A 49,641-nucleotide genomic window follows, 5' to 3' on the forward strand; every position below is an offset into this window, starting at 1 on the left:
AAAACGGTTTGAATTAAGAGCTGAGTTGATTTGTGGCATCATCAACCACGAGATGATGTAGTTACCGAACAAGTCTACTAGATAAATTAAGTGTAAAAGAATATGAGGATCCCTTTAGGGATAGTGGTAAGTAATACTAAAGCCTCTTTAAGAGGCAAGTGACGAGTCAAGAGCAATAAGGCTTGAACAACGTGAAATCCAGCGTCTTTAGGCACTGGCTGGTAATTTGGGCTTATAGCCCTGGTTCAAACCACCCGTTAGACGGGTGGTCATGATTTTCTATTCTAAATAGATTTGAGCTCTCCTAACTTATATGATAAAATAAGACTAGAAAAAGGAGAAGAACATGATCGATGTAGAAGAAATTCTGAGCAAGATGAACCCCAATCAGAAGATTAATTATGACCGTGTCATGCAGAAGATGGTACAAGTATGGGAGAAAAATGAGCAGCGGCCAACCATTCTCATGCATGTTTGCTGTGCCCCTTGCAGTACCTATACCCTAGAATATTTGACCAAGTATGCAGATGTGACCATCTATTTTGCCAATTCTAATATTCATCCCAAGGCAGAATACCATAAGCGGGCCTATGTTACCAAAAAATTTGTCAGTGATTTCAATGAGCGGACAGGAAATATGGTTCAGTACCTAGAAGCTCCCTACGAACCAAATGAATATAGAAAACTAGTTAGAGGACTTGAGGAAGAACCAGAAGGTGGTGATCGTTGCAAGGTTTGCTTTGACTACCGTCTGGATAAAACAGCGCAAGTGGCTATGGATTTAGGCTTTGACTACTTTGGTTCGGCTTTGACCATCAGTCCTCATAAGAATTCTCAAACTATCAACAGCATCGGAATCGATGTGCAAAAGATTTATACCACCCACTATCTTCCCAGTGATTTCAAGAAAAATCAAGGCTACAAACGTTCAGTGGAGATGTGTGAGGAGTATGATATCTACCGTCAATGTTATTGTGGATGTGTCTATGCAGCCCAAGCGCAGAATATTGACCTGGTTCAAGTCAAGAAGGACGCCACAGCTTTCTTGCTAGATAAGGATGTTGAAAAAGACTATTCCCATATCAAATTTACTGTTACAAAATTAGATATATAAGGATAAGCCCAGCTGCAAAGCTGGGTTTTTATACTAGGCTTCCTGCGAAACTATAGTCGATTGAAACAAGAACAAGACAAAAGAGCCTCGTAAAAAGTATTGCAACTTGGTAATACCTTTTTGAGGTGCTTTTTGATATGAGCCCATATTTTCTCAATAGGATTGTACTCAGGTGAGTAGGGAGGAAGTGGTAACAGTTTATGCCCATACTCCTCACATAAGAGCTCTAGCTTCCCCATTCTATGGAATCTTGCATTATCCATAATAATAACTGATGGTGTGTTTAATGTTGGTAAGAGAAACTTCTGAAACTAAGCTTCAAAAAAGTTGCTCGTCATTGTTTTTTCGTAAGTCATTGGAGCGATTAACTCACCATTTGTTAGCCCTGCAACCAAAGAAATCCTCTGATATCTTCTTCCAAATACTTTACCTTTTATCAATTGTCCTCGTAATGAGCGACCATATTCTCGATAAAAATAAGTATCAAATCCTGTTTCATCAATATAAACAGGTGCTAAGTGCTTTAAACTATTAAAATTCTTAAGAAATAAAGCTACTTTTTCTGGGTCTTGTTCATAGTAGGTGTGGTTCTTTTTTTCGAGTGTAGCCCATAGCTTTGAGAGCATAGTGGATAGTAGTTGGATGACAGCCAAATTCAGAAGCTAATTCAGTCAAATAAGCGTCTGGATTGTCAGTAAGATAGTTTTTAAGTCTATCTCTATCAACTTTTCTTGGTTTTGTTCCTTTCACTTGATGGTTTAGCTCTCCTGTTTTCTCTTTTAGCTTTAACCAGCCATAAATGGTATTACGTGAGATTTGGAAAACCTGTGATGCTTCTGTTATACTACCTGTTCGCTCACAATAAGAGAGAACTTTTTTACGAAAATCTATTGAATATGCCATAAGAATATTAGACCACATTGTGTACTATTTTTGGTTCATTTCACCATATTAATAACTTCACATTTGAACATCTGGTGGTCTATACCACTACAAACAAGAAAACGAGCAGGCTTAAGTCCCTATCAGTTGGGAAGTAGCACTGTTCGTTTTTGTATATATAATCAAATTTAACTCTTAAAATCTATAGATTGACAATTTTCTCAATGAAAAGCTTTTCATTGTTGTTTATTATTTCTTAGATTCAAATTCTGTATAAGCTTCCTGAAGATAAGCGGCCAAAACTTCCTCATCTGAAATGGTATCTGAGATAAAGCTTCCATTGCTGGTACGTTCTGACAGGTTCAAGTCTTGTAATCGACTTTCATAGATTGTTCCTTTATTGGATTGGACAAACAGAGTTTGATCGTTCCCGTCCACTTCTGTACTAAAGAGGTCGCCAACGAAACCTTGTTCGGCAACTGCTCCTGCTAAGAAGACTCGATGCGGTTTGTTTTTTAACTCACGCAAGACTTGTAGTCCTCGTTTGGCACGGCTGGTCGCTGGAATTTCCTCAATAGAAACACGTTTCAAACTTCCACGCTGAGTCAAGAGGTAGAAGGATGAGGTATTACAGATAAAGGCCGATTGGAGGACATCATCTTCTTTCAGATTCATAGCCTTGACACCTGCAGCCTTGGCACCGACAACCGGAACCTCTTCGATATTGAAACGAAGGGCATAACCATTTTGGCTAATCAAGAGAACATCATCTAGTTTAATCGGAGCCACTGCTACAATCTGGTCTGTCTCGTCTTTGAGCTTAGCATACTTAACCGACTTAGACTTGTAGGTCCGCCATGGGGTGAATTCTTTTCGTTCTACACGCTTGATTTGACCGAGACGAGTCGCAGCAAAATAGGTTGTCCCATCATCGAACTGATCCACGACTTCCACATAAAGGATTTCTTCGTTGGTTTCAAAGTTTGTAATGGTCTGGCTCAGATGCTCTCCTATGTCCTTCCAACGAATATCTGCTAATTCATGGATTGGTCTGTAGATGACATTTCCGAGACTTGTGAACATCAAGAGGTGCTGGGTTGTCTTGGCAGCTTGAACAAAAATCAAACGATCGTCGTCACGTTTGCCAATTTCTTCAAGTGTTGAAGCTGCAAAGGAACGAGGGCTAGTACGCTTGATATATCCAGCCTTCGTCACGCTGACATAGGTATCTTCCTCTGCGATAAGGCTAGCTGTATCAATCTCAATTGCTTTCGCAGTATCTTCTAGAGAACTCAAGCGTGGAGTCGCAAATTTCTTCTTGACCTCACGAAGTTCTTTCTTCATAAGATTGTACATAGTCCGTTCATCACCAATAATAGCAGCAAGCATGGCAATCTTCTCACGAAGTTCTGCTTCTTCCTCCTGCAAGACAACCACGTCTGTATTGGTCAAACGATACAATTGCAAGGTAACAATGGCCTCAGCCTGTTCTTCTGTAAAATCATAGCTGACCTTGAGGTTTTCCTTTGCATCAGCCTTATTCTCAGAAGCACGGATAAGGGCAATGACTTCATCCAGGATAGAGATGACACGAATCAAACCTTCCACTATATGGAGACGTTTTTCAGCCTTTTCCTTGTCAAAGCGAGAACGCGCCAAGATCACTTCACGACGGTGGGCAATATAGCTAGACAAGATTGGCACAATTCCAACCTGACGAGGGGTGAAATTGTCAATCGCAACCATATTGAAATTGTAATTGATTTGCAAGTCAGTGTACTTGAAAAGGTAGTTGAGAACAAGCTCGGTATTCGCATCTTTCTTAAGTTCAATAGCGATGCGAAGACCATCACGGTCAGACTCATCACGAACCTCAGCAATACCTGCCACCTTGTTATTGACACGGACTTCATCAATTTTCTTGACTAAGTTAGCCTTATTAATCTCATAGGGAATCTCAGTGATAACGATTTGCTCCTTACCACCTTTAAGTTTCTCGATTTCCGTCTTAGAACGAACAACCACGCGCCCTTTCCCGGTCTCATAGGCCTTTTTAATTTCATCACGTCCTTGAATGATGGCTCCTGTAGGGAAGTCTGGTCCAGGCAAGAATTCCATGAGTTTATCCACCTTGGCTGTTGGGTGGTCAATCATGTAAATTGTAGCATCGATAACCTCAGCCAAATTATGGGGAGGAATGTCTGTGGCATAACCAGCAGAAATCCCAGTCGAACCATTGACTAAGAGGTTTGGAAAGGCTGCTGGCAAAACAGTGGGTTCTTTCTCAGTATCGTCAAAGTTCCATGCAAAAGGAACTGTCTTTTTCTCGATATCTTGAAGAAGATACCCAGCAATTTCAGACAAACGTGCCTCGGTATAACGCATTGCCGCAGGCGGATCTCCGTCCATAGAACCGTTGTTCCCGTGCATTTCAACTAGAATCTCACGGTTTTTCCAGTCCTGAGACATACGAACCATGGCATCATAGATGGAAGAATCCCCGTGTGGGTGGAAATTCCCCATGATATTCCCGACAGACTTGGCCGACTTGCGGTAGCTCTTGTCAAAGGTATTGCCATCCTTATTCATAGAATAAAGAATACGACGCTGAACCGGCTTCAAGCCATCACGAATATCTGGCAAAGCTCGGTCTTGAATAATGTACTTGGAGTAGCGACCAAAGCGCTCTCCCATGATGTCCTCCAGGGACATGTTTTGAATGTTGGACATATTTTTCTCTTACTGTTCTTCTTATTATTTATCATACTTTCACTTTAGTAGGTTTATTAATCCTTCTAAAGTGAAAGTATTTCCCCTATATCACCACATCTAGAAATTCTTTAAATTTTTGAATATCTTCTTGAAAAGTATCTTCCTGTATATCATCTAACATATCATGTGCTTCTTTAAGTGATTCATAAATTTCATTTAAATAATAAATATCATATTTTTCATCACTAGAATACAATTCTTCAATTTGATCAATATACATTGATAAACTAGTGTCTATTCTTTCTTTATGACAAGTAAACTGTTGATAATTTGTATGGTTTTTTTATTTCATAAGATTTTCGCCATATTCTTGAATATCTTTTATATATTTTCCCTCTATTATTTCTGAATAATGAATATTTAGATATTCGACAAAGCGAAGTGCAGCAGTATATTCAATACCTTCTGTATGTATATTCCCATGAGCATAATCATGTCTAGCTTGAATTAAACTTATATATGCATTCTTATAGGTATCCGTTATTTTGGGAAGATAAAGTTTAAAATTAGAATCAAAAATTTTCAATTCCGATTTTATCCTATCTAAATCAGGTGTAATAGAATGTGATTCAGGAGGAATCTGTTTTAAAATAAATTTATCCTTAGAGCTTTGAGTCTCCTCTGTAAAATCAACTTCCAGTAATTTATATATCGTATCTTTTAATAGTTGCTCAGATAAAGAATAAATAGCAATAACTAATGACATTTTCATTGTACTCTTCACAGTATCAGGATTAGTAATTAAGTCAGGATTTTGACGAAATAATTGAGTCACTTCATTAAAACTAGCAATACGATTTTCAATATCTGCGAAACGGTCTTCATACGAAAAATTATACTCCATCAACAATCTCCTTAGTCGCAGCAATTTTTTTATCAGCCCAGATGACTAAATCCTTTATAACCAATTTCTCCACTGCTCGAATAAAGTCAGACATAAATGTATAGTCGATTTGATTGTTTATTTTAGGGATATCAAATTGAAAATTATGTGTTTGAGAAGCACGCAACTTACTTCCAAAGTCGTATTTTCCTACTAATGATTTTTCAATGATAGTCTTGAGATAAAGCAAAACCTTACTATCTTTCATTTTATCGTTCCAAAATACCCCTGTATCATCTCCAGCGCCAAACTCATAACCTCTATAAAATGTATTACCAAAAATATCAATGGTTAGAGAATGTTTTGGAAAAACGCGCACATCATTTCCAATATTTCGAACAACACCTGTATTGGTCGTACCAGCCATCACAAAAGGCAAATCTCCGTTTATCTGGTCGTCTTTCTTTAAACGTCGTCCTTGATGAATATTCGGAAACAAGGTTAGCATTGTAACTGGAGAAAGTCGGAATACCTCCGACTCCTCTACTCTACTCTTAGTATCGGAAAGTTTTGCAAACTTGTCAAGTATTTTTTCATCATTTTTTGTAAGATGATAATCTCTGAGATTTGTTACAGTTAGATAAGCCTCGAGCGTCTCGATGCGTTCAGCCTCGAGCGCTTTGATGTAGTTTCCCATATATTTGAATGCTATCTTATTGTTGTGGTAGGGTATGGTGACTAAAATCTCTTTTGCCTTATCTCGATTAAATTTGTTTCCGTAGTCAAATTTCCCTTTTGTAACCGTTCTAAAGCATATTACAAAATACAGCAAACTGTACTTATTCCACTCTTCATATGGAAACATTCCCTGCACATGCGAATAGCCTATAAAATCATTTGGTTGATAAAAAATACTATCCGATGTAGTTGTATCAGAAAAAGTAATCATATTTCCTCGTTCTGTAGGTTCTAAATCAACAAAACCCCCAATTCCATTATTTTGACTGGAATTAACTACAACTGGTACTGAACCATAATTAGCAAACAGTTTCTGATTTGTTAGACCATAATTTTTAGTGGGACGAATATGAAACAATTTTCCCACTTTGACTTCTCTCCACTCGCCCCCACTTGCTTCAAATTCCTCTTCCAATTTTTGAAGGCGAGGGCTTAGGCTTTTTTTGAGCTATCTTCCCCCTTGTTTTTCAGAAGTTGTTCCACTTCCCAAGCTAAGTAGTCAGCAACAGTCTTTTTAAAATCGTCCAAGGTTGGTTTTGTATCAATGATCTGGTGCTGTTCGAAATTCCAATCATTACCCTTGTCAGTGATAAAGTCCTCAATAAAGATAGCATCTAAATCCCAAAGTTCTTTACTTACCTCTGCCCTCTTGCCAGCCTTATAAATTTTAATCACATCTTGGTAACGCTGGATAGGATTATCAACCTCTGAAATCCCTCGCTTAGCACGTTTAAAACCGTCATTTCTAAAGTCAATAAATTTAACCGTCTGGTCGTAATCGTGTGCCTCATGAGCCTTAAAAATGTAGATAGAAGTCTGGACCCCTGCCATGGGAACAAAAAGATCCACGGGCATTTTGATAGAGGCAAGTAGGGTATGCTTTTTCAAAATAGCTTTAGCTGTCTTTGTTGCCTTACCAGAACCAGCACTATCTTGAATGATAATAGCACCTAGGCCACCACGCTCCATCTTATCCAAACCATAAGCTATAAAAGGAAGACCATTTTCTTCATAAGAGAAAGGGGGATTCAGCAAGACACGATTAGCTTTAAAATCCGTAAACAGACTCTCAGGACGATTGAAGGCCGAACCTTTTTCAATTCGACTAGACCCATCTCCACGAAGAATCATATTGGTTGTCGCTAGGGTATACATCTCTGCATTAAGTTCTATTCCTAGCAGGTTATCTTTCTTGAGCTTCGCAATCTCCTCGTTGGCTCGAGAAGTCCCCTTCCCAAAACTGATATTTGCATGATCTATCATCAACTCCATCGCTGAAATGAGGAATCCAGCTGAACCAGTCGCCAAATCCATAACCTTGCTCTCACTGGTTATCCCCAAAATTTGCGCCATCATTTTGGTAACATAAGGAGGGGTCAGAACAATACCAATTTCTTTTCCATCTCCCAAAGCATACTTTAGAAATTCGGAGTACATCTCCCCCATAATATCGATATGTCCACCCAAACCATCAATGGACTTGAAAATATTCTCATAGATAAAAGTGAAGATTTGCTTGGTAACAGAATTTTCATTTTGAGGGAGAAGTTGGGCTACTTCTCTGTCATTGTTAGTTAACTCGTCTCGTTGGCTATCTTTGGAAATTTCTCCGAAGGAAGCTAACATGAGATATTTTTTGTCTTCATTGATTTCACGCTCATCTAGGAAAGCCTTGATTTGATCAACTACTTTCTTACCATCACGCTTGGTTTCAGATTGTACCCCTTTTAAATCGTCGGGTATTAATCCATCATCAATCTTGTTTCCTTCACTGTCCACAATATCCTGCATAGATAGTAGCATACCAGAAACATAAAGCACCCGTTGAGGAGCTGTGATGTTATGATTGTGCATCAATTTATTGAGCTTTTTAGCATAGCCTTGCAAAGTCGCCTGACTATCAATCAGAATTTGATGTTTTTCTTCTTCGCTCAAGACAGCATCTTTGTAGAAGGTCTCAAAGGTAGACTCATTTTCCAAAAAATCAAAAGTCGTAACCTTTGATAACTCTTTATAGGCATTAGGAGCAGAACCAAAGACATAATAAACTTTGATAGTTACATTTTCTTCGTTATCACCTGCAACACCAACTGCAACAGCTTCATGATATTTACCACTATCAATAACTGCTCTCGCATAATGCAAAGCCCCATTCACTGCAAAATCACTAATGGATTTATCATCAAACTTAATACCATCCTTTGTTTGAGAAACTAGCTTAGCTAATTTGAGTTTGTTTTCAATCAGGATAGGAACTTGTTTGTATTTTTCAATATGAAAATCCGGCTTTCCAAAATTAGTCTTAGTTTGCGTCTTAGCAGCTCCCTTAAGCGCCTCTTTGAGATAAGCACTCATAGCAGATTCTTCATTGTAATCCTGCAATTTTTTCAAACCAAGATTTTCAAACTGCTTTTTCACATAGTCATTCACATCCGACTCTAATTTCCAGTTTACTAGCATATTATTTTCTTTCATTAAAACACTGTTGCTTCCTCAAGCGTAAACTTGACATTATCTTCAATCCACTTACGGCGTGGTTCGACCTTATCTCCCATAAGGACATTGACGCGACGTTCGGCGCGTGCTAAATCTTCGATCGTAACACGGATAAGTGTACGGGTTTCTGGATTCATGGTTGTTTCCCAGAGCTGGTCCGCATTCATCTCACCAAGCCCTTTATAGCGTTGGAGAGTAGCACCTTTGCCGAACTGCTTACGGAGTTCTTCAAGCTCTCCATCTGTCCAAGCATAGGCCACTTCTTCTTTCTTACCTTTGCCTTTGGACATCTTGTAAAGAGGTGGAAGGGCAATATAGACATGGCCTGCCTCAACAAGCGGACGCATGTAGCGGTAAAAAAATGTCAAGAGCAAGGTCTGGATATGGGCACCATCAGTATCGGCATCGGTCATGATAATGATTTTATCATAGTTGGCATCTTCAATAGAGAAGTCTGCCCCAACACCTGCACCGATTGTATAAATCATCGTGTTGATTTCTTCATTTTTGAGGATATCCGCCATCTTGGCCTTGGCTGTATTGATAACCTTCCCACGAAGGGGCAAGATTGCCTGAAACTTACGGTCACGACCTTGCTTGGCAGAACCACCGGCAGAGTCACCCTCGACCAAATAGAGTTCGTTCTTAGCAGGGTTCTTGGACTGGGCTGGGGTTAATTTCCCAGACAACAAGCCCTTATCCTTCTTGTTTTTCTTACCATTTCGGCTCTCATCACGCGCTTTGCGAGCCGCCTCACGGGCATCACGCGCCTTGATAGCCTTGCGAATGAGATTGGAAGCCAGTTCCCCATTTTCCATGAGGAAGAAAGTCAACTTATCAGCCACTATCCCATCCACAACGGGACGAGCCAGTGGACTTCCCAATTTGTCCTTGGTCTGGCCTTCAAATTGAAGGTGTTCTTCCGGAACCAAGATAGAAAGAACGGCTGCTAATCCCTCACGATAGTCGGAACCTTCAAGGTTTTTATCTTTTTCTTTGAGAAGACCTGTCTTACGCGCATAGTCATTCATAACCTTGGTAATGGCAGACTTGAGTCCTGTTTCATGCGTTCCACCGTCCTTGGTGCGAACGTTATTGACAAAGGACAATATGTTATCTGAGAATCCATCATTGTACTGGAGGGCAACTTCCACTTGGAAACCATTGTCTTCCCCTTCAAAGTATAGGACTGGCGTCAAGATTTCCTTGTCTTCGTTCAGATAAGAAACAAAGTCCTGCACCCCGTTTTCATAATGGAATTCGATTGCTTCATCTGTTCGCTTATCTGTCAGAGACAAGGTCACATTTTTTAAGAGAAAGGCTGACTCATTGAGTCGTTCTGAAATGGTATTGTACTTGAAGTCTGTCGTAGAGAAGGTTGTCGCGTCAGGCATGAAGGTGACTTTGGTACCTGTCTTAGTCTTGGGTGCTGTACCAATTTTCTTCAAAGTCGTGGCAGGTTTTCCACCATTTTCAAAGCGTTGCTTATAAACAGCACCATCACGAGTGATTTCTACTTCTAGCCAACTAGAAAGGGCATTAACAACAGAAGACCCCACCCCGTGGAGACCTCCAGATGTCTTATAACCCCCTTGACCGAATTTCCCTCCGGCGTGAAGAATAGTAAAGATAACCTCAACAGTTGGAATTCCCATGGCGTGCATACCAGTCGGCATCCCACGACCATGGTCCTCTACTGTTAGACTTCCGTCTTTATTGATAGTCACATCAATGCGGTCACCAAAGCCAGACAAGGCCTCATCGACTGCATTGTCCACGATTTCCCAGACTAGGTGATGGAGACCCGCACCGTCGGTCGAACCAATATACATCCCCGGACGTTTACGGACCGCATCCAACCCTTCTAGCACCTGAATGGCGTCATCATTGTAGTTATTAATATTGATTTCCTTTTTTGACACAAGGAACCTCCTATTTGTTCATCTTTTCTATTTTACAGGTTTTCTAGGGATTTTGCAAAGTTTTTCTTTCTCCGGTGTGACAATTTCAGTAGAGATTCTCTGCCTTTCTTTCCCAATTCATGATATAATAGGAGTATGATTACAATAGTTTTATTAATCCTAGCCTATCTGCTGGGTTCGATTCCGTCTGGTCTCTGGATTGGACAAGTATTCTTTCAAATCAATCTGCGCGAGCATGGTTCTGGTAACACAGGGACAACCAATACCTTCCGCATCTTAGGAAAGAAAGCGGGGATGGCAACCTTTGTGATTGATTTTTTCAAAGGAACCCTAGCAACGCTACTTCCGATTATGTTTCATCTTCAAGGTGTTTCACCTCTCATCTTTGGACTTTTGGCCGTTATTGGCCACACCTTCCCTATCTTTGCAGGATTTAAGGGTGGCAAGGCTGTCGCAACCAGTGCTGGAGTGATTTTCGGATTTGCGCCTATCTTCTGTCTCTACCTTGCGGTTGTCTTCTTTGGGACCCTCTATCTAGGTAGTATGATTTCACTGTCTAGTGTCACAGCATCTATCGCAGCCGTCATCGGAGTTCTACTCTTTCCACTTTTGGGTTTTATTCTGAGTAACTATGACCCTCTCTTCATCGCCATTATCCTAGCTCTTGCTAGTTTGATTATCATTCGTCATAAGGATAATATCACACGTATCCAAAATAAAACTGAAAATCTTGTCCCTTGGGGACTGAACTTAACCCATCAAAATCCTAAAAAATAAAACGCCAGTTTGAACAGAACTGACGTTTTTTTGTATGCTTATTTTGATTTGATATAGTTGATACCATCTGCTTTTGGTGCAACTGCTTTTCCAAAGAAGGCTGCCAAGACCAAAATAGTCAAAACATAAGGTGCAATTTGAAGGTAAACCGCAGGCACTCCTTGTAGGAAAGGCAATTGAGAACCGATAACTGCCAAACTTTGTGAAAGCCCAAAGAAAAGACTAGAAAGCATGGCTCCGATTGGGTTCCATTTCCCAAAGATCATCGCAGCAAGAGCGATAAATCCAGGTCCAACAATAGTTGTTACTGAGAAGTTAACTGAGATTGATTGAGCATAAATCGCTCCGCCAATTCCACCTAAGAAACCTGAAATGATAACCCCTAAATATCTCATCTTGTAGACATTTATTCCCAAAGTATCCGCTGCTTGAGGGTGTTCACCGACAGAGCGGAGACGAAGACCAAAGCGGGTCTTGAAGAGGATAAACCAAGCAAAGAATGAGAAAGCAATCGCGATATAACCTAGCAGACTTGTTGACTTGAAGAAGATATCACCAATCACTGGGATATTTGCTAAGACTGGGAAGTCAAAGCGTCCAAAAGTCTGACTTAAGTTATCTGTTTGTCCCTTATTATAAAGAACTTTCACTAAGAAAACAGCCAAGGCAGGCGCCATCAAGTTCAATACTGTACCGCTGACAACATGGTCTGCACGGAAATGAACCGTTGCTGCTGCGTGGATGATAGAAAAGATTCCCCCTACCAATCCTGCAACTAACAAAGATATCCATGGAGTTGCTGCTCCAAATTGTTCTGCAAATTCAAGGTTAAAGACGACTCCAGAAAAGGCTCCCATAACCATAATTCCTTCAAGGCCGACGTTTACCACACCACCACGTTCAGAGAAAACACCACCGATACTTGTAAAGATGAGGGGTGCTGAGTAAATCAGCATAGAAGACACCAAGAGGGTGAGCAAGGTTGTAATAGACATCTTTACTTACCTCCTTTAACTTGTTTTTTAGGTTTGACAAAGCGTTCGATAAGGTAATGAACACTGACAAAGAAGATAATAGACGCTGTTACAATGCTGACTAGCTCAGATGGCACCTGCGCCGCATTCATACCAGGAGCTCCAACTTGGAGAACACCAAATAGGAAGGCTGCAAAGAGAATACCAATTGGTGAGTTAGCCGCAAGCAGACTAACCGCCATTCCGTTAAATCCGACAGCCAATGATGCCCCTTGAACATAGACGTTCTGGAAGGTTCCCAGTCCTTCCACAGCTCCACCAAGACCTGCCAAGGCACCTGAAATAATCATTGAGAGGATAATTGTTCGTTTGGCAGAAATACCAGCATATTCTGAAGCATGTGGATTAAGACCAACTGCACGGATTTCAAAACCAAGTGTTGTTTTCTTGAGCATGAACCAAATGACTGCAACGGCAATAAGAGCAAAGAAAATACCGATATTCATCCGTGAGTTACCAGTCAACTCAGCCAACCAAGGTGTCTGATAGGTTGCATTAGCCCCAACACGAATTGTCGAATCTGTACTTTGCATGAAGTCTTTAGGGAAAGCATGGATAAAGGCATTTCCTACATACAAGACAATGTAGTTCATCATGATGGTTACGATAACCTCTGACGTCCCTAGATAGGCTCTAAGAATACCCGGAATCGCTCCTACAATCCCACCAGCAATCAAAGCAATCACGATAGTCGCTAAAATCATCAAGGGACGTGGCATATCTGGATGCGACAAGGCAAACCAACCACTAAGAATCCAACCTGCCAAAGCCTGACCAGGAAGTCCAACGTTAAAGAAACCTGCACGACTGGCAACGGCAAAGCCAAGACCAATCAAGACCAAAGGCCCCATGGCACGGAAGATTTCTCCAATCCCACGCAGACTACCAAAGGCTGTATAGAACAATTCTTCGTAGCCCCAAATGGCATCATAACCAAAGATCCACATGACAATGGCTCCGAGTAAAATTCCTAGGAAGACAGAAATCAAGGGAACCGAAATTTGTTGTAATTTTTTAGACATCACTCTTCTCCTTTCCCAAGTTTCCACCAGCCATCAAGACACCAAGTTCTTGTTTATTGGTTGTTTCTGGTGATACAATACCTTGAATCTTACCATCGTGGATAACGGCAATACGGTCTGAGACGTTTAAAATCTCATCCAATTCAAAGCTGACAACAAGAACAGCCTTCCCATTATCACGCTCTTCAATCAAGCGTTTGTGGATATATTCAATAGCACCGACATCCAACCCACGAGTTGGCTGGCTGACGATAAGAAGATCAGGATCTCGATCAATTTCACGAGCAATAATTGCTTTTTGTTGATTTCCTCCTGAGAGTGCCGCTGCAGGAACAAATTCACTTGCAGCACGAACATCAAACTCTTCCATTAGCTTTTTAGCATAAGAAGTAATATTTGAATAGTTCAAAATTCCATTTTTACTATGTGGTTCTTTATAGTAGGTTTGAAGGGCAATATTTTCAGAAATCATCATTTCCAAAATCAAACCATCACGGTGACGGTCTTCTGGAACGTGCCCAACACTCAACTCTGTAATCTGACGTGGGTGCAAGCCTACAATTGAATCTCCTTTTAGCTCAATGCTACCAGATTCAACCTTGCGAAGACCTGTAATGGCTTGAATCAGTTCAGACTGACCATTTCCATCAATCCCCGCAATACCAACAATCTCTCCAGCACGAACATCCAAGGACAGATTTTTAACAGCTGGAACACCACGGTTTTCATTGACCACCAAATCTTTGATAGACAAAACCACTTCTTTTGGTTGAGAGGCTTGTTTCTCTGTTTTGAAGGAAACAGAACGTCCTACCATCATTTCTGCCAAATCAGCATTGGTAGCCCCTGCAATTTCGACAGTTTCAATTGATTTCCCACGACGGATAACTGTAACGCGGTCAGAAACTGCGCGGATCTCATCCAACTTGTGGGTAATCAAGATAATTGATTTTCCTTCTTTGACAAGATTTTTCATAATAGCCATCAACTCATCAATTTCTAATGGAGTCAAGACAGCCGTTGGTTCGTCAAAGATAAGGATATCAGCTCCCCGATAAAGGGTTTTTAAAATTTCTACACGTTGTTGGGCACCAACTGAGATATCTGCTACCTTGGCAGAAGGGCCCACAGCTAAGCCATAACGTTCAGAAAGAGCCTTGATTTCTGTGCTAGCTCCAGCGATATCTAGCACACCATTTTTAGTCAATTCACTTCCTAAAATGATGTTTTCAGCCACCGTGAAAGCCTCTACCAACATAAAGTGTTGGTGAACCATTCCGATTCCCAAGCTAGCTGCTTTAGATGGCGAGTCGAGGTTAACAACTTGACCGTTGACCGCGATTTCGCCACTGGTTGGTTCAAGAAGACCTGCTAACATGTTCATTAGCGTGGATTTTCCAGCCCCGTTTTCTCCTAAAAGTGCATGAATTTCACCTTTTCGTAGGTGCAGGTTGATTTTGTCGTTGGCAACAAATTCACCAAACACCTTGGTAATATCACGCATCTCAATGACATTTTCGTGTGCCATGTGCTCTTCCTTTCAGAGTCTTATTTTATTTCAATAAAACTTGCTAGTTTGTCTAGTAGCAAGCTTTACTGAGACAAAATGACTTTGCCTCAACTCTTAAAAAAGCGGCCGAGGGCCGCTTCCTAAGAAATGACTTCCATCCATTATTTTTCAGGAACTTTTACGCTTCCGTCAAGGATTTTAGCTTTAGCATCTTCAACAGCTTTTTTACCTTCTTCTGAAAGGTTTGTCACTGCCAAGTCAACCCCTTTATCTTTCAATGAGTAAACGATCACTTGACCACCAGGGAACTCACCTTTTTCTGCCTTGTTAGCAATATCTTTTACAGTTGTACCAACTTGTTTCAATGTAGATACAAGAACAAAGTTTGATTCCTTGCCATCTTTAGAAGTGTATTTACCTTCTGCTTCTTGGTCACGGTCAACACCGATAACCCAAACTTTTTCATTTTCAGGACGGCTTTCGTTGAGTGATTTTGCTTCTGCAAAGACACCAGCACCTGTACCTCCAGCTACTTGGTAAACAACGTCTGCACCAGCTGCATATTGTGCCGCTGCAATTGTTTTACCTTTGGCATTATCACCAAATGAACCAGCATAGTCAACTTGTACTTTGATAGATGGGTCTACTGACGCAACACCTGCCTTGAATCCTGCTTCAAAACGAGAGATAACTTCTGACTCCATACCACCTACAAAACCAACTTGTTTTGTTTTAGTTGTTTTTGCTGCAGCCACACCTGCAAGGTAACCTGACTCATTATCAGCGAAAATTACACTCGCAACATTCTTTTGATCTTTAATCACATCATCAATCAAGACATAGTTCAAATCAGTGTGCTCTTCTGCTGCATCTTTAACTGCATTGTGAAGGGCAAAACCAACTCCGAAGGTTAGGTTGTAACTTCCAGCCGCTTGTTGCAAGTTGTTAGCGTAGTCAGCTTCACTTGTTGATTGGAAGTAAGTGAAACCTTTATCTTTTGCAAGATTGTGTTCTTTACCCCAAGCCTGCAAACCTTCCCAAGCTGATTGGTTGAATGATTTATCATCAACACCACCAGTATCAGTGACGATTGCTGCTTTTGTCTTCACATCAGAAGATGAATCTGCCTTACGAGAAGAGCGGTTACCACATGCAGCAAGTCCAACTGCTGCCACTGCAACTAGACCAAGGCCTAGCCATTGTTTCTTGTTCATTACTGAACCTCCTAAATAAGATGTGCAACGATGTTGCAAGTATGGATTGGTTGGCCACAAGGACCGTGCCACTCAGAGAGTAGCTCAGACTAGCTTAAGTCTGTAAAAGAGTATGGAAGTAACTCCCCGACCGTCATCTCGACCGTCGATTTATCTTTTGCGACTAAAGTCACTTTTAGATCTTGTTCAAAAAATTCAGCCATCACTTGGCGACAAGCACCGCATGGTGAAATTGGGTTTTCAGTCTGTCCATAGACAATCAATTCTGAAAACTCTCTTTGGCCTTCGGAAACTGCTTTAAAAATCGCTGTACGCTCTCCACAGTTTGTCAAAGAATAGCTAGCATTTTCAATATTAACACCTGTATAAACGTTACCATCTTTCGCCACTAGAACAGCACTAACAGGAAAGTGAGAATAGGGTACATAGGCTTGCTTGCTGGTTTCAATTGCTAAGTCAATCAACTCAGTAGTCGCCATCTGCTAATTCTCCTTTTAAAATTGCCACACCAGCTGATGTTCCAATACGAGTAGCGCCTGCTTCCACAAAGGCAAGAGCGTCTGCATATGAGCGAGCTCCACCAGCAGCCTTAACTCCCATATCTGGTCCGACCGTTTTACGCATCAACTTAACATCCTCTATAGTGGCACCACCAGTTGAAAAGCCAGTTGATGTTTTGACAAAGTCAGCTCCCGCTTTTTGGGCTAATTGACAAGCCACAATTTTTTCTTGGTCTGTCAATAAGCAAGCTTCAATGATGACCTTAACCAACTTGTCACCACTTGCTTCTACAACAGCATGGATGTCTGATTCAACCAAATCAAGATTTCCTGATTTGAGAGCTCCAACATTGATCACCATATCAATCTCATCTACACCATTTTGGATAGCTTCTTTGGTTTCAAATGCTTTCACGGCTGAAGTTGTTGCTCCCAGAGGAAAGCCTACCACTGTGCAGACCTTGACATCTGTACCTTCAAGCCCTTTTTTAGCATGTTTAACCCAGGTCGGATTGACGCAGACGCTGGCAAAATCATACTCTCTAGCTTCAGTCAACAAACAATCAATTTGTTTTTCTGTCGCATCTTGCTTCAAAAACGTATGATCGATATATTTATTTAATTTCATATCCGGATTCTCCTGTCGTTTATGAGATAATTTCTATAATTTCTCGTAAACTTTGTACCCTATCATTTATTTTAACATATTTTTGAAAATCTGTAACTAGCTGAGGAGAATTTTTTCCATTTGTGTATACTTTTGCAACAATTTCTCCTTTTTGAACGGAATCTCCAACTTTCTTTTCAAAAACAATTCCTGTTTCATAGTCCAAATCATCAGTCTTGACTGCACGACCAGCACCCAGTCTCATGGCATAAAGTCCAAATTCCATAGCTGGAAGAGCTGAAATGACACCCGTTTCCTGGGCAGGAATATCCACCACATGGGCAACATTAACTGGTCGATGGAGGTCTTCCAAGTCTCCACCTTGAGCTTGGACCATCTCCTCAAACTTAACCAATGCTTGACCATTTTCAAGATGTTGGCGAACTTCTTCAACTGTCTTGTTTACATTTGCTAAACCAAGCATAATTTGAGCCAATTCACAGATAAAGTGGGTAATATCCTGACGGCCTTGTCCTTGTAAAATCTCCAGTGCTTCAAGGATTTCCAGACGATTTCCAATCGCTCGTCCCAAGGGCTGACTCATATCCGTAATCACTGCTACCGTCTTTCGACCAACTGCCTTACCAAGATCCACCATGGTTTGAGCCAGTTCACGCGCCTCATCAACCGTCTTCATGAAAGCACCCTCTCCGACAGTTACGTCTAGCAAAATAGCATCCGCTCCTGCCGCAATTTTCTTGCTCATCACCGAACTCGCAATCAAAGGAATTGTGTCCACAGTTGCTGTCACATCACGGAGGGCGTAGAGAAGCTTATCTGCTTTAACCAGCTGGTCTGATTGCCCAATGACGGACACTCCAATGTCCTGCACCTGACGAATGAAATCTTCTTGACTGCGCTCAACTTGATAGCCTTTAATGGACTCCAATTTATCAATTGTTCCACCCGTATGGCCAAGACCACGACCACTCATTTTTGCCACAGGTACACCGAAGCTAGCAACAAGAGGAGCCAAAATCAAGGTCACCTTATCACCAACTCCACCAGTAGAATGCTTGTCAACCTTAACCCCATCGATAGCAGACAAGTCAAACTCTTGACCAGTCTTAACCATATTCATAGTCAAATCTGAGATTTCTCGTGTCGTCATTCCTTTGAAATAGATAGCCATAGCAAAGGCAGACATCTGATAATCAGGAACAGTTCCTGACACATAACCTTCAACTAACCATTCAATTTCACTTGAAGTCAGTTCTTGACCGTCTCGTTTTTTTTGGATTAAATCAACTGCTCTCATTCTCTCACACTTCTAAGGATATAGTATCCCTTATCTTTTTTGACGATTTCACAATTGCCAAACACATCTTCCATCTTGGACTTGGCACTTGGAGCTCCTTGTTTTTTCTGGATGACGATGGTCAAATCCCCACCAGTTTCCAAGAAAACTTTGCTTTTCTCGATAATTTCATGAACGACTTTTTTTCCAGCACGAATAGGGGGATTGGAAATAATATGGTCAAATCGACCTTTAACTTGTTCATAAATGTTGGACTGGAAAATCGTCGCTTTTACATTATTTTTTTCAGCATTTCTCCTAGCCAATTCCAAGGCACGATTATTGATATCAACCATGGTCGCCTGAACTCCAAAAGCCTTAGCCAAGGACAAGCCCAAAGGCCCATAACCACAGCCTACATCAAGGACAGTCTCTCCTTGGTTGACCTCTAGACACTTGAGCAAGAGTTGACTGCCAAAGTCAACCATTTTCTTGCTAAAAACACCCGCATCTGTTAAAAAGGTCATATTTTCTCCCAACAACTCCACTCTCAACTCATGAATGTCGTGAGCAGCATCAGGATTTTCTGCATAATACATTTTACTCATAAAACTATTTTACCATAATTTGGCTTGGATTGTAAATCGTTTACAAAGTGATGTTCAAATGAAAAAGACTGAAGAATCCTAGTCAAAAAACCTTTTCTTCATTCTCTTTCAATTATTAGAAATACATTACAATCTATCGGGAACTACAAATTATCATAGTCAGGAAGAAACAGATTGTTTGTAATCAGTCGCATTTTTATCACTATTGCTTAACCTTCAAATACTTAATCATCAACAGGATTCCCAATATGATGTTTAGATAAAAGCCCAACTGATAAGTTTGTGTCAGAATTTCCAAACTTGTCCAAAGTCGTACCAAATCTTCTAGCGACATACGGAAGAGATACCCTTCTGTAGCAATCCATAAAATCAAAAATAGATAACTACCAGCAGCAAGCCATTTCGTCCACCGTTTTTTTAGTAGCCAAGCAATCAAGAGTGAACAGATAAAGATAACTGTTACAAGAAGATGATCTATTAAGAAGGTAAAACCGTAATAAGTTTCTACAAAGCGTCTCCCATTATCCGCATTCGCTCCCCTTATAAAAGGTAGTGCAAAACTTAAAATAAAACAGAGTTCCAATATGTAACTTTTTAAGATTTTCATGACACACCTCCTATAAGTTGTGAATCCCAAAGCCCCCTTTATTAGCTCATAAGTCAGGAGAAACCAGCTCCTACTTCATCAATAAATTGTTCATCCTCTATCTACTTATAGTAGATACCATTGACTTAACACATTCAAGAAACCGCTTTATTTTTTTAGCTTTTTATGGTATGATAGACAAAATATCTAGGGGAAAACAAATGACCAACGAATTTTTACATTTTGAAAAAATCAGCCGCCAGACTTGGCAATCTTTACATCGAAAGACAACACCTCCTTTGACAGAAGAGGAATTAGAATCCATCAAGAGTTTTAATGACCAGATTAGCTTGCAGGATGTTACCGATGTCTATCTTCCCCTAGCCCATCTCATCCAGATTTACAAGCGTACAAAGGATGATTTAGCCTTTTCAAAAGGAATTTTCCTTCAACGTGAAAGCAAATCTCAACCTTTTATCATTGGGGTTTCTGGGAGTGTTGCCGTTGGAAAATCCACAACCAGTCGACTACTTCAAATCTTGCTATCCCGTACGCTTACAGATGCTACAGTTGAGTTGGTAACGACTGACGGCTTTCTCTATCCCAACCAGACCTTGATTGAACAGGGGATTTTAAATCGCAAGGGATTTCCTGAAAGCTATGATATGGAAGCTCTTCTCAACTTCCTGGACCGCATTAAAAATGGACAGGATGTAGATATTCCTGTCTATTCCCATGAAGTCTACGACATCGTTCCTGAGGAAAAGCAAAGCGTCAAAGCTGCTGATTTTGTGATTGTTGAAGGAATCAATGTCTTTCAAAATCCACAAAACGAGCGTCTCTATATCACTGACTTCTTTGACTTTTCCATCTATGTTGATGCTGCAGTAGATGACATCGAAAGTTGGTATCTGGACCGTTTTTTGAAAATGCTGAGCCTAGCCCAAAACGATCCTGAAAGCTACTACTATCGTTTTACTCAAATGCCAATTGGGGAAGTGGAATCCTTTGCACATCAGGTCTGGACCAGTATCAATCTCACAAATCTACAAAATTATATTGAACCAACTAGAAACCGTGCGGAAGTGATTCTGCATAAAACAAAGAACCATGAAATCGATGAAATTTACTTAAAAAAGTAATTTTCCCTTGTCAAAACGTAAGTTTTCAGATATAATGGTATAGTTAGTAAATATGGAGGTAAGAACATTGGCAAACATTAAATCAGCTATCAAACGCGCTGAATTGAACGTTAAACAAAACGAAAAGAACTCAGCTCAAAAATCAGCTATGCGTACTGCTATCAAAGCTTTCGAAGCAAACCCATCTGAAGAACTTTTCCGTGCTGCTAGCTCAGCTATCGATAAAGCAGAAACTAAAGGTTTGATTCACAAAAACAAAGCAAGCCGCGATAAAGCTCGTCTTTCAGCTAAACTTGCTAAATAAGAAACAGTCCATAGAGGCTGTTTTTTTGTCCTCAAATAGGAAAAGGTAGAAAATGAAAATCGCAATTATCGGATATTCTGGTGCAGGTAAGTCAACTCTAGCAGAAAAGTTGTCTCACTACTACTCCATCCCAAAACTTCACATGGACACACTTCAATTTCAACCTGGTTGGCAAGACAGTGATCGCGAATGGATGTTGACCCAGATGAAAAACTTTCTCACAAAGCATGAAGCTTGGGTCATTGATGGGAATTATTCTTGGTGTTTCTATGAGGAAAGAATGCAGGAAGCTGACCAAATCATCTTTCTCAATTTTTCACCATGGACTTGTCTATTTCGAGCCTTTAAACGTTATCTCAAATACCGAGGCAAAGTCAGAGAAAGTATGGCAGAAGGTTGTCAAGAACAATTTAATTGGGAATTTATCAGATGGATTCTCTGGGATGGGCGCACTAAAGCTCAAAAAGAAAATTACCAAAAACTTCTCCAAGAATACTCACATAAAATCACTATTCTTCGAAATCAAAGAGAGCTAGATCAGTTTCTAGATAAGAAAAGGAAGTCCTCCAATTCATAAAGAAGGGCTTCCTTTTTGGCTATAATTAGTCTGCAATCAAGGTTTCCAAACCAACCTTCATCATATTGGTGAAGGTATTTTGGCGTTCTTCTGCGGTTGTATCTTCATCTGGATTGACCAAGCTATCAGAGATTGTCATGATAGCTAGTGCATCAACATGGTGTTGGGCAGCAAGATAGTAAAGCGCTGCTGCTTCCATTTCCACAGCCTTGACTCCCCATTTACCAAGCTCGATGTTCTTTTCAAAGTAGTTTGAATAAAAGACATCAGAAGACAAAACGTTCCCAACGTGGGTTGTCATACCAAGTTCTTTGGCAATATGGTAGGCCTTATCTAGCAAATCAAAACTAGCGATTTGTGGAAAATCGTACTGTGGCCAGTCATTACGGACGATGTTTGAGTTGGTTGCAGCTGCCTGCGCCAAAACCAATTCACGGACGTGAACATCTTCATTCAATGAACCTGCTGTTCCCACACGGATCAATTTTTTCACACCGTAGTCAACAATCAACTCACGCGCATAAATCGAAATCGATGGCATCCCCATCCCAGTTCCCATGACAGATACACGGTGGCCCTTGTAAGTACCCGTGTAACCAAACATGTTACGCACTTCGTTAAAACAAACAGCATCTTCAAGGAAATTCTCCGCAATAAACTTAGCACGAAGAGGATCCCCAGGAAGAAGAATTTTATCAGCAATTTCACCCTGCTGAGCAGCAATATGGATAGACATAGTTAAGATATAAAGGGCGACAGAGAACAAAGTAAAAATAGGAAACTGGCGAAGCATCTCAGATGCTAGACAGTTTATCTTTTTTACACAGTTCTCCGCCCGTATTCAGTTCAATGAATACAGTTAACCCATCCTTTCTTTATTTTATGAAGATTAAAGAGCGAAAAGAAAACGACTGAAAATTAGGAATCTGACGAGAAATCCTGATTTCTCAGTCAGATTATCTATTTTCCGAGTTTTCCGCTCGTGTTCAAATCAAAACACACGCTCTACCTTTCTTTTTTGTATATTTCATAGCTAGGAAAAATCGGATTCAATCATGGCTCCGATAAGACTACTACATTTTTTTAAACAGTTATTGATAAATTGACAATAGTTTTTAATCTTTTAAGATAAATCTTTGATTAGAAGAAACGGTCGTTCTCTATCTTATTACTCTATTCTTTGACTTCTGACACAGTATGTTAGCCCAAGAAAAACGGTCTAATATTTTCGCAAATTCATAGGCTAAAACAGCTGTTACTAAGAGATAGGGAAGAGAATCTAAAGCTAGCCCAGTGAAGCCTATTACTAATCCAGTTGCAGACCAGGGCGCCCTCAAGGTCACAGACAAAAAGCAAACCGATCCCAAAAGCAAAATGCTTGACTGGTTATCCCCACCTAGAATCATTCCAAAGAGAGCAGCGCCAGCCATCCCCAAGGCAAAAGATGGCGTAAGTGTACCACCATAGGCCCCTGCCCACAGAGTAATAAGAACGACCAGTGCTTTTAGGGTAAACAAGAGGAATACTGTTTTGCCATTGCTACCATTCAATACTTCCTGAGCCATTATACGTCCATTTCCAAGTAGATGTGGAAAATAACTTGCCCACCCAGCAAGAAAAAGAAAAGCTGTAGGCAATGTGAGAAGTATTCGTTTATCTTTTATCCTGTTTGAAGACACTTCTTTACTTAAGCGACCAAAAAGCCAAGCTAGTGGGGTTAAGAAAAGAAGTAATAAGGGAATAACCCACATTTCCTTTAATGACCATGCGATGGCTGGAATCTGGTAGAGAGCATGATCTGAAATAACCAAGCCTGCTGTATAGGTTGATACATAGGTAGTCAAACCGACTAAGACAACTCGTTTAATAGATAGAGCAATTCCTAGAGTTTCAAAAACAAAGAAGACACTTGTTAATGGAACCTGATAGACAGCTGCTAAACCAGCACCCGCACCACAAGCAAGGAGAAAGATTTGATCCTTCTTAGAGAGAGAACATATTTTTCCAATTGGTCCTGCAAATAGAGTTCCTATCTCTCGTGGCGCAGCTTCTTTACCAATAGGGGCTCCCCCTCCAACTGCAATAATTTGCCAAATTGAATGAAATAGCTGTTTTAAAAAATGAAGTTTGTATTGTGAAGTCTCATCCTTCATCTGCGCTTTAATGGAAAAAATCTGTGATTTTTTTTGCAAGAAATACCAGACCAAGGATGAGCCAAGACCCACAATTATTAAACTTAATCCTATCCGCGATGAGGAAACTCCATCTGTCAAGAATACAGTTTGATGCTCTGATTGACCAAAAGCTATCCCCTCTATCATCTTTAAAAGATAATGTAGAAAAATACCAGATAAACCTGAAACTATTCCTTGCAAAATGACTGCTAGGAATAATTTAAGATTATAAGGGATTTTCTGAAAAATACTCCTCAATTCTTTTAACATAGTAATAATTCAGCAAAAACGGCTTTAAGTAAGCCTTTAAAATCACCTTTAACACACTCAGTCACTTCTATAACCTCTTCGTGGTTAATCTCTTCTTTGAAACCAGTAGTATAGTTAGTAATACATAAAATTCCTAGAACTTTCAAAGCTGAGTAAACTACAACAATAACTTCAGGAGCAGTTGACATTCCGATCACATCTGTTCCAAGCATCTTATAGGTACGAATTTCTACTCGTTTTCAAATTAGAACACGCGCTCTACCTTTCTGTTTATACTCTTCGAAAATCTCTTCAAACCACGTCAACGTCGCCTTGCCGTATATATGTTACTGACTTCGTCAGTTATATCTACAACCTCAAAGCAGTGCTTTGAGCAGCCTGCGGCTAGTTTCCTAGTTTGCTCTTTGATTTTCATTGAGTATTAATTTTGTTCTTTCACAGAGAGCTACCTGAGTCCTATTCGAGCTCAGGTAGTTATCTTATAAACTAAATTATCTAACTGTCATTGTATCATCAGATTACAAGACATCGTCATCAGAAATCTTAGAATTTAGCGTTGTTCCCCAATGAGTGATTTTTCGATGTGGTTGGGCAAGGAGAGGTCTGTTTTCATAGATTGTTTGCCATCTATTCCATAGTAGACCTGTCTTTTTCTCAATCTTAATTCGCAGATTTCTCATATTTTCTTTGATTGGGAGGTTGAGGACAAAACCTGCAGTCTGGTTGCGACCGTTTCCTTCCCAAGAACGACTACGAACAACTTGGTTTCCATCTTTGTCTACTGTGACTTCTTCCCACGATATTGAGTAACGTGCAATGTAAGCTCCACTATGTTGAATAGTTAGTGTCTTATCTTTTGCAGGAGTCTGGCTGATTGGTTGGACTGGTTTAGAAACTTGTGTCGCTGTCTCACCATTCGTAGCTATAAAGCGGAAAACTTCTACTTCTGCAAGACTGAGGGCTTGATTGTTCTTACGTAGTTGCACACGAACACGGCGTCCCAATTTCCCATTTAATTGAACATCCAAGCTCGTTCCGTCAAGTTTAGAAACATACTGTCTAGCAACTTCTGTTCCTTTTTCATCATACAAAATCACATCAAAGTCTGACAGACTTTTAGAAAGTTCTCCATCCCCACGGTTATGAAGTCGGACAAGCCCAACCTGTTCCGTACGACCTAAATCAACCTCCCACCAAGGCTGGTTTTCAAATTTTGTATGGGTAATTGATTGCTGGCTATAACTACTATTGGTATTGCCATCCAAGGCACGACTAGCATCTCCACCAAAATCAGTAGAACTTTGCTTAGCTTGTTTTTTCCAAGCGATATTCTCAGCACGGTATACTTGGACTTCTGCAAGACTGAGGGCATTATAGCCTTCTAGCTCAATCCGAACATAGCGCGCTTTTTTATGGTTAATCGCAATTTGTGCTGACACATCTTTAAGAGATGTTATTCGTTTTCTCTCAATTTCTTTACCAAAACTATCTAAAAGAATGACATCAAAGTTTGCCAATCTATCTTGGGCAGTGTCTGTGCGGTTGTAAATATTGATTTGGCGAATGGTTTCTTCTTTAGCCAAATCTACTTGCCACCAAGGCTTAGATTGGAAGTTGGTATGAGTGACAGAATTGTGACCATAGTTACCATCAACTTTGCCATCCACAGCTCTTCTAGCATCTCCTCCGAAAGCTGTCGAACTTTGAGTAACCTGTTTTCCTAAGGCAATATTTTCCATTGGTTCAGCACTTGGTTGACTAGAAGACTGAGGCAGAGCCTGTTTCTTAAAGAATCGCACTTTATCCAATTTCGGATCACGATAACCATGTTTATCCAAGGTAGCTCGTTTACCAATATTAAAGTTAGGAATATCATTCATTCGACTTTCAAAATAGCCACGAGAACGGTGTTTAAAGCGTGAATTACCTGTAAATGTAACAATATCACGATCATTATGAATCAAGGGAGTCACAACATTATCATTATCAACCACATAATGCTTAATTTTTCCGCTAACAGCTAATTTACGGCTTTCCAAACCAACATCCCAGAAACCATTCTTAGCATTCCAAACCGTTCTGGAAGTAATCACTTTAGGAGCACTGAAAGTCGTCACTTTCCGTAATACATGGTTATAAAAATCAGGATATTTTTGGTAAGCTTCAACCGCTGCAATCTGAGCTAGGTAGCCTCCAAGAGAATGACCTGTCATATACAACTTGGTAATACTTGTATCCTTGGCTAATTCCCCAACAACCTTGCGGATATCATCCGCTTGAGCTGGTTTATTTCCACCTAATAAAACCAAATCTGCACTTAAGTCCTTGGCGTCATTAACTCGCGTTCCACGAATAGCCAACATGTGCACCGTTCCATCTTTGAGATAAGGAAGGTCGCTCTTGGTCTCAAATAAGAAAGCATCCAAGCCACTATCTGTATGGTAGGCTTTTTTCATCTTCCAGAAAGGAGCCAATTCATTGTGCATGAGTTTGTATTCTTGACGGTCAAGATAGAGACTAGGGAAAGGATTCTTATGATCTAAAATTTTCTCAATATAATCATCGTCTCGATAGGCTAACTCCATAAAGAGAAGAGAATCACGGTCTGTGACATACCATTCTTTCTTATTGTCATCTTCTCCATCTGCCAAACCATCCCCATCACTATCTGCTAGCAAGGGATGACTGTTATATCCTAGATAATCCTTACCATCTTTGTTGTAAACATAAAGTTCATCTTTGTTTTTGATGCCATCTTGGTCATCATCCCCTTCCAAATCAAGAACTTTTTCACCATAGAGAGATTCATCAATCAAATCATTTTCTAAATGCAATTCCCCTTTGGAAATCTTCACCAAATCTTCTGCTGTTAAAGAACGAGTATTTGTTGGTTTTTCTGTCACAACTTCTTCTTTAGTTTCTTCTACAGGAGCATGAATAGGTGAGTCTTGAGCTGGCTCTGTTATCTCCACTTTTGACTCTTCCCTTTTGTTTTCAAGAACTTCACTTGCTTCCGGAAGCGTTTGAGGAGCTAGTCTTGACTCCTCTGTAAGGGGAGTTTCTAGTTTTGGAGCAACATTTTCCGGCTCTCTCAATTCCTCCTTAGAATCTAGCACTCTTGTTGCCACTTCAGATGTTACATCTTGCTTTAGTTCATTGGCTGAAATTCCAGCTGGAGCTAGAAATGCGAAGCCGACTGCAACAGATACAACTCCGATACTTAATTTTTTTATGCCAAAACGCATAATTCGTTGACCGATTTTCATTATTTCTTATCTTTCTTTTCGTTTATTGTAAGCAGACTCAAGCAAAATCTCATTGTGCTATATATGATAAGACTGAGAAATTCAGAAAGTAAATTCATTATTATCTTTCCTTATCATAACTAGTCTGCTTGGCGTAGGAAGCTAATCCCAGCATCCTAGATTCTTGTCTTTCACAATGCTAACTATCAGACGCAAACATATCTATTCTTCCGCTTCTTTCAGTTATAAGAGCAGAAAGAACCTCATAGTATACTTATATTTCTTCGTTGACCCTGATAGGTAGTCAATCATGAAAAGGTAGAGGCATTCCCCCTTTTAAATCTTTTTTCTTACAATTCAGCAAGAATCGCTTTAAGCAAGCCTTTGAAGTCGCCTTTAACACGTTCAGTCACTTCTACAACTTCTTCGTGGTTAAGTTCTTCTTGGAAGCCTGCAGCATGGTTAGTAATACATGAAATACCGAGAACTTTCAAACCTGAGTGGGCTGCCACAATAACTTCGGGAACAGTCGACATACCAACTGCATCTGCTCCCAGTGTCTTATAGGCGCGAATTTCTGCTGGTGTTTCATAAGTCGGACCAGTTACACCGATATAGACACCTTCATCAAGCTTGATACCAAGTTTTTGGGCCACTTCATGGGCAGTTGCACGGTATTCTGGTGTGTAGGCTTTAGACATATCTGGGAAACGTGGACCAAAATCATCCAAGTTTTCACCCATTAATGGGTTTTGCCCCGTCATATTGATATGGTCTGAGATAGCCATCAAAGTACCAGGACCATAACCAATACCACCAGCTGCATTGGTTACAATAACACCTTCACATCCAAGAACTTTCATGACACGAACTGGGAAAGTCACGACTTCCAGAGGATTGCCCTCGTAGAAATGGAAACGACCTTGAAGAGCCAAGACCTTGCGCCCTGCAAGTTCACCATATACCAATTTACCAGCGTGACCGACTACTGTTGAACGGCCCCAGTTTGGAATGTCAGCATAGTCTACTACAACCGGATTTTCAATTTCTTCTGCCAATTCTCCAAGTCCTGATCCAAGGATTAAACCAAACTCAGGCGCTTGGATTCCCTTTTCTTTCAGGAAAGCAGCTGTTTCCTTGATCTTATCTAAAAATGTCATTATACATCTCCTTTATTATTTTTTAGCATTTGACCTATTTTGTCAAAGGTTTTTGCATTTCGAATGGTGATGTGACGATAAAAAGGCATCTTGAGCAAGTACTTGTGATAGGCAGTTGCATAGTAGGAATCTTCAGAGAATTTCCCCCAGAAAATACCTAGTTTTCCAAAATGAAGCATTTCATCTTTCAGTTATAAACTTTCAACTTTCTCAATGACTTGAACCACATCCAAGCCCTCAGTGTAAAAGAGGACATCCTTTCGTGCCAAATCTCTGGTCCACCATTCAGGCAGATTTTCAAATTCCGCTTCAAACTCCTCTAGATTCAGCAAAGAAAAGGTCTGAATAAATGGATAATGTACTTCAAAGAAAGTTTCTAATTTTTCTACCAATCGGGCTTTTGAATCTGTCGCAGTAAAGAAAATATTACCACTGTTGATGTAGCTTTCAACCTTTCCCAGTCCCAACTCGGTCAATTCTTGACGAAGCTCCGCCATGGCGACCTTATTCTTACCACCAACATTAATGCCTCTCACCAGTAAAGCATAGCGCGCCATCTTATACCAATTTATCTAAGAAACTTTCCCCAATCATGGCAGTTTCCACGCCAAAGTTATCGGCAACAGTCGCTGAGATATCTGCAAAATGTCCGACAGGGAGGATCCCATTTCCTTTAAAAGCAGGGCTGTAGGCTAACAATGGAATATATTCACGAGTGTGGTCTGTTCCTGCATACGTTGGGTCATTTCCATGGTCCGCAGTAATCAAGAGAAGGTCGTTCTCTCTCATGGCTGCGATAATTTCAGGCAAGCGTTCATCAAACTCATGCAAACAATCACGGTAACCGTGAGCATTACGACGGTGGCCGTAAAGAGCATCAAAGTCCACCAAGTTTGTGAATGAGAATCCTTTTTCAAACTCAGCAAGACCCATGGTCTTCAATAGTGTATCAATTCCATGGCTGTTTGACTTGTTGTGACCCATGTCATGGTTGATACCAGCACCGTTAAAGATATCATTGATTTTACCAACAGCATAAGTATCAATACCTGCTTCGTTCAATTTATCCAAAACAGTCGGTGCAAATGGAGATACAGCCAAGTCACGACGGTTTGCCGTACGAGTGAAGTTACCTGGTTCACCTACATAAGGACGGGCAATGATACGTCCTAAAAGGGCTGGGCGCTCAAGGGTAATCGAACGAGCGTATTCACAAATACGGTACAATTCATCCAAAGGAATGATGTCTTCGTGGGCAGCAATCTGCAAAACAGGGTCAGCTGAAGTATAGATAATCAACTCCCCAGTTTCCATCTGACGAGGTCCAAAATCATCGATAACAGCTGTACCTGAGTAAGGTTTATTGGCTTCACGAATGACCTTTCGTCCTGAAAATTCTTCGATTTTTGTCAAGATTTCTTCTGGGAATCCGTTCCAGAAAGTATCGAAAGGTTCAGTAATGTTGAGTCCCATGATTTCCCAGTGTCCAGTCATAGTATCCTTACCAAGAGATACTTCCTCTAATTTTGTTGCATATCCAGTTGGATTGCTTTCAGCTGGTACAGTCTTAAGAGGAGTTTCACGAGGAATATTTCCAAGACCGATTTTAGCCATGTTTGGCACATTCAAACCAACGGTTTTGGAAATGTGTCCCAGTGTGTCAGAGGCACCATCTGGAACCCCTGCATTGACAAAGTTATTGGCATCTGGTGCAGCACCGATTCCCACAGAATCTAGTACTACCAAGTGAATACGATTAAATTTAGACATCTTATGCCCCCTTCTATTTTTCTTTTCTTGAGGTTAAAATCTGAACGCCATCTTGTCCAGCAACGATTACCTTATCCACCATTTGGTTGAATAAGCCGTGCTCCACGACACCAACGATATGGTCTAATTCTTGTCCAAAGGTAATTGGATCCTCGATGACATCCAAGGCAAGATCAATGATAAAGTTCTGCATATCCGTCACAAAACGTTGGCCGTCTTTTTCACGGAAGCTTGGTTTGTAGCCAGCTCGCTCAAAACGACGAAAGACCTGCTCTGCACCATACTGAACCACTTCTACAGGCAATTTAAAAGCACCCAGTTTCTCGACCAGTTTGCTTTCATCAACCACCCAAATATATTCTTTTGAGGGTGTTGCGACAACCTTCTCCATGAGAAGAGCACCACCACCGCCTTTGATTCCATTAAACTGACTATCCACTTCATCCGCTCCGTCAACCGTCACATCAACCAAGTCTACTTGGTCAATAGACTTGAGCGGGATATTAAGGCCTTCAGCCTGCTTACTGGTCACACTAGAAGTCGTTACAGCTGTAATCTGCAGTCCTTCTTCCTTGATACGACGACCGATTTCTTCGACAAAATAATAGGCAGTTGAACCTGTCCCAAGTCCAACGACCATTCCATCGCTCACAAACTCAGCAGCCTTGATACCTGCCATTTTTTTCAGATTTTCCACTCAAACACCTCCATTAAAGAGCTACTTCTATTATACCATGTAACGGCTTAATATTCATCTGAAAATTGAAACCGATAACCATTCTCGAAGAAATCTTGCTAGAGTTGATTTTTTATCATAAAGATGGTTAAATAGGTAAGTACAGAAAAGGAGAAATAAGATGAACCCATTAGATTTGTTTAATCAAGTAAAAGAGTTAAGCGAAACAAAAGATTTCGAAGCTGCTAAAACATTTGTTGCAGAAAATCAAGAACAACTTGGAGAATACTTCTCTCAAGCTCAGCAGTTGATTTCTGGTTCAGAAGGTCCAGATGGCCTCGTTAGCAAGATTAAAGGATTTTTCTAAAAATATAAGAGGCTGACGAAACTCAATTTCAGAAGAAAATGAAATTAATTTTCCCACAATAAAACGCATAGTGTCAAATTTTTTGTAAATCTGATGCTATGCGTTTTTTATGATTAACTATGTTCTGTGATAAACTTGTAGGCTTCTTGACCAGCAATAGCGCCATCTCCAACTGCTGTTGTTACTTGGCGAAGGTCTTTCAAGCGAACATCTCCAACTGCAAAGATACCATCAACTGCAGTCTTCATGTGGTTGTCTGTCACAATCCAGCCAGCCTGATCTTGGATATTCAATTCTTTAACAAAATCACTAACAGGATCCAAACCAACATAGATAAAGACACCACCGAAGGCTTGCTCTGTCACTTGACCTGTTTTCACATTTTCAAAAACGACAGATTCTACTCTGTTTTTACCCTTGATTACCTTCACTACAGAATCCCAGATAAAGCTGACTTTCTCATTAGCAAAGGCGCGATCTTGTAAAACCTTTTGAGCACGAAGTTGGTCACGACGGTGAACAATGGTAACAGTCTTAGCAAAACGAGTCAAGAAGAGGGCTTCTTCAACAGCCGAATCTCCGCCACCAACTACCAACAAATCTTGGTCACGGAAGAAGGCACCATCACACACGGCACAGTATGAAACACCACGACTATTCAGTTCTTCTTCTCCAGGTACTCCCAAAGGACGGTGTTTAGAGCCAGTCGCCACGATGACTGTACGTGTTTCATACGTTTGGTCATCAGTCGTCACTTTCTTAAAATCACCATGGTCTTCGACATTTTCAACATAACCATAAATGTGCTCAACACCAAGATTTTCAAGCGGTTCAAACATCTTTTCTGCCAATTCTGGCCCACTAATATTAGCGTATCCAGGGTAATTTTCAATATCAGATGTATTATTCATCTGACCACCTGGCAGACCACCTTCAATCAAGCCTACTTTCAAATTGCTTCGAGCAGCATACAAGGCTGCAGTCATACCTGCAGGTCCAGCACCGATAATAATAGTATCGTACATATAGTTTCCTTCTTTCTTGTTGTAACTATCTTTATTCTAACTCTTTCTTGTCAATCAAGCAAGGATTATGCTTTGAAAACAAGAATTAAACTCATAACCGCAAAGGATAATACTGGAACAACCAAGACCCCAATCATAATCATATCATAGAGATGGGCTTGGCGAGCCTTGGCTGTCTTATCAACTCCCGACATGGCTCTCAGTCCAATCCAAATCCCTAAAAAAATCAGGACAAGGATGGTGGTCAAGATTAAACTCTCGAAATATAAAGAAAATAGTTGCAGTAGCATGCTTTCTCTCATTTCTATCTTTTTTAAAGAGTAAACTCAGCTAGTCCAGCTAACTGAGTTTTCCTTTATCTATTATATCAAATATAAGTCCGTTTGTAACTAGCGAAAAATTCTTTTGTCCGCTCTTCTTTTGGATGGTGGATAATCTCATCCGGTGTTCCAGACTCGATGATTTTCCCCTTATCTAAGAAGAGAATCTTATCAGCCACTTGGGCTACAAAGGACATGTCATGACTGACCAAAATCATGGTCTGACCTGACTTAGCAGCATCTGCAATAGACTTTTCTACTTCACCGACCAATTCTGGATCAAGGGCTGAAGTTGGTTCGTCTAAGAGCAAGACATCTGGTTTCATAGCGAGCGCACGCGCTAAGGCAACCCGTTGCTTTTGTCCACCTGATAAATGTCGAGGATAATGGTTCTCACGGTCAGAAAGCCCAACCTTAGCCAACTCTTCCTTGGCAATCTTAGTCGCTTCTTGGTCGGATAATTTCTTGACAACAACCAAGCCTTCTTTCACATTATCAAGTGCTGTTCGGCGTTCAAACAAATTAAACTGTTGGAAAACCATAGACAGCTTACGGCGTAGGGCAAGGATTTCTTCTTGAGTGATTTTAGAAAAATCAACTGAGAAATCATCAATCTGAATAGAGCCACTGTCAGGTGTTTCAAGATAATTGAGACTACGAAGGAAGGTTGATTTTCCAGCTCCCGAAGAACCAATCAAGGCTACGACTTCCCCTTTTTGAATATCCAAGTCCAGATGATCCAAGACAGTCTGTCCTGAAAAGGATTTGCTTAAATTCGAAATCTTAATCATTAACGAAGGTCTCCTTTCACATCTGTTTGCACTGTATCAGGTGCAGAAATAGCCATTTTTCTCTCTATGAAACGACCAAGACTTTCAATACCGATATTGACTACCCAATAAACAAGGGCAACGGAAATAAAGCGTTCAAAATAGCGGTAATCGGCACCACCCAAAATCTGAGCTTGGGCAAAGACTTCGACAACACCCGCACTAAAGGCTAGAGAAGTTCCCTTGGTCAATCCGATTAGGGAATTGATTAAGGTTGGAGTCGCCACAACTGCTGCATTTGGAATAATCACGCGACGATAAACTTGTGCTCGGGTCATCCCCAGACTGCGTGCCGCTTCAATCTCACCAGGATTAACTGAGAGAATCGCTGCACGAATGGTTTCACTGGCATAAGCTGCCTCATTAAAGGCAAAGGCAACAATTGCAAAAGCAGTGGCTGGAATAGCATTGATATTGAGACCAGTTCCCCATTGCTGATTGAGGGCTTTCAAAGCCAAAGGAATTCCGTAGTAGGTTAACATGAGTTGCACCAAAATCGGTGTCCCTTTTAAGAAACTAACAAAGAAGGCCTGCAAGGGATATAAAATCTTGACACGATTGATTTTCACAATGGCAAAAAGCAGCGCCAAAACCAAGCCAAAAAGGGCACCACCAATTGTCAACATAATCGTTGTTGGAAGTTGTTGGACAATTCTCGGGATTCCATCAAAGACCGAACGCAGGCTAAAAAGCTTGCCATCCGGAATCAATTGCATCAAGTTTTGGTACCAATCTGATGCTAAAATCGTTGTAACATTCATAAAAACATCCTCTCCTGATAATGATTCATTCTACCATACTTCTGCCGTCAATGAAATTATTTGCTACGGTCAGATACAGACTTTGTCTACCTACTAGTTTATCATACTTTGAAACAGGGAGGTTATATATTTTATCTATCAAAGAGATAAGTAAAAACTATTTCAATCCCAATTCTTCGTAAGCTTTTCGATAACCGATTTGCTTAACAGTTCCATTTTCTACTAAAATGGGCCGTTTTAACAACATACCGTCGCTTGCTAGCAACTCAGCCGCTTCTTGGTTTGATAGACTTCCTACCTTATCTTTCAGCCCTAATTCACGGTATTTGATTCCACTGGTGTTGAAAAATTGCTTCAACTCGAAACCTGAGGTCTCTAGCCAGTTTAAAATGACTTCTTGACTAGGTGTTTCTTCCACGATGTGAACAGCTTTGTAGTCCACACCGAGTTGGTTTAATTCTTGTTTTGCTTTTTTACAAGTTGAACATTTTGGGTATTCGATAAATTCTAACATATGTTTCACTTTCTATTTTATATCTTTAAAATCTGCGCCTTCATGCCCCAAGAGCCAAGCTTTCTTTTCCACTCCTGCAGCATAGCCTGTCAAACGCTTGCCTGCTCCCGGCACCCGATGACAAGGTACTAGGATAGACCAAGGATTGCGTCCTACCGCTCCTCCAATTGCTTGAGCAGAAGCCACTTGCAGGTCTTGGGCTATTTGTCCATAGGTCACTGTCTGACCATAAGGAATTCCCTGTAAATAGGACCAAACTCGCTTTTCAAACTCCGTTCCGATTGGAGCCAAGGGCAAGTTGGATAAATCCTGAGGCTTGCCTTTAAAATAAGCATCTAAGCAAGCAATAACTGGGTCTAAAATGGAATGACTAACAGCTTCTTCTACCGTTTCATCTCCTAGTCCCCTCTCAAAATGCTTTTGCTCCTGTACCCAAATTCCATACAAATAATGGTCATCAGCCACGAGAGAAAGAGAACCAATTGGCGAAGAATAGAGCATTTTTGCGTACTTCTTTTGCATTATTTCTTCAATTTTTGATAGGCCAAGCGTTCGCCATCAACTGGAACCTTACCAACCTGTTTAAAACCGAGTTTTTCAAAAATATGTTGCATAGCTTTGTTTTCAGCATGCGTATCTGAACGAAAATCTAGATAATCAAATCCTTCAATCAAGCCCTCTAAGAAGGTTTGAGCAACTCCTTGTCCCTGCACATCTGCTGCCACAGCAATACGGTGAAAGACTAGATATTCTGACTCTCCATCTTGCCAATTTCCCTCATAAATATCTTCATAGGCTGCCTCTGGACTCTTGGTCACAGCTGCATAAGCTAGTAGTTCACCCTCTTCCAAGGCAACATAGGCTTGACCTGAGATAATATCTTCAATAACAATATCAGCATTTGGATAGCCATTTTGCCACTGGTCACTACCAGCATCTGCTAAACATTTTTTAGCATCTTCCATCACCTGCATGATGGTATCTACTTCATTTGGAAAAGCTAAACGAATCTCCATCTTTTCTCCTCATTTCTGACTAGTTTCTCCCATCATAGCATAATTTAAGCCTTTTCACAAGCAGTTAAAACTTGACTTTCTGTTTTTATTATTTTATAATCTAGTTATCGAAACTAGATAAAGAGGAGTTGGAAATGAAAACTACCTTTTCCTACCCAAAATGGACAGAAATTCCAAATATTGACCTCTATCTGGACCAGGTTTTACTCTATGTCAATCAGGTCTGCGCCCCTATCTCTCCTGATAAAGACAAGGGCCTGACCGCATCTATGGTCAATAATTATGTGAAACATGGTTACCTGACAAAGCCTGACAAGAAAAAATACCAACGCCAACAGATTGCCCGTTTGATTGCTATCACAAGCCTCAAGTCTGTATTTTCTATTCAAGAAATAGCCCAGACACTTAATACTCTACAAACTCAAGCAAGTTCAGACCAACTCTACGATGCTTTTGTGGACTACATGAACCAAGGAATTGACCCAGCTAACCCCATTATCCAAACCAGCTGCCAAACCGTTAAACTCTATCATCAAACTCTAGACTTAATCCATCATACTCAAGAGGAGGTAATCCAATGAACACTAGTCTTAAACTCAGCAAACAACTCAGTTTTGGAGAGGAGATTGCTAATAGTGTGACCCATGCTGTAGGTGCCGTTATCATGCTCATCTTGCTCCCTATTTCATCCACCTATAGTTATGAAGCACATGGATTTTTATCATCTTTTGGCGTTTCTATCTTTGTTATCAGTCTCTTTCTCATGTTCCTCTCGTCAACCATTTACCACTCTATGGCCTATGGTTCGACCCACAAATACGTCTTGCGAATCATCGACCATTCTATGATTTATGTGGCTATCGCAGGCTCTTATACGCCGGTCGTATTGACTTTGATGAATAACTGGTTTGGCTATCTGATCATTGCCATTCAGTGGGGAACGACTATCTTTGGCATCCTCTATAAAATCTTTGCTAAAAAGGTCAATGAGAAATTCAGCCTTGCCCTTTACCTGATTATGGGCTGGTTGGTTCTGGCTATCATTCCTGCCATTATCAGTCAAACAACGCCAATTTTCTGGAGTCTTATGGTAACTGGTGGACTCTCTTATACAGTTGGAGCTGGATTTTACGCTAAGAAAAAACCTTATTTCCACATGATTTGGCATCTCTTTATCCTGACTGCATCTGCCCTCCAGTACATCGCCATTGTTTATTATATGTAAAAATAGGTTAGGACAAAAAATCCTAACCTATTTTTATTCTCTATGATGTTTTATACCCAATCAAAAAAGTACTCTAGTCCATTTTATAGTACCTACTAGCGTGCCGTCAATTATGGGATACTGCTTCCCTACTAGTATGTAAATCAAAATAGTTAATACTCTTCGAAAATCTCTTCAAACCTCGTCAACGTCGACTTGCCGTATATATGTGACCGACTTCGTCAGTCTTATCTACAACCTCAAAACAGTGCTTTGAGCAACCTGCGGCTAGTTTCCTAGTTTGCTCTTTGATTTTCATTGAGTATAAATCATAAACACCTGTTAATGAACCGTGCCTAACGAATCAAGACAGACCAATGGTCACATCACAAAAAACCGCTTTACAACGGTTTTTTGACTATATTTCACTCCATACTATCTTCTTAAACCCACGGAAAAAGAGAAAAATTCCAATAAATAGGACAGCTAAAGGAATGATTTTTGTGAGGAAAGCATTTGAAATCCCCATCCACTCATAGTAACGAAGCAGAGAACCTACAATAAGGTGGGCAACAATCATACTGTTAAAGGGACGAAAAATCGGTTCTTTCCAATTCCAAATACTGATGACTAGGGAAATCGTAAAGACAGATAAACTATCCCAGGGAGCCGGAAGATTTAAGACTCCTTCTTGTATGAAACTTCCTATTCCTACATATCCTAGAACGACTAGCAGAACAAGAATTCCAACGACAATATAAGTGCCAATTTTCATCTTAGGAGAATCTTGGACTAGCCCCCAACGTAAGATTGTAGCCACAAGTCCAAATCCAATCAGAAAAAGAAGCAGTTGCCCTAAAAATGTGAGCAAATTAACTGTTAAGAGAGGGCCTTTCGAGAAATCGCCTAGTAGTTGATAATAACGTAATATCGCTAGGACAAGGATTGGCGTCAACAGTGACTCCTTGATAGAACTGCGTGGTGCTTCCTTGAGTATATCTTTCATTATTTTTTTAGGATTCTTACCTAGATAATCCTCTGCACTCATGCCATCTCGTTCTGCTTCTGAGAAATCTCGCATCATCAAATAGATCTGCTCTCTGAGATAGTCTTCATCATAGAGAAATCCAGCAAGATTAAAACTATCCCACAGCTCCTCAAAATACTGCTGATTGTCCTCAGAAAACTGATGCAACAAAGCGCTTGTTTCTTCATAATACTTCATTTTCGTCATAGTTTACCCTCCATTCTTAATTCCTTCTACTTTTTGACTCAAATCGTCCCATTGTTGCCAAAAGACCGAGACACGCTCTTCTCCTTCTTTGGTTAACGAAAAATACTTCCGATCTGGACCATCTGGCGACGGGCGCATGTCGCCTCTTATCCATTGATTTTTTTCTAACTTTTGCAATAATGGATAAATAGTTCCTGGAACGATAGTATCAAATCCAGCCTCTCGCAAAGTCTGAACCAACTCATAACCATACCGCTCTTTTTGACCAATCATATCCAAGACACAACCTTCAAGAACACCTTTTAATAGTTGAGTTTCTTTCATCCCTTCTCCCTTATTTTGTAATACCTACTAGTAACTTCACCTATAGTATACTACTTCTACACTAGTTTGTAAAGCATAATAGTTAATACTCTTCGAAAATCTCTTCAAACCACGTTAGCGTCGCCTTAGGATATATAGTAGATTGAAACAAGATGTGAACAAATCGATTAGGGAAATAAAATTAATTTATAGAAATATTTTAACAGCTATAACGTACTATTCCAGATTCAATCTACTGTATATGTGACTGACTTCGTCAGTCTTATCTACGACCTCAAAACCATGTTTTGAGCAACCTGTGGCTAGCTTCCTAGTTTGCTCTTTAATTTTCATTGAGTATAAATAAAAAACAGAACTAGCATGAACTAGTCCTGTCTACTTTTACCCAATCACACTTCCGTTTGGTACAGCTGAATCAACTGTGAGAAGGGTTAATTGACCATCATGTTCAGCTGAGAGAATCATCCCTTGGCTGACATATTTTTTCATCATCTTACGTGGTTTGAGGTTGGCAACAATTTGTACTTTCTTGCCGACCAATTCTTGTTCATTTGGATAGTATTTGGCAATCCCTGAAAGGATTTGACGGTCTTGACCATCACCTGCATCTAGGCGGAATTGAAGCAACTTATCAGAACCTTCTACTTTAGACACTTCTTTGACTTCTGCGACACGGATCTCAATCTTGTCAAAGTCTTCGAACTTGATTTCATCCTTGTTGAGTTTGAGTTCAACTTCATCTGGATTCCATTCTTTTTCGACTGCTGGTTTGTTGCTTTCCATTTGTTCCTTGATATAGGCAATCTCTTCTTCCATGTCCAGACGTGGGAAGATTGGTGTTCCTTTGGCAACTACTGTTACACCCTCAGGGAAATCAGCCAAGCTCAAGTTTTCTAGGCTAGAAACTTCTGCTAGACCAAGTTGTGCCAATACAGCACGACTGGTTCCCATCATAAATGGTTCAATCAAGTGAGCTACAACACGAAGGCTGGCTGCCAAGTGGCTCATGACACTTGCCAATTGGTCGCGAAGAGCTTCATCCTTAGCCAAGACCCATGGAGCTGTCTCATCGATGTATTTGTTAGTACGAGAGATAAGAGTCCAGACTGCTTCTAAAGCACGTGGGTAGTCAACTGCTTCCATGTGTGTATGGTAGTCAGCGATTGATTGTTCTGCAACCTCAGCAAGAGCATGGTCAAACTCTATTACACCCTCTACATAGGCTGGAATTTGCCCATCAAAGTACTTATTAATCATAGAAACCGTACGGTTGAGGAGGTTTCCAAGGTCATTTGCCAATTCATAGTTGATACGGCCTACATAGTCTTCAGGAGTGAAGGTTCCGTCTGAACCAACTGGAAGGCTACGCATGAGGTAGTAACGAAGTGGATCTAGCCCAAAACGCTCTATCAACATTTCAGGATAGACAACGTTTCCTTTAGACTTAGACATCTTTCCGTCTTTCATAACAAACCACCCATGACCAATCAAACGTTCTGGCAATTTGATATCCAACATCATAAGAAGAATTGGCCAGTAGATTGAGTGGAAACGAAGAATATCTTTCCCTACCATATGGAAGACTGTTCCGTTCCAGAACTTATCAAAGTTAACGTGTTCATCTTGATCGTAGCCAAGAGCTGTCACATAGTTGAGCAAAGCATCAAACCAAACGTAGACAACGTGCTTAGGATTAGATGGTACTGGTACACCCCATGTAAAGGTTGTACGAGAAACCGCCAAATCTTCCAAACCAGGCTCGATGAAGTTGCGTAGCATCTCATTCAGACGACCATCTGGAGTGATGAACTCAGGATGAGCTTTGAAAAATTCTACCAAGCGGTCTTGGTATTTGCTGAGGCGAAGGAAGTAAGACTCTTCTGAAACCCACTCCACTTCATGTCCTGATGGAGCGATACCTCCAGTCACATTTCCGGCTTCGTCACGGAAAACTTCTGCAAGCTGGCTTTCTGTAAAGAATTCTTCATCTGAAACTGAATACCAACCAGAGTATTCACCCAAGTAGATATCATCTTGGGCAAGCAAGCGTTCAAAGACTTGCGCTACTACTTTTTCATGGTAGTCATCAGTTGTACGGATGAATTTATCGTATGAGATATCGAGTAATTGCCAGAGTTCTTTGACTCCAACCGCCATCCCATCAACATAAGCTTGAGGTGTGATGCCAGCTTCTTCCGCTTTTTGCTGGATTTTCTGACCATGCTCGTCAAGACCTGTCAGATAAAAGACATCGTAGCCCATGAGGCGTTTGTAGCGAGCTAGGACATCACAAGCGATGGTTGTGTAGGCAGAACCGATATGAAGTTTACCAGATGGATAGTAAATCGGTGTTGTAATATAAAAATTCTTTTCAGACATAATTTTTCCTTTCCAGGCAAATGAAACCTGTTTTTCTAACACTTCATTATATCACATTTTTAATGATTTTCGATAGGGAAATCCATACAAAAACAAGATAGACAAGTGTCCATCTTGTTGATCTTATTCATAACGAAGGGCTTCGATTGGATCAAGTTTAGATGCTTTGTTGGCTGGTAAAACCCCAAAAATCATACCAACACTGGCTGACACAGCCAAGCTAAAGAGAGCGATTGGGAGGGAAACCCCAACTTCAATACCTGCAATCATGTTTTGAAGCAATACTCCAGCTAACATGGTCATTCCAGCAGCAATCCCAAGACCGATGACACCACCTAGCAAGGTCAAGATCATGGATTCAATCAAAAACTGTACCAAGATATTAGCCCGAGTAGCTCCGAGAGCTTTTCGCAGACCAATCTCCCGCGTGCGTTCTGTCACCGATACCAGCATGATATTCATAACACCAGTTCCCCCGACAAAGAGAGAGATTCCTGCGATGGCACTGATAATGGTGGTCATAAAACCAAATAGTTGTTGTACCTCTTGGAAGGCGGCAGTTGCATCCGCAACTTGGTACTCCCCTTGCTGAAGACCTGCAATCTCAGTCAGTTTTCGAGCCAACTCCGGACCCAAGGTCTGCGTTAGACTAGTATCATTGACACGAAAGATGATGTTCGAGATTTCATCAGTATTAAAATTGGCTGCGAGAGAAATATTGGTCGTAATTGGAAGACCACCAATCCCAAAGGCTTTAGCAGTTTTAGCTTCATTACTAGTATAAACACCAATCACACGGTAACTAAATTCATTAACAGAGATGATTTGATTAACCGCAGCTTCTGGACTATCGAACAAACTCTTGGCTAGTTCTTCATCCAACAAAATCACACTGGCAAATTCCTTGTAGTCTTGCGGTCTTAGACTTCTACCCGCAACGATTTCATTTTCAACTGCGTTCATGTAGGTGCTATTTCCGCCTGTCAGAGTCGCTCGTTCAACCTTCTTGTCCTTATAAGACAAGGTAACGTTGGTCGAGTTAGTGACATAGTAACTGTCTACTCCTTTGAGTTTGGCAGCCTCCTTGACCCAAGACTCCAGTGGTTTTGGTGGTTCAATATGAACATCCTCTTCTTTCCCACTGACTGTCAAAGCGGATTGTTTCTGCGTAAAGGAGCCGTCCTTGCTTTTGATAGGAGAGAAAAAGACATGGATATCCTTCTGTGATTTGGTCATGTTTTTATTGACCTGACGAGACATGGAGTCTCCCAGAGCCATGATGACAACGACAGACGAAACTCCGATGATAATCCCAATCATGGTGAGGAAGGAACGCATCTTGTGGGCCATGATGGATGAAAAGGCAAATTTCAGATTCTGCATCTTAGTTTTCCTCCTTTTCTACCTGAGCACTGTCAGACGAGATGACACCATCACGAATGACAATCTGGCGTTTGGCATAGGCAGCAATCTCAGGCTCATGCGTGACCATGATAATGGTCTTCCCTTCCTTGTTTAACTCCACCAACAGCTGCATGATTTGATTTCCCGTCTTGGTATCCAAGGCTCCTGTGGGTTCGTCTGCTAGGATGATAGAGGGATTATTTACCAAGGCACGCGCAATCGCTACACGTTGCTTTTGACCACCGGATAATTCCGAAGGTAAATGATGACTACGCTCCGTCAGCTCAACCTTTTCCAGAAATTCCTCAGCCAATTTCCGACGTTTTGAAGCCGAAACACCAGCGTAAATCAAGGGCAATTCGACGTTTTGAAGTGCATTGAGCTTAGACAAGAGAAAGAACTGCTGAAAGACAAAGCCGATTTGCTGGTTGCGAACCTTGGCCAGTTGTTTCTCTCCAAGGCCTGCCACTTCTTGTCCTTCAAGGTAGTACTCTCCACTAGTTGGTGTATCCAACATTCCGATGGTATTCATCAACGTAGACTTACCAGAACCAGATGGTCCCATAATGGCAACAAACTCACCTTCATGAACTTCTAGATTGATATTTTTAAGGACCTGCAGTTCTTGGTCACCATTTCGATAACTTCTACAGATATTTTTGAGACTAATTAGTTTCTTCATCAGCCTTCACCTCTTTTCCTTCTTCCAAGGAAGATGTTGGATTACTGATGACCTTGGTACCGTCTGTCAAACCTGAAGTAATTTCTTGGTTGTCTGCGTCCGCATTCCCCAAAGTAACTTCTACCTTCTTCGCTTTTTTCTGGTCGTCAACGATCCAGACATAGTTTTTGTCATTTTCGGTAACGACACTTGTCAAAGGAACAAGGATGGCTTTACTTTTGTTTTTGACTTCCACACTAACAGAGAATCCTTGTTTCAACTCACCGATATCGCTGGTCACATCAACAGTATAAGGGTACTTAGATCCAGTATTTCCTCCAAGGGCTGCATTTGCTGCTTCGCCATTATTTTTAGGGTAGTCAGAAATGTAGCTAATCTTACCAGTCCAGCTCTTATCTTGGTAAACCTTCGAAGTAAAGGTAACTTCTTGCCCAACAGAAAGGTTAGCAAGGTTGTATTCAGACAACTCCCCTTTGACCTGTAAGTTTTCGTTACTTACGACATGAACTACCACTTGGCTATTACCTGTTGGCGATTTGGAAACATTACGATTAACTTCAACTACAGTCCCTTCTAGTGTACTGAGGACAGTTGCAGCATCTAGCTGAGCTTGGGCCTTGTTGAGTTGGGCAACAGCATCTGCACGGTTATCCTTGGCATCACTTATTTGAGAATCAATAGAAGATACGGAAGGAGTTGCTGCTTGCGCTTGTTCTGGAAGTCCAGCTTCTGTTGGAACCTGTGGAGAAGCTGGTGTAGCTGATGCATTTTCACGAGCTTTGTTTAACTCCTCGATATGACGGTCTGCCTTTGCAACTGCACGATCGGCTGCATCATAGGCAGCTTGAGCATCTGCACTGCTGTATTTGACCAACGCTTGCCCTGCTTCGACCTTGTCCCCAACCGAAACAAGTATTTCATCTAAATCTCCCTTGCTAGCATCAAAATAAATGTATTGTTCATTTTTTGCTGTAACCGTACCTGACAAGAGAACCGATGAAGCAACAGAACCTTCCTTAGCAGTAACGATATGAGAGGTTTCCTCCTTGACTGCTGACTGGGAAGGTTGTCTAAAAATCAAAATCCCCGCAGCACCGATAACAATGGCACTGGCAACACCAATCGCTGTGTATAATTGCCATTTTTTTACCTTCTTATTTCTTTTCATTTTTAAGCTCCTTTATTCTTTTGCCTTACAAAAACCATTATATCAGAAATACCGAGACCAAACAATGACAGTTCAGATGGAAACAATGACAATTCAGGATCATTATTTCGTTCGGTATCCGTTTATTGGACCATTGTGCTAGATATATAATACAATATCTTTTTGAATTTGGCAAGCGTTTTTATAATTTTTTTATCGTAGTAGATTTTTTGCTAACTTCTCAAAGTAACTTCCACTTGGCTGGTCAAAGTGGAAATTAGTCTAAAACGGATTTTTATGGTGGAATTAAGTGTGAGACGTTTAAGTTAGAAATGAGGTCTACTATGACAAAACATAAACATCTTACCCTTTCAGACCGTAACGATATCCAGCTAGGTTTAGAGCGCGGTGAAACCTTCAAAGCTATCGGACAAGCCATTCTAAAAGACCCATCTACTGTTTCCAAAGAAGTCAAACGAAACAGACAAGTCCGAGAGTCTACATGCGATAACCTTCCTTGCCCTTTACTCGATAAGGCTCCCTTTGTCTGTAATGGATGCCCTAAAAGAAGACAAAATTGTGGCTATAAGAAGATCTTCTACCTAGCTAAACAAGCTCAAAAGCAGTACGAACAAACTCTTGTCGAAGCTCGTGAAGGAACTCCTCTCAATTCCAAGACCTTCTGGGACATGGATAAAGTCATTTCTGATGGTGTTAAAAAGGGACAACACATCTATCATATCCTCAAAACTCACAACCTTAATGTCAGCTCCTCAACCGTCTATCGACATATCCGAAAAGGATACCTATGAGGATTTCCAAAACTATTTAGTACTGAATCAACTAGACTCTTGGTTGGAAATGGACACAGTTCTGGTGAGGATAGGAGGTAAAGTCCTACTCACCTTCAATTTATCTTTCTGTAACTTTATCTTCGCTAGACTTCTGGATAATAAAACTGCTCTTGAGGTTACCAAACACCTCTATGACATCAAGAACACTCTTCACCAAGCTGACAAAGATTTCTTCCAACTCTTTCCTGTCATTCTTACCGATAATGGTGGAGAGTTTGCCAGGGTTGATGACATCGAAATGGATGTGCGAGGAGAGAGTAAACTCTTCTTTTGTGATCCTAATCGCTCTGACCAGAAAGGGAGAATTGAGAAAAATCACACGCTGATTCGCGACATTTTACCTAAGGGAACTTCCTTTGATAACTTAACTCAAGAGGACATCAATCTCGTTTGTTCGCATGTCAACAGTGTCAAACGGGCTGCTTTGAATGGAAAGTCAGCCTATGAACTTTTTGCCTTTACTTATGGAGAAGAGATTCCTAAGCTTTTCGGCATTTCTAAAATACCTGCAGAAGACGTCTGTCAGTCGTCTAAATTACTCCAACATAAGTTCTAAAAACTAACCTAAAACCCCATTCAAACGTCTCACACTAACTTCCACCATAGCGGAACTTAATCTGAAACGCTTTCAGATGAGGGGATTTTGTGCGCTCTTTTTTTCGATTCATTTTAGTTACAAAAGCGATGAAATCAAGCATTAGTAAAACCAGTGGAACTTACCCTGACACGGATTTCCACTGGTTTTTAGAATTTTTATCAGATTAACTTCCACTTCTACTAGTGGTGGAACTTACTTTGGGAATTTACCTAGCAGATTTTTGCATTCAAAAAATAAAAACGATAGAATATGACTATCAAAGCTATAAGGAGTTTTCTATGAGAGAATATGATATCATCGCCATCGGTGGAGGAAGCGGCGGCATTGCCACTATGAACCGAGCTGGCGAACACGGTGCTAAAGCTGCTGTTATCGAAGAGAAAAAATTAGGTGGAACCTGCGTCAATGTCGGCTGTGTTCCTAAAAAAATCATGTGGTATGGAGCTCAAATCGCTGAAAGCTTCCACCACTACGGCCCTGACTATGGTTTTACAAGTTCAGATGTTCAATTTGATTTTGCTAAACTTCGTCAAAACCGTGAAGCCTACATCGACCGTGCTCGCTCGTCTTATGATGGAAGTTTCAAGCGCAACGGGGTTGATTTGATTGAAGGTCGTGCTCATTTCGTTGATTCCCACACCATTAGCGTTAATGGTGAATTGATTCGTGCCAAGCATATCGTGATTGCGACTGGCGCTCGTCCAAGCATCCCAACTATTCCTGGAGCTGAACTCGGTGGCAGCTCAGACGATGTCTTTGCTTGGGAGCAACTTCCTGAATCCGTTGCGATTCTTGGAGCTGGTTATATCGCCGTTGAATTAGCAGGTGTTCTCCACGCGCTAGGAGTAAAAACGGATTTGTTTGTCCGTCGTGATCGTCCCTTGCGTGGTTTTGACAGCTACATCGTTGAAGGACTTGTCAATGAAATGGAAAAAACAAACTTGCCACTTCATACTCACAAAGTCCCTGCCAAGTTAGAAAAAACTGCTGAAGGCATTACCATTTATTTCGAAGACGGTTCTAGTCACACTGCCAGCCAAGTTATCTGGGCTACCGGTCGCCGTCCAAATGTAGACGGTCTTGAGTTAGAAAAGGCCGGCGTTACACTCAACCAACGTGGATTTATCCAAGTGGATGAGTATCAAAATACAGTTGTAGATGGTATCTACGCCCTTGGAGACGTTACTGGTGAGAAGGAACTGACCCCAGTAGCCATCAAGGCAGGACGTACCCTCTCTGAACGCCTCTTCAACGGAAAAACAAATGCCAAGATGGACTACACGACTATCCCTACTGTTGTCTTCTCACACCCAGCAATCGGAACCGTCGGTTTAACCGAGGATCAAGCTATCAAAGAATACGGCCAAGATCAGATCAAAGTCTACAAGTCAAGCTTTGCATCTATGTACTCAGCCGTTACAAACCATCGTCAAGAATCTCGCTTCAAACTCATCACCGCCGGTGCTGACGAAAAAGTTGTTGGACTTCACGGACTTGGTTACGGAGTGGATGAGATGATTCAAGGATTCGCTGTTGCTATCAAGATGGGAGCAACCAAGACGGACTTTGATGCTACAGTAGCTATCCACCCAACCGCTTCAGAAGAATTTGTAACCATGCGCTAATTATCGCAAGAGACCTCTTGAGGTCTCTTTTTACTTGTAAAATCGGCTGTTACAAAATTGTTACCTTAATTTCAAAAATAGGTTGACTTCTGTTACTAAATTAGTATAATAGTTACTATAATTTTGAAAAGAGGTTAACAGTTTTGAAAAAAGCTCATATCTATGCTATCCCAGCTATCGGTGCTGCTCTCATCGCCGTATTAGCACAAATTAGTCTCCCTATCGGTACTGTACCTTTCACTTTGCAAAACTTCGCGATCGGTCTGATTGCTACTGTTTTTAGACCTAGGGAAGCCGTTCTATCTGTTGCTCTCTACCTCCTGCTGGGCGCCATTGGTCTACCTGTCTTTGCAGGGGGTGGTGCAGGATTTCACGTTTTAGTCGGTCCAAGTTCAGGCTATCTTTGGTTCGACCTTGTCTATGCAGGACTTACATCTTATCTCATCCATCAAAATAGTGGCTATATTCGCATTTTCCTAGCCAACCTCTTGGGTGATTCACTCGTCTTTGTCGGAGGTATTCTCAGCCTCCACTTCCTTGCTGGTATGTCATTCGATAAGGCACTCGCTGTCGGAGTCCTTCCCTTTATCCTTCCTGATCTTGGTAAGATTATTGCCATTAGTTTCATTAGCCGTCCCCTACTCGAACGATTTAAAAGCCTTCCTTATTTCTCAAGATAAAAAAATAGTCCAGAACAAGTGTTCTGGACTATTTCCTTTCCAATTACTTCCTAAGAACTAACTGAAAATCAAGTCTCATCTAGAGATTATTTATTTTTACGGCTTACAAAGTACAATCCACCAGTCACTGCCATCAAGGTAAGTCCTGCAACTACTGCTACATTAGATGCTTTTTCACCAGTGTTAGGAAGTTGAGGTTTTGGCCCTGGTTTTTCTGGTGTTGGTTTAGCTTGGTCTGTTACAATCAGTTTATTACCTTCTGATTTTACAGTGTTCCCGTTTGCTGATTTGACAGTTACTTTGCCGTCTTTTTCAACTGTGAACGTAATATCTGTTACTGCTAGGTAACCTTCTGGGGCTGATTCTTCATGGAAGACATATTCACCTTCTGCTAATTTAAGCGTGTGGTTCTTACCTTCTTCTGATGTCCATTCTGCAATGACACGGTCACCTTGCTTAATTTGAATCTTAGCTCCGGAAATTTCTTTTCCACCAAGATTTACCTTGCTAAATACTACGTCTTTTTCTTTTGGTTTTTCTTTAACCCTAACTGTAATCAAGTTTTGAATGTTACTATTAATAGAAACATAGATATCAACTTCCATTAAGTCGTTTATAAGAGCATCTTTTGAAGCGTCCTCAGCAGCCGAACGAAGTGCAGCCTTTTGCTCGTTTTGGAACTGATGTTGATAGGTAGTATCATATTGTCTAGTTTTACCTTGTTGATAGTAGTACTCGTTTTGGGTTACTGCATAGTTTGTATCAGGATGAGTCGCCTTATAGTACAAGATTCTCTTTAATTTTTTAACATCAGCGCTTTTAGAGTCCGAGTAATTCAATATTTGCTCATCTGTAGCATTTATAATCTTAGTATAGTTATCCTTGGTAGTGGAATAGCTTGGACTATGATGATTTGACTGCAAACAGAGTGCCCAAAGAGCGTCTACATCGCCACTAGAATCTACAACTTTTCTATAATTAGTCGCATCATAGGCGGTATATTTCTTACCGTTACTATCTGCATGAACAAGCGTATAACTTAAACCGACGATAGCTAGTATAGAAGTGACCAGTACCGATATCTTTATTAGTAAATCTTTCATTTTCTAAATATCTTTCTTTTATTTTTTAGACAATAAACTGCGCTAGAATATCCCCCCAACACCCAGACTATCCTGCTAAAAACTGTCCTTTATTAGGATATATATATACCATATTTGTCAAGTATTTACAGCAAATTATTTTAAAAATATCTAATATTCTAATTCATGAAAGTTCTATAATGAAGTTAGCCACCCAGCACTCCTAAAAATTAGATGGTTCAACTGGCTTATAGCTAGTACTCGATTTCATTTGATAAGAGGCTTGATGCTGTTAGGCTGGTGAGCCAAGGCTAAGACTAGCCTTGGTTTAGCTAACGAAACAGCTTCAAGGGTTCCTCTTGCCAAATGAAAGCT

45 protein-coding genes and 4 pseudogenes are annotated in these 49,641 nt (G+C 40.7%); 11 read left to right on the forward strand and 38 right to left on the reverse strand.

Annotation, left to right across the window (positions count from 1 at the left end; genetic code table 11):
- The first annotated feature begins 346 nt into the window (after positions 1 to 346).
- Positions 347 to 1,114, forward strand: coding sequence for an epoxyqueuosine reductase QueH (locus tag FGQ53_RS02875; protein ID WP_033683135.1), 768 nt, complete (start codon positions 347 to 349; stop codon positions 1,112 to 1,114).
- Between the two features lie 50 nt (positions 1,115 to 1,164).
- Here FGQ53_RS02875 and FGQ53_RS02880 read toward each other — a convergent pair.
- The 7 genes and pseudogenes from FGQ53_RS02880 to parE all read right to left on the reverse strand — a co-directional run bounded on the left by FGQ53_RS02880 (position 1,165) and on the right by parE (position 10,747).
- Positions 1,165 to 2,017: pseudogene (locus FGQ53_RS02880) on the reverse strand (IS630 family transposase).
- Positions 2,018 to 2,245: 228 nt separating this feature from the next.
- Complete coding sequence (gene parC / locus FGQ53_RS02885) at positions 2,246 to 4,726, reverse strand: DNA topoisomerase IV subunit A (RefSeq protein ID WP_138335607.1); 2,481 nt, start codon at positions 4,724 to 4,726, stop codon at positions 2,246 to 2,248.
- A gap of 85 nt (positions 4,727 to 4,811) precedes the next feature.
- Positions 4,812 to 4,988, reverse strand: a complete 177-nt coding sequence (locus FGQ53_RS11710) for a hypothetical protein (protein ID WP_171019064.1) — start codon at positions 4,986 to 4,988, stop codon at positions 4,812 to 4,814.
- Between the two features lie 63 nt (positions 4,989 to 5,051).
- A complete protein-coding gene (locus FGQ53_RS02890; protein ID WP_138335609.1) occupies positions 5,052 to 5,612 on the reverse strand; it encodes a HEPN domain-containing protein in 561 nt (186 codons plus the stop codon).
- Positions 5,602 to 6,744: a restriction endonuclease subunit S gene (locus FGQ53_RS02895; RefSeq protein WP_138335611.1), complete on the reverse strand. Its 1,143-nt coding sequence runs from the start codon at positions 6,742 to 6,744 to the stop codon at positions 5,602 to 5,604. Before FGQ53_RS02895 ends, FGQ53_RS02890 begins: the two co-directional genes overlap by 11 nt.
- A gap of 17 nt (positions 6,745 to 6,761) precedes the next feature.
- On the reverse strand, positions 6,762 to 8,789 hold the full coding sequence (locus FGQ53_RS02900; protein WP_138335673.1) for an N-6 DNA methylase: 2,028 nt from the start codon (positions 8,787 to 8,789) through the stop codon (positions 6,762 to 6,764).
- A 14-nt stretch (positions 8,790 to 8,803) separates the two neighbouring features.
- The gene (gene parE / locus FGQ53_RS02905) at positions 8,804 to 10,747 is read right to left on the reverse strand and encodes a DNA topoisomerase IV subunit B (RefSeq protein WP_138335613.1); all 1,944 of its coding nucleotides are present in this window, start codon (positions 10,745 to 10,747) and stop codon (positions 8,804 to 8,806) included.
- A gap of 135 nt (positions 10,748 to 10,882) precedes the next feature.
- Between parE and plsY the strand changes: the two genes are divergently transcribed.
- Positions 10,883 to 11,524 (forward strand): glycerol-3-phosphate 1-O-acyltransferase PlsY, encoded by a 642-nt coding sequence (plsY, locus tag FGQ53_RS02910; RefSeq protein ID WP_138335615.1) that lies wholly within the window; start codon positions 10,883 to 10,885, stop codon positions 11,522 to 11,524.
- 38 nt (positions 11,525 to 11,562) lie between these two features.
- Here the strand turns inward: plsY and FGQ53_RS02915 are convergent, their stop codons facing one another.
- The 9 genes from FGQ53_RS02915 to FGQ53_RS02955 form a co-directional block, all read right to left on the reverse strand.
- Complete coding sequence (locus tag FGQ53_RS02915; RefSeq protein ID WP_138335617.1) at positions 11,563 to 12,519, reverse strand: ABC transporter permease; 957 nt, start codon at positions 12,517 to 12,519, stop codon at positions 11,563 to 11,565.
- A 2-nt stretch (positions 12,520 to 12,521) separates the two neighbouring features.
- Positions 12,522 to 13,580 carry an ABC transporter permease gene (locus FGQ53_RS02920; RefSeq protein ID WP_033683459.1) on the reverse strand — a complete coding sequence of 353 codons (1,059 nt, stop codon included), beginning with the start codon at positions 13,578 to 13,580 and terminating at the stop codon, positions 12,522 to 12,524.
- Complete coding sequence (locus FGQ53_RS02925; RefSeq protein WP_138335619.1) at positions 13,573 to 15,108, reverse strand: ABC transporter ATP-binding protein; 1,536 nt, start codon at positions 15,106 to 15,108, stop codon at positions 13,573 to 13,575. Before FGQ53_RS02925 ends, FGQ53_RS02920 begins: the two co-directional genes overlap by 8 nt.
- 143 nt (positions 15,109 to 15,251) lie before the next feature.
- On the reverse strand, positions 15,252 to 16,304 hold the full coding sequence (locus FGQ53_RS02930; protein WP_138335621.1) for a BMP family lipoprotein: 1,053 nt from the start codon (positions 16,302 to 16,304) through the stop codon (positions 15,252 to 15,254).
- Between the two features lie 89 nt (positions 16,305 to 16,393).
- Positions 16,394 to 16,783: a cytidine deaminase gene (locus tag FGQ53_RS02935; protein ID WP_138335623.1), complete on the reverse strand. Its 390-nt coding sequence runs from the start codon at positions 16,781 to 16,783 to the stop codon at positions 16,394 to 16,396.
- The gene (deoC, locus tag FGQ53_RS02940; RefSeq protein ID WP_138335625.1) at positions 16,770 to 17,432 is read right to left on the reverse strand and encodes a deoxyribose-phosphate aldolase; all 663 of its coding nucleotides are present in this window, start codon (positions 17,430 to 17,432) and stop codon (positions 16,770 to 16,772) included. Before deoC ends, FGQ53_RS02935 begins: the two co-directional genes overlap by 14 nt.
- A gap of 19 nt (positions 17,433 to 17,451) precedes the next feature.
- On the reverse strand, positions 17,452 to 18,729 hold the full coding sequence (locus FGQ53_RS02945) for a pyrimidine-nucleoside phosphorylase (RefSeq protein ID WP_138335627.1): 1,278 nt from the start codon (positions 18,727 to 18,729) through the stop codon (positions 17,452 to 17,454).
- Complete coding sequence (locus tag FGQ53_RS02950) at positions 18,726 to 19,316, reverse strand: class I SAM-dependent methyltransferase (protein ID WP_138335629.1); 591 nt, start codon at positions 19,314 to 19,316, stop codon at positions 18,726 to 18,728. Before FGQ53_RS02950 ends, FGQ53_RS02945 begins: the two co-directional genes overlap by 4 nt.
- Positions 19,317 to 19,518: 202 nt before the next feature.
- Positions 19,519 to 19,923 carry a hypothetical protein gene (locus tag FGQ53_RS02955; RefSeq protein WP_138335631.1) on the reverse strand — a complete coding sequence of 135 codons (405 nt, stop codon included), beginning with the start codon at positions 19,921 to 19,923 and terminating at the stop codon, positions 19,519 to 19,521.
- Between the two features lie 200 nt (positions 19,924 to 20,123).
- On the opposite strand from FGQ53_RS02955, the gene coaA reads away from it, so the two are divergent.
- From coaA to FGQ53_RS02970, 3 genes are all read left to right on the forward strand, one after another.
- On the forward strand, positions 20,124 to 21,044 hold the full coding sequence (coaA, locus tag FGQ53_RS02960) for a type I pantothenate kinase (RefSeq protein WP_138335633.1): 921 nt from the start codon (positions 20,124 to 20,126) through the stop codon (positions 21,042 to 21,044).
- Positions 21,045 to 21,111: 67 nt separating this feature from the next.
- Positions 21,112 to 21,348, forward strand: a complete 237-nt coding sequence (rpsT, locus tag FGQ53_RS02965; protein WP_001274000.1) for a 30S ribosomal protein S20 — start codon at positions 21,112 to 21,114, stop codon at positions 21,346 to 21,348.
- 52 nt (positions 21,349 to 21,400) lie between these two features.
- On the forward strand, positions 21,401 to 21,925 hold the full coding sequence (locus FGQ53_RS02970; RefSeq protein WP_138335635.1) for a DNA topology modulation protein: 525 nt from the start codon (positions 21,401 to 21,403) through the stop codon (positions 21,923 to 21,925).
- 25 nt (positions 21,926 to 21,950) lie between these two features.
- Here FGQ53_RS02970 and deoD read toward each other — a convergent pair whose 3' ends face one another.
- The 8 genes and pseudogenes from deoD to rpiA all read right to left on the reverse strand — a co-directional run bounded on the left by deoD (position 21,951) and on the right by rpiA (position 31,241).
- Positions 21,951 to 22,661: a purine-nucleoside phosphorylase gene (gene deoD / locus FGQ53_RS02975; protein ID WP_138335675.1), complete on the reverse strand. Its 711-nt coding sequence runs from the start codon at positions 22,659 to 22,661 to the stop codon at positions 21,951 to 21,953.
- Positions 22,662 to 23,085: 424 nt separating this feature from the next.
- Positions 23,086 to 24,369, reverse strand: coding sequence for a chloride channel protein (locus FGQ53_RS02980; protein WP_138335637.1), 1,284 nt, complete (start codon positions 24,367 to 24,369; stop codon positions 23,086 to 23,088).
- A pseudogene (locus FGQ53_RS02985) lies at positions 24,363 to 24,599 on the reverse strand (purine-nucleoside phosphorylase); the annotation flags it as partial. The pseudogene FGQ53_RS02985 and the gene FGQ53_RS02980, both read right to left, overlap by 7 nt.
- Before the next feature lie 288 nt (positions 24,600 to 24,887).
- Positions 24,888 to 27,635 (reverse strand): thiol-activated cytolysin C-terminal domain-containing protein, encoded by a 2,748-nt coding sequence (locus FGQ53_RS12195; protein WP_138335641.1) that lies wholly within the window; start codon positions 27,633 to 27,635, stop codon positions 24,888 to 24,890.
- A gap of 329 nt (positions 27,636 to 27,964) precedes the next feature.
- A complete protein-coding gene (locus FGQ53_RS02995) occupies positions 27,965 to 28,774 on the reverse strand; it encodes a purine-nucleoside phosphorylase (protein WP_138335643.1) in 810 nt (269 codons plus the stop codon).
- Positions 28,774 to 29,331: pseudogene (locus FGQ53_RS03000) on the reverse strand (DUF1697 domain-containing protein). The gene FGQ53_RS02995 and the pseudogene FGQ53_RS03000 overlap by 1 nt, the downstream one beginning before the upstream one ends.
- Position 29,332: 1 nt before the next feature.
- Entirely contained in the window at positions 29,333 to 30,544 is a 1,212-nt protein-coding gene (locus tag FGQ53_RS03005; protein ID WP_138335645.1) for a phosphopentomutase, read from the reverse strand.
- Positions 30,545 to 30,557: 13 nt separating this feature from the next.
- Entirely contained in the window at positions 30,558 to 31,241 is a 684-nt protein-coding gene (rpiA, locus tag FGQ53_RS03010) for a ribose-5-phosphate isomerase RpiA (protein WP_138335647.1), read from the reverse strand.
- Positions 31,242 to 31,401: 160 nt separating this feature from the next.
- On the opposite strand from rpiA, the gene FGQ53_RS03015 reads away from it, so the two are divergent.
- Positions 31,402 to 31,587 carry a hypothetical protein gene (locus FGQ53_RS03015; protein ID WP_138335649.1) on the forward strand — a complete coding sequence of 62 codons (186 nt, stop codon included), beginning with the start codon at positions 31,402 to 31,404 and terminating at the stop codon, positions 31,585 to 31,587.
- Between the two features lie 113 nt (positions 31,588 to 31,700).
- On the opposite strand, the gene trxB is transcribed toward FGQ53_RS03015, so the two are convergent.
- From trxB to FGQ53_RS03050, 7 genes are all read right to left on the reverse strand, one after another.
- Positions 31,701 to 32,612, reverse strand: coding sequence for a thioredoxin-disulfide reductase (gene trxB, locus FGQ53_RS03020; protein WP_138335651.1), 912 nt, complete (start codon positions 32,610 to 32,612; stop codon positions 31,701 to 31,703).
- A 65-nt stretch (positions 32,613 to 32,677) separates the two neighbouring features.
- A complete protein-coding gene (locus FGQ53_RS03025; protein ID WP_000926599.1) occupies positions 32,678 to 32,902 on the reverse strand; it encodes a DUF4059 family protein in 225 nt (74 codons plus the stop codon).
- A 77-nt stretch (positions 32,903 to 32,979) separates the two neighbouring features.
- Positions 32,980 to 33,723 (reverse strand): amino acid ABC transporter ATP-binding protein, encoded by a 744-nt coding sequence (locus tag FGQ53_RS03030; RefSeq protein ID WP_000590965.1) that lies wholly within the window; start codon positions 33,721 to 33,723, stop codon positions 32,980 to 32,982.
- Complete coding sequence (locus FGQ53_RS03035) at positions 33,723 to 34,523, reverse strand: amino acid ABC transporter permease (RefSeq protein WP_138335654.1); 801 nt, start codon at positions 34,521 to 34,523, stop codon at positions 33,723 to 33,725. Before FGQ53_RS03035 ends, FGQ53_RS03030 begins: the two co-directional genes overlap by 1 nt.
- Before the next feature lie 157 nt (positions 34,524 to 34,680).
- Entirely contained in the window at positions 34,681 to 35,037 is a 357-nt protein-coding gene (locus FGQ53_RS03040; protein ID WP_000889091.1) for an arsenate reductase family protein, read from the reverse strand.
- 12 nt (positions 35,038 to 35,049) lie between these two features.
- A complete protein-coding gene (locus FGQ53_RS03045; RefSeq protein WP_138335656.1) occupies positions 35,050 to 35,559 on the reverse strand; it encodes a methylated-DNA--[protein]-cysteine S-methyltransferase in 510 nt (169 codons plus the stop codon).
- Complete coding sequence (locus FGQ53_RS03050; RefSeq protein ID WP_049524144.1) at positions 35,559 to 36,053, reverse strand: GNAT family N-acetyltransferase; 495 nt, start codon at positions 36,051 to 36,053, stop codon at positions 35,559 to 35,561. The genes FGQ53_RS03045 and FGQ53_RS03050 overlap by 1 nt, the downstream gene beginning before the upstream one ends.
- A 134-nt stretch (positions 36,054 to 36,187) precedes the next feature.
- Here FGQ53_RS03050 and FGQ53_RS03055 point away from each other — a divergent pair, with 134 nt between their 5' ends.
- Entirely contained in the window at positions 36,188 to 36,634 is a 447-nt protein-coding gene (locus FGQ53_RS03055) for a DUF1836 domain-containing protein (RefSeq protein WP_049524143.1), read from the forward strand.
- On the forward strand, positions 36,631 to 37,278 hold the full coding sequence (gene trhA, locus FGQ53_RS03060) for a PAQR family membrane homeostasis protein TrhA (protein ID WP_138335658.1): 648 nt from the start codon (positions 36,631 to 36,633) through the stop codon (positions 37,276 to 37,278). The genes FGQ53_RS03055 and trhA overlap by 4 nt, the downstream gene beginning before the upstream one ends.
- Positions 37,279 to 37,675: 397 nt before the next feature.
- On the opposite strand, the gene FGQ53_RS03065 is transcribed toward trhA, so the two are convergent.
- From FGQ53_RS03065 to FGQ53_RS03090, 6 genes are all read right to left on the reverse strand, one after another.
- Positions 37,676 to 38,491 (reverse strand): hypothetical protein, encoded by an 816-nt coding sequence (locus FGQ53_RS03065; protein ID WP_138335660.1) that lies wholly within the window; start codon positions 38,489 to 38,491, stop codon positions 37,676 to 37,678.
- Between the two features lie 3 nt (positions 38,492 to 38,494).
- A complete protein-coding gene (locus FGQ53_RS03070) occupies positions 38,495 to 38,815 on the reverse strand; it encodes a PadR family transcriptional regulator (protein WP_000665422.1) in 321 nt (106 codons plus the stop codon).
- Between the two features lie 381 nt (positions 38,816 to 39,196).
- A complete protein-coding gene (gene metG, locus FGQ53_RS03075) occupies positions 39,197 to 41,194 on the reverse strand; it encodes a methionine--tRNA ligase (protein ID WP_138335662.1) in 1,998 nt (665 codons plus the stop codon).
- Positions 41,195 to 41,317: 123 nt separating this feature from the next.
- The gene (locus FGQ53_RS03080) at positions 41,318 to 42,577 is read right to left on the reverse strand and encodes an ABC transporter permease (protein ID WP_138335663.1); all 1,260 of its coding nucleotides are present in this window, start codon (positions 42,575 to 42,577) and stop codon (positions 41,318 to 41,320) included.
- A gap of 1 nt (position 42,578) precedes the next feature.
- A complete protein-coding gene (locus tag FGQ53_RS03085) occupies positions 42,579 to 43,280 on the reverse strand; it encodes an ABC transporter ATP-binding protein (RefSeq protein ID WP_000733788.1) in 702 nt (233 codons plus the stop codon).
- Positions 43,264 to 44,448, reverse strand: coding sequence for an efflux RND transporter periplasmic adaptor subunit (locus FGQ53_RS03090; protein ID WP_138335665.1), 1,185 nt, complete (start codon positions 44,446 to 44,448; stop codon positions 43,264 to 43,266). Before FGQ53_RS03090 ends, FGQ53_RS03085 begins: the two co-directional genes overlap by 17 nt.
- Before the next feature lie 323 nt (positions 44,449 to 44,771).
- Between FGQ53_RS03090 and FGQ53_RS03095 the strand changes: the two are divergent.
- The 3 genes and pseudogenes from FGQ53_RS03095 to FGQ53_RS03105 all read left to right on the forward strand — a co-directional run bounded on the left by FGQ53_RS03095 (position 44,772) and on the right by FGQ53_RS03105 (position 48,184).
- Positions 44,772 to 45,837: pseudogene (locus FGQ53_RS03095) on the forward strand (transposase).
- A gap of 320 nt (positions 45,838 to 46,157) precedes the next feature.
- A complete protein-coding gene (gene gor, locus FGQ53_RS03100) occupies positions 46,158 to 47,504 on the forward strand; it encodes a glutathione-disulfide reductase (protein WP_138335667.1) in 1,347 nt (448 codons plus the stop codon).
- Positions 47,505 to 47,647: 143 nt separating this feature from the next.
- On the forward strand, positions 47,648 to 48,184 hold the full coding sequence (locus tag FGQ53_RS03105; protein ID WP_138335669.1) for a biotin transporter BioY: 537 nt from the start codon (positions 47,648 to 47,650) through the stop codon (positions 48,182 to 48,184).
- Between the two features lie 86 nt (positions 48,185 to 48,270).
- On the opposite strand, the gene FGQ53_RS03110 is transcribed toward FGQ53_RS03105, so the two are convergent.
- Positions 48,271 to 49,287 carry a SpaA isopeptide-forming pilin-related protein gene (locus tag FGQ53_RS03110; protein WP_138335671.1) on the reverse strand — a complete coding sequence of 339 codons (1,017 nt, stop codon included), beginning with the start codon at positions 49,285 to 49,287 and terminating at the stop codon, positions 48,271 to 48,273.
- Positions 49,288 to 49,641 lie beyond the last annotated feature (354 nt).

It is taken from the genome of Streptococcus mitis (assembly GCF_005844455.1).
Lineage (GTDB): Bacteria > Bacillota > Bacilli > Lactobacillales > Streptococcaceae > Streptococcus > Streptococcus mitis_BF.

Coding starts and splice junctions, on each gene's coding strand:
- FGQ53_RS02875 (WP_033683135.1), top strand. CDS start 347: ATGATCGATGTAGAAGAAATTCTGAGCAAGATGAACCCCAATCAGAAG.
- parC (WP_138335607.1), bottom strand. CDS start 4,726: ATGTCCAACATTCAAAACATGTCCCTGGAGGACATCATGGGAGAGCGC.
- FGQ53_RS11710 (WP_171019064.1), bottom strand. CDS start 4,988: ATGTATATTGATCAAATTGAAGAATTGTATTCTAGTGATGAAAAATAT.
- FGQ53_RS02890 (WP_138335609.1), bottom strand. CDS start 5,612: ATGGAGTATAATTTTTCGTATGAAGACCGTTTCGCAGATATTGAAAAT.
- FGQ53_RS02900 (WP_138335673.1), bottom strand. CDS start 8,789: ATGCTAGTAAACTGGAAATTAGAGTCGGATGTGAATGACTATGTGAAA.
- plsY (WP_138335615.1), top strand. CDS start 10,883: ATGATTACAATAGTTTTATTAATCCTAGCCTATCTGCTGGGTTCGATT.
- FGQ53_RS02915 (WP_138335617.1), bottom strand. CDS start 12,519: ATGTCTATTACAACCTTGCTCACCCTCTTGGTGTCTTCTATGCTGATT.
- FGQ53_RS02920 (WP_033683459.1), bottom strand. CDS start 13,580: ATGTCTAAAAAATTACAACAAATTTCGGTTCCCTTGATTTCTGTCTTC.
- FGQ53_RS02925 (WP_138335619.1), bottom strand. CDS start 15,108: ATGGCACACGAAAATGTCATTGAGATGCGTGATATTACCAAGGTGTTT.
- FGQ53_RS02930 (WP_138335621.1), bottom strand. CDS start 16,304: ATGAACAAGAAACAATGGCTAGGCCTTGGTCTAGTTGCAGTGGCAGCA.
- FGQ53_RS02935 (WP_138335623.1), bottom strand. CDS start 16,783: ATGGCGACTACTGAGTTGATTGACTTAGCAATTGAAACCAGCAAGCAA.
- deoC (WP_138335625.1), bottom strand. CDS start 17,432: ATGAAATTAAATAAATATATCGATCATACGTTTTTGAAGCAAGATGCG.
- FGQ53_RS02945 (WP_138335627.1), bottom strand. CDS start 18,729: ATGAGAGCAGTTGATTTAATCCAAAAAAAACGAGACGGTCAAGAACTG.
- FGQ53_RS02950 (WP_138335629.1), bottom strand. CDS start 19,316: ATGAGTAAAATGTATTATGCAGAAAATCCTGATGCTGCTCACGACATT.
- FGQ53_RS02955 (WP_138335631.1), bottom strand. CDS start 19,923: ATGAAAATCTTAAAAAGTTACATATTGGAACTCTGTTTTATTTTAAGT.
- coaA (WP_138335633.1), top strand. CDS start 20,124: ATGACCAACGAATTTTTACATTTTGAAAAAATCAGCCGCCAGACTTGG.
- FGQ53_RS02970 (WP_138335635.1), top strand. CDS start 21,401: ATGAAAATCGCAATTATCGGATATTCTGGTGCAGGTAAGTCAACTCTA.
- deoD (WP_138335675.1), bottom strand. CDS start 22,661: ATGTCTATCCATATTGCTGCTCAGCAGGGTGAAATTGCTGATAAAATT.
- FGQ53_RS02980 (WP_138335637.1), bottom strand. CDS start 24,369: ATGTTAAAAGAATTGAGGAGTATTTTTCAGAAAATCCCTTATAATCTT.
- FGQ53_RS12195 (WP_138335641.1), bottom strand. CDS start 27,635: ATGAAAATCGGTCAACGAATTATGCGTTTTGGCATAAAAAAATTAAGT.
- FGQ53_RS02995 (WP_138335643.1), bottom strand. CDS start 28,774: ATGACATTTTTAGATAAGATCAAGGAAACAGCTGCTTTCCTGAAAGAA.
- FGQ53_RS03005 (WP_138335645.1), bottom strand. CDS start 30,544: ATGTCTAAATTTAATCGTATTCACTTGGTAGTACTAGATTCTGTGGGA.
- FGQ53_RS03015 (WP_138335649.1), top strand. CDS start 31,402: ATGAACCCATTAGATTTGTTTAATCAAGTAAAAGAGTTAAGCGAAACA.
- trxB (WP_138335651.1), bottom strand. CDS start 32,612: ATGTACGATACTATTATTATCGGTGCTGGACCTGCAGGTATGACTGCA.
- FGQ53_RS03025 (WP_000926599.1), bottom strand. CDS start 32,902: ATGCTACTGCAACTATTTTCTTTATATTTCGAGAGTTTAATCTTGACC.
- FGQ53_RS03030 (WP_000590965.1), bottom strand. CDS start 33,723: ATGATTAAGATTTCGAATTTAAGCAAATCCTTTTCAGGACAGACTGTC.
- FGQ53_RS03035 (WP_138335654.1), bottom strand. CDS start 34,523: ATGAATGTTACAACGATTTTAGCATCAGATTGGTACCAAAACTTGATG.
- FGQ53_RS03040 (WP_000889091.1), bottom strand. CDS start 35,037: ATGTTAGAATTTATCGAATACCCAAAATGTTCAACTTGTAAAAAAGCA.
- FGQ53_RS03045 (WP_138335656.1), bottom strand. CDS start 35,559: ATGCAAAAGAAGTACGCAAAAATGCTCTATTCTTCGCCAATTGGTTCT.
- FGQ53_RS03050 (WP_049524144.1), bottom strand. CDS start 36,053: ATGGAGATTCGTTTAGCTTTTCCAAATGAAGTAGATACCATCATGCAG.
- FGQ53_RS03055 (WP_049524143.1), top strand. CDS start 36,188: ATGAAAACTACCTTTTCCTACCCAAAATGGACAGAAATTCCAAATATT.
- trhA (WP_138335658.1), top strand. CDS start 36,631: ATGAACACTAGTCTTAAACTCAGCAAACAACTCAGTTTTGGAGAGGAG.
- FGQ53_RS03065 (WP_138335660.1), bottom strand. CDS start 38,491: ATGACGAAAATGAAGTATTATGAAGAAACAAGCGCTTTGTTGCATCAG.
- FGQ53_RS03070 (WP_000665422.1), bottom strand. CDS start 38,815: ATGAAAGAAACTCAACTATTAAAAGGTGTTCTTGAAGGTTGTGTCTTG.
- metG (WP_138335662.1), bottom strand. CDS start 41,194: ATGTCTGAAAAGAATTTTTATATTACAACACCGATTTACTATCCATCT.
- FGQ53_RS03080 (WP_138335663.1), bottom strand. CDS start 42,577: ATGCAGAATCTGAAATTTGCCTTTTCATCCATCATGGCCCACAAGATG.
- FGQ53_RS03085 (WP_000733788.1), bottom strand. CDS start 43,280: ATGAAGAAACTAATTAGTCTCAAAAATATCTGTAGAAGTTATCGAAAT.
- FGQ53_RS03090 (WP_138335665.1), bottom strand. CDS start 44,448: ATGAAAAGAAATAAGAAGGTAAAAAAATGGCAATTATACACAGCGATT.
- gor (WP_138335667.1), top strand. CDS start 46,158: ATGAGAGAATATGATATCATCGCCATCGGTGGAGGAAGCGGCGGCATT.
- FGQ53_RS03110 (WP_138335671.1), bottom strand. CDS start 49,287: ATGAAAGATTTACTAATAAAGATATCGGTACTGGTCACTTCTATACTA.